The following is a 57,671-nucleotide window of genomic DNA, read 5'->3' on the forward strand; positions in this document are numbered from 1 at the left end:
GCAGAAAGGATTTTGCGTTTTTGCTCACTTCTTTTTGGGTTTCCTTGTCGGCCTTTGTAAATACCAAACAAAAGGGGATTTCCCAAGCTCCCAATTGGTTGACGAATTCCAGGTCAATCTTTTGCGGCTCGTGACGGCTATCGATTAAAACAAAGAGATTGATCAAGTTCTCTCTTTTTCGAATATAATTTTCTATCATTTGTTCCCATCGGCGACGGCTGTTTTGGCTCACTTTGGCGTATCCATACCCTGGTAAGTCAACAAGGTACCATTGGTCGGCTTTTACGTTTTTGCCAAGATCATTGTCTTTGATAGACTCAATGGTAAAGTGATTGATCAATTGGGTTTTGCCCGGTGAGGCTGAGGTTTTGGCCAATTTCTCATTGTTGCAAAGCATGTTGATGAGGGAAGATTTCCCCACATTGCTTCGACCAATGAAGGCATATTCGGGCCGATCGGCCTTGGGGCAGTCTTTAAACTCAGGACTGCTGATCAGATAGGTCGCTTTTTTGATGATCATGGGCGCAAGTTAAAACAAATCGGGGGCTTCGCTGTTTTTAATGGGGGTGTTTTCCGTATGTTAAATAGCCCTTTTATTCCTCATTTTGTAGTTTCTTTGCAAACCCATGTCTAAATATTCACACGATAGCATTGTCCCTTTTGAAGGGTCTGAGCAGAGCAAGAAAGAACAGGTGGCCGGCATGTTCGACCAGATCGCCTTTCGTTACGATACCTTGAACCGATTGCTGAGCGGGGGTATTGACATTTATTGGCGCCGTAGAGCAATCAAGGAATTGCAGGAACTAGCACCCAAAAAGGTACTGGATGTGGCTACAGGAACCGCTGATGTTGCCCTCATGACCTATAAGTATTTACAGCCTGATCAAATAATTGGCATAGATATTTCAGAAGGAATGTTGGAATTGGGACGGGAGAAAGTTGCCAAGTTATTGTTAAATAAGCACATAGAGTTGCAGAAAGGCGATTCTGAAGCAATAAATTTCCCCGACAATTCGTTCGACGCAGTAACAGTGGCGTTCGGGGTACGGAATTTTGAAAACCTTGAAAAAGGGTTAAAAGAGATGTACAGGGTTGTGAAACCCGGAGGAAAAGTGGTAATTTTGGAATTCTCGAAGCCCAATAAAAAGTGGTTTTCAGGAATTTACAATGTTTACATGAAGCTGATCGCCCCTAAAGCAGGCGCCTGGCTTTCGAAAAATAAAGAAGCATACTCATATTTAAATAACTCAGTAAAAGCATTTCCAGAAGGCGAAACATTTCTACACATTTTACAACATTGCGGTTTTACCCAAACCTCTCTAAAACGACTGAGTTTAGGCATATGTACCATTTATTGTGGAAACAAAAGAAACGACTAGTTCCGGTATTGTTACTCGGTGTGGCCTTGTTGTATTCTGTCCGTACTCGTGCTCAGGAAATTGAATTGAATTTACCCAATCACGACGACAAGAAGTACTTTCTCGGCATTGCGCTCATGTTTAACAGTTCTCGGTTCCATATCGAGCAATCGCCTCGCTTTTTGCAGTACGACAGTGTATTGTCCATCAACCCTCTTAATACAGGAGGATTTGGTTTGGCAGGTATACACACCTATCGCTTATCAAATCGATTTGAAGTAAGAGCCATTTTTCCGCAGCTCTTATTCTCCTATAAAAACCTGGCTTACCATTTAAAATATCCCAATAAGAGTTTAGATGAAGATACGTTCATGACCAAGCCGGTAGAATCGATCATGTTGGGATTGCCGGTGCATATCAAATTCCGCAGCGATCGAATCAATAATTTCCGTGTATACATGTTTGCCGGGGGAAAAATTGAATACGATTTAGCTTCCAATTCATCTTCAAGGAAGGCGGAAAATTTAGTGAAGTTGAAGAGTTATGATATGGGTGTTGAAGCCGGTATCGGTTTTAATTTTTATTTCCCTGTGTTTATTCTTTCGCCAGAGATCAAGTTTAGCAATGGCTTGATCAACACACATAGCAAAGATGCCAATCTTAAATTCTCCAACACCATCGATAAGTTGAAATCGAGAATGGTGGTGTTTAGTTTGATATTTGAAGGATAGGGGGTAATTAATAATTAACAATTAATAATTAATAATGGGGACAGGTTGAAGGGGCTAGATATTAGGCCTGCGGCCTGAATTAATTAATAATTGAGAATTAATAATTAATAAGGGGGGCAGGTTGAAGGGGCTGAGGGTTAGGCCTGCGGCCTGAATTAATTAATAATTAATAATTAATAATTGGTGCAGGTTGAAGGGGCTGAGGGTTAGGCCTGCGGCCTGAATTAATTAATAATTGAGAATTAATAATTAATAAGGGGGGCAGGTTGAAGGGGCTGAGGGTTAGGCCTGCGGCCTGAATTAATTAATAATTAATAATTAATAATTGGGGCAGGTTGGAGGGGCTAGAGTAAGCCTACGGCCTGAATTAATTATTAATTTTTAATTATTCATTACTAATTAACTTGTCCATATCTCTGTTATTATCAATTTTCCCAGATTGTTCGAGCATGCGCATGTCTTTGGCATCTTGAAGGAAGTCGGAGGCGAAGATGAATTTATTGAGTAGTTCATTTTTGCTGAAGATAATTTCTTTATTGGTTCCTTCCCATTCTTTGTAGCCTTGATACATGTAAATGATGTGATCGCCAATTTCCATCACACTGTTCATGTCGTGCGTATTTACGATGGTAGTAATATTGTATTCCATCGTAATTTCTTTGATTAGTTTATCGATCACCAAAGAAGTTTGCGGATCGAGACCTGAGTTAGGTTCATCACAAAACAAGAATTTTGGATTCAGAACAATGGCTCGAGCAATGCCTACGCGTTTTTTCATTCCACCACTCAATTCAGCAGGGAATTTCTTATTGGCATCTTTTAGATTTACGCGATCCAATACTTCGTTTACACGTTTCAGTTTTTGAGTGGTCGTATCTTTTGTAAACATGTTCAAAGGGAACATGATATTTTCTTCTACTGTTAAACTATCAAAGAGTGCCGATCCTTGGAAAAGCATTCCGATTTGTTTGCGGATCTCTTTTTTGTCGTCTGCTTGCATATTCAAAAACTCGTTGCCATTGTAGCAAATTTCACCGTCATCGGGTTGGAGCAGCCCTACCATGCATTTCATGAGCACGGTTTTACCGCTGCCGCTGGCACCGATAATCAAGTTGCACTTGCCGGTTTCCATAACAGCATTCACATCATTCAACACCACACGGTCTCCGAATCCTTTCTTGATATGTTTCAGTTCAATCATCTTATTTTATATTGCTTAACATAAGGGCAGCTAATATATAGTCGGCAAACAGTACTGCCACACAACTCACTACCACCGCTTTTGTACTGGCCCTTCCAATTTCAAGCGCACCACCTTGAACATAATAGCCATAATAGGCCGGAATACTGGAAATGATAAAGGCAAAAGTATAGCCCTTCACAAGTGCGAAAAACACGTTATATCCCATGAAATTCTCGAGCACGCCTTTTTCAAATTCATTGCTGCTCATTACATCGGAAAGTACTACCGCCATTCTACCACCATAAATTCCTAATCCCATTGATATCACTACCAACAATGGAATCATGATCATAGAAGCCATGATTTTTGGCAGCACCAAATAAGATTTGGTATTGATTCCCATAATTTCAAGGGCATCAATTTGCTCGGTTACCCGCATGTTTCCTAATTCGCTTGCTATTTTACTGCCTACTACTCCTGCAAGAACAATACATACCAACGTAGGCGCAAATTCAAGAATTACCGTATCACGAACGATGGTTGCGATGGTTGATTTTGGGACGAAATCGCTCACCAATTGGTAAGCAGTTTGAAGGGCCGAAACGGCGCCCATAAACACTGAAATGATGACTACAATGCCCAAAGAGCCTAAACCAATTTCAGAACATTGATGCATCAATTCTTTCCAATACATCTTGAAGTTTTCCGGTTTGGAAAACATTCCTTTGATCATCAATAAATAACGTCCAAATTCTGTAAATAAAGTCATCTACCCGTAGTTAGTGGCCAAATTGATTTAAAGTGTGAAATTACTAAATCCAAACGGATTCTTTCAACAATACTCACCGGCCACCAAAAAGCGAAGGTTAAAGTTTGGTGAAATAGGCAAGCTTTTATTGAAGCACAGAATGAATGCCTATAATAAAAAGATCTTCAATAAAAAACCGCTTCGCATTGCGAAGCGGTTCTCACTATTTTCTAAAGCCTAAAGCCCAAGGCCTAACACCTAAAGCCCAAAGCCTAAGGCCTAAAACCTAACACCTATTCACCTATTTCTCTCTTTTCCACCAAGGTGAATTTTTCACAATGTCGGCGGTGTTCGTTTTAGACTTGAACTGAGCATCAACGGCTGCTACCACACACATATTGAAGATACTTCTTACAGAACTACCTAGTTGTAATACGTGAACGGGCTTCTTCAATCCTAATAGGATCGGCCCGATAGCATCCGCATCACCCAATTCTTTGAGCAAGTTGTAAGCAACGTTACCGGCCGCCAAATTCGGGAAGATAAGGGTGTTCACATCTTTGTCTGCCAATTCAGTGAATGGATAGTTTTCTTTCAACAAGTCTTTATTGAAAGCCATGCTTACTTGCATTTCACCATCAACAATCAAGGATGGGTTGCGTTGTTTTACAATTTCAGTGGCTTTGGCTACAATTTTTGCTTCAGGAGAATCGCTGCTTCCGAAGTTCGAATAACTCAACATGGCGATTCTGGGTACCAAATTGAAGTTTCTTACTTCACGGGCTACCATTAAGGTAATATCGGCTAATTCTTCTGCTGTAGGGTTGAAGTTCACCGTGGTATCGGCCATGAAAATGGGTCCACGTTTGGTGAGCAACATATACATGCCGGCGATTTTCTTAACCCCGTCTTCTGTTCCAATAATTTGGATGGCAGGTCGAATGGTATCGGCATAATTTCTGGTGAGTCCGGAAATCATTGCATCTGCCTCTCCGGTTTCTACCATCATGGATCCGAAGTGGTTGCGATCGCGCATGATCTTTAAACTTTCATATGCATTTACGCCCTTACGGTGCCTTTTTTGGAAGAATAGATCGGCGTAAATTTTACGCTTTTCGTCTTGTTCCTCACTTTGTGGGTCGATAATAGGAAAGCCTTCAATATCGATATTGTTCTCATCGGCAATGGCTCTGATTCTTGATTCTTTACCTAAAAGAATAGGATATCCTACGCCCTCATCAAATACAATTTGTGCTGCTTTGAGAATTTTTTGATTATCGGCTTCCGCAAACACGATGCGTTTTGGATCACGACGTGCTTTGTTACCAAGGATACGCATGATCTGATTGTCTAAGCCCAAACGCTTGTTCAATTCAATGGCGTATTGATCCCAGTTGCTGATGACAGCTTGCGCAACGCCGCTTTCAATGGCCGCTTTGGCAACAGCAGGTGCTACCGTAGACAGCAATCGAGGATCCAATGGTTTCGGAATAATATAATTTGGACCAAAAACGATGTTTTTCTCGTTGTAAGCAATGTTTACAATATCGGGTACCGGCGTTTTCGCCAACTCGGCCAATGATTTCACTGCTGCCAACTTCATGGCCTCATTAATTTGGGTTGCACGAACATCCAAAGCACCGCGGAAGATGAAAGGGAATCCTAATACATTGTTTACTTGATTGGGATAATCGCTTCTTCCTGTTGCCATGATCACGTCCTCACGTGCTGCAGTTGCATCTTCAAAGCTGATCTCCGGGTCTGGATTGGCCATCGCAAATACAATGGGATTTTTCGCCATTGACTTCACCATGTCTTTCGATAAAATATTACCCTTGCTCAACCCAATGAATACATCGGCATTTACCAATGCTTCTGTAAGGGTTAAGGTTGGTCCGTTTGAAACGAATTCTTTCTTCAATTCATCCAAATCTGTTCTTGATGAATGTACCAATCCTTTACTATCGAATACAAGTATGTTTTCGTGTGTGGCTCCTAGTGATTCATATAATTTAATACAGGCAATAGCTGCGGCACCTGCTCCATTTACTACGAAGCGCGCTTTTGAAATATCCTTTTTCTGAATTTCGCAAGCATTCAACAATGCAGCAGCGCTGATAATAGCGGTACCGTGCTGATCATCGTGCATCACCGGAATTTTCATTTGCTCTTTCAGTTTCTTTTCGATGTAGAAACATTCAGGAGCTTTAATATCTTCCAAGTTCACCCCACCAAAAGTGGGTTCCAGTGCTTTAACAATTTGAACGAATTTCTCGGGATCTTTTTCGTTGATTTCGATATCGAACACATCGATGTCGGCGAAGATTTTGAACAACACACCTTTTCCTTCCATTACCGGTTTGCCGGCCTCCGGACCAATATCACCCAAACCAAGTACAGCGGTTCCGTTACTGATCACTGCTACCAGATTACCCTTTGCGGTGTATTTATATACATTCTCAATATTTGCAGCAATTTCTTTACATGGTTCTGCAACGCCGGGGGAATAAGCGAGTGAAAGATCTCTCTGAGTTTTGGCTTCTTTAGTAGGAATCACTTCAATTTTTCCGGGTCTGCCCTTTGCGTGATACTCAAGCGCCTGCTCTTTTCTCAGTTCTTGCTTCATAATTCGGTTTTAATTCAAAATGGGTTTTTCTACAGATACTAAAAGGTAGTGCAAGGTACGAAAAACCAAGCAAAGCTAATGACTGTTCACTTTTTCTTGCTGATCGGGATATTATGGAGTATATTGAGGACTAATTATCTTTTTATGCGAATCTTACTTGCGTTTACAATTCTTCTCTTTTCTTTTAATAGTTTTTCACAAAACAACTGTGGAAAGCGGTTCAAATTAGTGGTGGATAAAGTAATTTCTGTGAACGCAGATGGTTCCGATGGCGAGTCCGTTCCATTAACAGCAAAAATTACCATTTCAAAAGACAGTATTCATGTAATTCTCCATACTGATGAGGGAGATGATATCGATGTTAGTGGTGTTCACACAGAAACGGTTTGTAAAATGAACAGTGATTATACAGATGGAACCATTGATTGGAAAACAAAGGCCGTACTTATTACTCCCGACGGACAAACCCGTGATTCAGAAATGATCTTTAATTTGGTGGCGAAAAATGGTGTGCTGAAACTTTATGGTGTTCCTACTGAATCGCCCACCGAAAAACTTTGCTTTATCATCAAAGAAAAGCAAGAAGCTAATTGATCCATTTTTTCTTGTAAGCAAGATTGATAATTTGTGAACGGTTTCGCACGTGTAATTTCTCGTAAATATGAGACACGTGTTTCTTTACAGTTAAGGGTGAAATAAACAGTTTCTCTCCAATGGCTTTGTAGTTTTTTCCGGTTACCATTTCTTTTAGTATCTCCATTTCTCTTTCTGTTAAATTCGAAGTGTCGGATTCTTTAGTATCTGTTTTAACAGGACTCTCTTTCAATAATGCCATTGCTTTTCGTGCAATGGCAGGACTCATTGGAATGCCATTGAATTCAATTACATGAACAATTGCATCTTTTAGATTGAGTGCAGTATCCTCTTTTAATAAATAGCCACCTGCACCCGCCTTAATTGCTTCGAATATTTTCTCACTATCTTCGAAAATGGTAAGTACAATGAACTTTAATTGAGGATAGATGCCGCCGGCCTGACGAATGGTTTCAATGCCATTCATTTCAGGCATTTCCAAGTCCATCAAAGCAAGGTCTGGAAATTGATCTAGAGGCTGCTCTTTTAATTTTTGAAGAAAGTCGATTCCGTTTTTTGCTTCCAATACAATTGAGATGTCTGCATCCTGAACCAGCTTGTTTTTAGTGGTTGTTCGGTTGATTTGTTTATCGTCTACAATTGCTATTTTAATTAACATGCTTACAGTTGTTTAAATGTCCAGATAAGATGACCGTCGGCTTCTTCAGTTTGTATAGAAAAATTAATTTCATTCGCTCGATATTCAATGTTATTCAAGCCATCGCCTTTTGTTACTTGTTCGAGATTGTAGGTAATTCCGTTGTCATAATAGGTAAAAGAGAAGTGTTCTTTCAAATGAAATGAAGTGTAAATGGCGGTTGCATTGGAATGCTTCAACGTGTTTTGCGCCAGTTCTTGTAAAATTCTGTTTAAATGCAAACATTGAACGGGACTTAGATCCATACTGCCTTCCACATTCTCTGTGCACTCAAACTTAATGAAGGGAAGGTGTTGGATCATTTTATTGACATACATTTTGTAACTATCAATAAAATCTTCGAGTGGTCTTGATTCATTTTTAAGTATCCAGATAGTTTCTCGTACTGTTCCAAGAATTTCCTGAGCATCTTCTTTGAGTGGTTGCAAGCTGGTTTTTTCGGGCAATTTTTTCTCGATGGCGTCTATATTTGCAAGGAGTGAAGTGGTATAGGCTCCAATATTATCGTGCAGGTCTCTTCCAATTCTTTCTCTTTCTTTCTGAATTTCATTCAGGGTTTTTAGCTCCTGCATCTTCCTCTCTAGTCTTCGATTGGAGAAGAAACGAAATAGCAAAGCTATTCCTATAATAACAAGTAGTATAATGAAGCCAATAAATAGGTTGGTTTTCCACCAAGCCTGATGAATAACAATCGTTGCAATAAATTCCGGCGTCCAACTCGCGCCATCTGAACTTCCTTTGATTATAAAGCGATACGTCCCTGGTTGCAATGATGTTTGAATGAAGTGCGTTTGGTTTAGTTGGACCCAATCAATACCCATATTGTCAATCTTGTAAACAAAGCGGTTACCGCTAGTGTTTGCAAAGTCGGTTAGCGAAAGTTCGATTCCAATATTGGTTTGATGATAATCGAGTTCCAAGGAAAGTGTATTACCAGTGAGTTTAAAAGGATGGTCTTGTCCATTGATTGTAACCGAGGTGATCATGATAGCGGTCTTTCTTTTTTGGTTCAAGAGCTTCGATGGATCAAAACCTGTTATACCTTTTACTCCGCCGAAATACAGCTCATTATTAGCGCCGTAACAAAAGGATTGCGTATCGAATTCTTCACCTTGAACTCCATCTTCTTCTGAATAGAAATGAATGGTATTGTTGTTATCAATAGAACCCAATCCCCTATTAGTACTAAACCAGTGCCTTCCTGAACTGTCTTCTAAAATTCCATATACATAGTCGTTCAATAGTCCGGTTGCAGTAGAAAGCGTTTTTTGATACTTTCCTCCAGCAAAAAGATCGATGCCGCTGGTAGTGGCCAACCACATGGTTCCGTTTTTTGCGAAGTGCAGATCTTTGATGTGGCAAGATCGAGGAAGAGGAATACTATCGAAACGGGTTCCCTGAAGCACGTAAAGTTTATTGATAGTGGAAACATAGATCGAACTGTCTTTATGACGTACTATTGAAAGCGGGAATTCTGATTTGATTTCTTTCACAATGGTGGCAATGAATTTCCCTTTTTTTTCTTCCAAAGAAATCAGATGTTGCCCTTTTGTGATCAGCCATTTGTTTTCAGAGACGGCTTCTATGTTTCCGTCGAATGATACGGGGTTTAAAAGCGTTGAGAGCGGAAGAATAGGAGTGATGTCGTCAACCTTTCCACTCTTTGTATGTAGGAGGAAGAGTTTTCCCGTCAGTGATTTTATGAGAAGGCATTTTTTTCCTACATAATGGATGGATCGAGGAGAAATGGGTTGATTCAACTCTGTAAAAGGTATTTCAAAATGTCTCAGCCATTTTCCCTCTTTGTTGAATTGATTGATACCCATTTCAAAATTCCCGGCATAAATATTTCCGTCGGGATCTGAGCACATGGAATACACTATTGAAAATCGCTCGGGTGGAGCATTCAGTTGTTTGAATACGGATTTATTGGGATTGAATAAAAGCAATCCGTTTCCTACATCTTTACCAATCCAAATGTTCCCATTCGCATCTTCGCTCAATGCAAAAACCATTTGGCGTGAAACATTCTCACTAATATCTGATTTCAAATACAGGTCGAGCTTAAGCGTGCTTTCATTGAATTGATAAATACCATCGTTACCCGGGAAGAGAATGGCATTCGGATCTTTTACATTGGTTCTAATATAGGTGAACCATCGGTTGTGATTGCCTGGTATATTATTTTTGGAAAGAACTAGTAAGGGACTGTCTAAGTTCCCCTCTTTGCAAACAGCTGTTTGTTTCGTTCCAAGAACCAGTACTCCTTGTTTTACAGGGATCATTCCCTTGATCTCTCCCCAGTGATTTATTTGAAAGCTTTTGACGCTCAATGTTTTTCCATCGAAGCTGATAGATAGTGGGTCGGCATCGTTGTTGTTTATTGTCCAGAAATTGCCATTTTGCAGAACAGCCACCGATTGCAGTTGATTTTGATTTCGAATGGGTTTGTAAACAGAATCGAAACGAATCAAAGACTTTAATTTACCAGATTCTTTTTCATAACAACTGAAGCCAATACTGTGAACATAAAACCAGATGTTGGATTGATCTTCTTTGAGAAACTCTAACCGATAAGAGTAATTTTTAGGAGCAGGAAAAGTTAATAGCTCGTAAGTTTTTGAGCCGGGTTGGAAGCGGTACAAACTACCGGGGTTCGATACCCAAATGCGATGTTCTGCATCTTCATAGATATCATAGGCAGCTCGTGAAGGTTGCACTCCATCATTCCATTTTTCAAAACGGTATCCATTGAAACGCTGAATTCCAATACCCGATCCTAACCACATGTATCCGCCCGACCCTTGTGCGATGCTATAAACAGAGTTCAATTCAAGTCCATCTTTTGTTTGAAAGATTTTGAACTTAGGCGGAGCAATCTGCGCATAGGACGGACAGCCTGACACTAATAGCATCAATAACAGTAGGTGTTTGACTGTGTAGATAGGTAGGTGCTTCAATCGCCGGGTTTGTGATTCAATTTAGTTGTTTTTTTGACCAAATAGCAACGCTACGCGAACACCGTATCCTTTAAATTTGGATTTGCCCGGACCGGAGTAAGAGTTCAAAAAGAGATCAGAGGCATTAATGAAATTGTATTTGTTCAATGAATAGTCGGCATATGCATTGATTTTTAGATGGTGCCCATCGTATTTGGACAGGAACAAGTTAAAGCCGGCTTGTAATTTAACGATCAGTATGCGCTGTTTGTCGGAACCGAAGAAATCGGTTGTATTTCCAAAATCTACTCTACCTGATCCCAAGCCATTTTGAAATTTAGATTGAATGTTAGGGTCGGATGATTTTACGCTTAAATTCCAATTGTAAGCATTGCTGCACAGCATCATTCCCATAAAGAAAGGTGCTTTGGCAGGGTAGATGTTCATTCCCATTTTGTAATCAACTCCGCTCCAAGTGAGCCCAAGTATGGTGGTTCCATTGGAAACCTCGTTTTTAGCCAATGCCCAGGTCTTTGGCTTAATGGCCATTCCAAATTCAAATTCCACCGATTCTACCAAGTACACAAATCCCATTCCCATACCGAATTGTTTAGGCATCGATAAGTAATTGGCCACTCCGGAGCTATCAGAAACAGCTTTTAAGTAGGTTTCACCTTCTTTTAGTTTGGCGGTTTGATTGAATTCTTCGAAATAGAAGCCACTGGCACCGGTTCTTTTGTTCTTTTTTGTTTGACTATGACTTAGAAGGCTAATGAAGAATAAGGATAAGGTAACTAAGTATTTCATTTTTTAGGATCAAAACTATTGGAATGAGAAAGGGTTGAAAATACTCCACTGGTAGTATTCTATTCGCCAAAGGAGCCGGGTAGATTTGAATAAAAAATATGAAACTTCTTTTTATCTTTTTTTGCCTTTTAGGAATGCTGGTAAAGGGTTCAGCACAATCAAAACCTGAGTTGTCAAGTTTTACTGATACTTTCGGAATTTATTCTATCAAGTTTCCTAAAACATATTTCGTAAGTAAGCAACGTCCTCAAACAACGATGTTTGTTGCACCAAAAGACAATGATCAAGATAAATTTCAAGAACGTATTGTAATAGAAGTAGCTTCCGTTGATGCCAATGTTACTATTGAATCAATAGAGAAGGCAATTGTTGAGCAACTATTGGCCAATTTAAAGGGGTCTACGGCTACATTAAAGTATACCACTAAATTAGACGGCATACCAACAAAAAAGCAAATTTTCAGCTGGACATCCAGTGATGGAGTAATGCTAACAGCAGCTCATTACTGGCTTATTTCAAAAGGAACGCTCATTCGTATCACTACATTAGAAGAAACCGTAGTAGCGATGCAAAAGAAATTGAACTCCGGTAAATCGTTCTCTGAAATGAAAACGCCCGAAGAAGAAATCGTTGAATCTATTGTTGTATTGAAGAAATAATTAAGAGCAAGCTCCTAACCAAGCCATCATACCCATGCCAATTTCGATCGCATTTTCATCAATATCGAATTTGGGCGTGTGAACGCCTGCACTAATGCCGCGCTCAAGGTTACCGGTTCCTAAACGGAAGAAGCAACCTGGAATGTGTTGGGTATAGTAGCCAAAGTCTTCTGCACCCATGCGCATTTCAGTGGTTTGCACATGATCTTTGCCCATATAGGTTTCGGCTAAGGCTCTAGCTTTGGTAGTGAGTGTTTCTTCATTGAACACAGAGGGATAACCTACATCTATGTGCAAGTCTAAGCTTGCTCCCATGCTTTCTACCAATGCGGTAGCTTGCTTGCGAATGAGATCGTGTGCTTTGTAGCGCCATTCTTCATTCATGGCTCGAAAGGTACCCATCAATTTCACTTCACTGGGAATCACATTGGTGGTGAAACCTCCTTGGAAACTCGTGATAGAAAGTACTGATGGAGAGAATGGATTATTATGTCTACTTATAATTTGTTGCAGTGAAACCACCAAATGAGAGGCAATTAAGATAGTATCTGCGGTTAAATGTGGAGCGGCTGCATGCCCACCCTTGCTCTTAATAGTAATGTATATTTCATCGGCGCTCGCCATTACCTGTCCGCTTCTAAAACTCAATAAACCAGTTTCTAAATTGGGATGTACATGCAATCCGAAAATGGCTTGTGGTGTTGGATTTTCGAGTACTCCTTCTTTGATCAATAAACTCGCTCCTCCGGGGTTTTTTTCTTCTCCTGGCTGGAAGATCAATTTAATGGTTCCTTCTATTTGATCTTTTATGGAGAATAGAATTTTTGCAGCGCCTAATAAACAGGTGGTATGAACGTCGTGACCACAAGCATGCATCACCCCTTTTTTGGTAGAGCAATAGGATGCATTATTTTCTTCTTGAATGGGGAGCGCATCGATATCGGCTCTTAGCGCAATACATCGAGCAGAAGGGTTCTTGCCTTCAATTATTCCAATAACTCCGGTTGTTGCTTTTACTTCAAAAGGAATTCCAATTGCTTTGAGTTGCGATTGGATGAATGCAGAAGTTTCAAATTCCTGATAACTTAATTCAGGATGAGCATGAAGATGATGACGAATTGCAATCATCTCCTCTTTTAATTCAGCGGCTTTGGATTTTATCAGCTCTTGTAATGCGTTCATGGTATAAAGGTACGAAAAACGGGGAAATGCATTACTCGAGGCTGGCAGACTTGTCTGGATTCACTTCTATTAAATCACGAATTACATAGATACTGCCTTTGTAATAGCGTTGTACTTGTTTAAGTGCTTCATTGGCTTCAGTGGCATCTCGGTAATTGCCAACTTTTACTTTAAAAAAGGGCGCTTGATAGTCTGTGTATACTTTTAATTCGGGGGCCGATTTATAGATCTGTGCCTTGGCATCGTTGGCTTTATTTCGATCGTTGGTATTGATGATTAAAATGCGATAGCCTTGAACAAAGCGACGCGATTCACGGGTAGCATATTCATTGGCTTCAATTTGCTTTTTGACCAGCACATCTACACGGCTATCTTTGAAAAGTTTCACTCCGGTGCTGTCTTGTGCAACAGCCTTTGAAGTACTTACAAATGCCAGCAGCATTAAAATCAAATATTTCATATCGAATCGTTTAATACTTGGCGCCTGCTCCACCAATGTTTTCAATGGGGTGCCAAGTGGTTTTTGTTTCCTGTAAATCCAGAATAAAATAAGGCGATTGACCTTGCTCCGTTTTCCAGTTTATTTCATGATATGCTACTATTCGTTTTAGATTGTGCGTTCCCTTTAGTATAGCATCTTTATCTAGTTCATCACTTTCATTTCCAAGTACTAAAGCATTTACATCCATGTGTTCAGCCAGTGCCGGAGCTAGTTCCGTGGCTTTTCCGGTAATGATGTTGATGACACCACCGGGGACATCGCTGTCGTTGATCACTTCGGCAAAACTAATGGCTGCTAAAGGTTTGCTGTAACTAGGTATTACTACCACCGTATTGCCACCGGCAATGGCAGGTGCAATCAATGATACCAAGCTTAGTAGGGGAGAGGCTTCTTTGGAAACGATGCCTACAACGCCGGTTGATTCCGGTACGGAGAAATTGAAATGAGAACTTGCAACAGGGTTAACCGTTCCAAAAACCTGCTGGTATTTATCACACCATCCGGCATAATATACCAATCGATCAATGGAATCTTGCACTTCTTCCTTAGCGTCTTGCGCTGTTACATCCATTGATACCAGTTCTGAAACAAACTGTTCTGATCTGCCTTCTAACATTTCGGCTATTCTGTATAGAATTTGACCTCTGTTAAAAGCGGCTCTTGCACTCCATCCTTTCCAAGCGGCTCTCGCTGAAACAATGGCGTCGCGTACGTCTTTCTTCGACCCCCAACACATATTGGCCAAATGATCGCCCTTACTGTTAGTAGCTTTGTAGGAACGGCCTGATTCCGTTCTAGGAAACTGACCTCCAATATAGAGTTTGTATGTTTTTAAGATGCTAAGTCTGTTGGTACTCATGTTTTTACCTTGAACTTGTGATTAGATATGCAGATATCCTGCCAAACCTTGTAAACCGCCTTCTCTTCCGTAGCCGCTTTCTTTATAACCACCGAAAGGTGAGGTGGGATCGAATTTGTTATAGGTATTCGCCCAAACTACTCCGGCTCGAATTTTCGTGGTAAGATTGAAGATTTTCGATCCTTTGTCGGTCCAAACACCCGCACTCAAGCCATAAGGAGTATTATTCGCTTTTTCAATTACTTCATCCTCTGTTCTGAATGTTTGGACGGTCAATACAGGTCCAAAAATTTCTTCTTGAGCAATGCGGCTGCTTTGTGCCACATCGGTGAACAATGTAGGTTTGCAATAAAACCCTTTGCGAGGCAGATTGATATCGGTTTGATACATTTCGGCACCTTCTTTCTTACCGATCGTAATGTATTTGTGAATGGTATCTAATTGTTGCTTTGAGTTAATTGCCCCAATATCGGTGTTCTTGTCAAGAGGATTTCCAACAATCAAAGTAGCCATTCTGTCTTTTAATTTTCTCAAAACAGTTTTGTAAACACTCTCTTGTACGAAAAGTCGAGAACCGGCGCAACAAACATGACCTTGATTGAAAAAGATCCCGTTGATAATGCCTTCTACTGCTTGATCTAAAGGTGCATCTTCGAAAATGATATTGGCGGCTTTTCCTCCTAATTCCAGTGTGAGTTTTTTCGAACTGCCGGCACAAGCTTGTTGAATGAGCTTACCTACTTCAGTACTTCCGGTAAAGGCAATTTTATTGATATCGTTGTGTTGAACGAGGGCCGCTCCGGTAGCTCCGGCGCCGGTTAGGATGTTCACCACACCCGGAGGAAGATCACATTCTTGAATGATCTCTGCCAATTTCAATGCGGTAAGAGGGGTGGTTTCTGCAGGCTTCAACACCACAGTGTTTCCTGTTGCTAGGGCCGGGGCTATTTTCCAGGCAGCCATGAGCAGAGGAAAATTCCAAGGGATGATTTGCCCTGCAACGCCCAATGACGTTGGTTTTCTATTGGGAAAAGCATAGTCCAATTTATCGGCCCAGCCGGCATAATAGAAGAAATGGTTGGCTGCTAAAGGAATGTCAATATCTCTCGACTCACGGATGGGTTTGCCGCCATCCAAGGTTTCGATAACACAAAGCTCTCTTGCTTTTTCTTGAATCATTCTGCTGATTCTGAAGATGTATTTGGCTCTTTCAGCACCCGACATTTTGCCCCAGGCTCCATTGTAGGCTTTGCGAGCGGCTTTTACGGCTTTGTCTACATCGGCTGCATTAGCTTCAGCAATTGAAGATAAATTGGCTTCGGTTGCCGGATTAATGGTATTGAAATACTTGCCCGATTCAGGCTTTACAAACTTTCCGTCAATGAAGAGCTCGTATTGAGGAGCAATGGTTACATGCGAAGTGCCTTCCAATGCAGGGGCGTACTCCCAAGCAGTGTTGAATTTTAAGGAAGGGGCCGCTTTTTTTGCAACTTTTTTTGTTGCTGTTTTTTTGGTTGTAGCCATAATATAGAATGTAATGAGGCGGTTCGTTTAATTAATCAATTGAAAAATAGTCGGCGCTTTGGTAGCGTCCAGTGGCTTCTTTGGCGAGTTGCATCAGCACGTCATTGGCCAAGCTACTGGCACCAAATCGGAACCACTCGTTGGTCATCCAATCGGCCCCCAACACTTCATTCAACATCACTAAATAGTGCAAGGCGGCCTTTGATTTAGAAATCCCCCCTGCAGGCTTCATCCCTATTTGAATGCCGGTTTCGTAGTAGAAGTCACGAATGGCTTCCAACATTACCAGCGTAACAGGCATGGTAGCGGCGGGTTGAATTTTACCGGTAGAGGTTTTGATAAAGTCGGCACCGGCGTGCATGGCAATATCGCTGGCTCTTCTCACTTTATCTAAGCTTCCCAGTTCACCCGTTTCCAATATAACTTTCAATCGGGCATTGCCACAGGCTTCTTTAATAGCTGCTATTTCATCGAATACGAAATTGTATTCACCGGCGAGGAATTTGCCTCTTGAAATCACCATATCTACTTCATCGGCACCCTCTGAAACGGCGTATTTAGTATCTCTGAGTTTTACATCGCGGGTGCTTTGACCGCTTGGAAAGGCGGTTGCCACGGAAGCGACCTTTATTTTCGAACCTTCCAATGCTTTTTTGGCGATGCCCACCATGCTGGGGTACACACATACGGCTGCTACCGTGGGAAGTCCTTCCAGAGCATCGTGAGGGTGCATAGCCTTATAACAGAGTTGTTTTACTTTTCCGGGGGTGTCTTTCCCTTCGAGGGTGGTAAGATCGATCATGCTCAAAGCCAAATGAAGGCCTTGTAATTTCGACTCTTTTTTTATGGAACGCTTGGTAAAGCGGGCAGCTCTTTCTTCCGCTCCAACCTGGTCAATGGAAGGACTGTGGCGGAAATCGGGGCGCACAATAGATCGTTCAGACATATCAAGCAATTATAAAGTTCAAAGGTAACGGTTTCGAAATTTATCACCCTTTTTTTGGTGGTCAACCACTTATACAATTTTTCGGGATGGTGCCATTATTTTAAGTAAAATCGCTGTTCCATTTTTCCAACCAAATACACTGAAATGAGAAAAATCAAATTCTTCTCTGCAGCGGCCTTAGCAATGCTGATGGCCCTGGTTGGTCGGGCTCAAACCACTTTCCAAGTGAACGGAGTGGCCGATCAACGCGACGGGGTATATGCATTTATCAATGCTACCGTCGTTAAAGATGCGCAAACAACTATTCCCAATGCCACTTTGGTGATCAAGGATGGTAAAATTGTAGCCGTAGGGGCGGGTGTTGCCGTTCCAAAAGACGCGGTGATTGTTGATTGTAAGGACAAGTTCATTTATCCTTCCTTCATCGATATCTATACCGACTATGGTATGCCTGCTATTCAAAGAGCGGCAGGATTCAACTTCTTCGGCCCCACCCAACTCAACTCCAATCAAAAAGGAGCTTTCGGTTGGAACCAAGCCATTCGCTCAGATGTGGATGCTTCTAAAATTTTCGTGGTAGACGATGCCAAAGCAAAATCACTTCGTGATCTTGGTTTTGGAACCGTATTGTCACATCAAAAAGATGGGATCGCCCGCGGTACCGGAGTGGTAGCCACTTTGGCGAATAAGAAAGAGAATTTGGTAATTGTAAAAGACAAAGCTTCTTCTCATTATTCACTCAATAAGGGTACTTCTTCTCAATCGTATCCAAGCAGTATGATGGGATCGATCTCTTTGTTGCGTCAGTCGTATATTGATGCTGCTTGGTATAAAAACAATCCAAGTTCTGAAGGGGTGAACCTTACCATGAAAGCTTGGAACGAACAACAAAGCCTTCCTCAAATTTTTGAAGCCAATGATAAATGGAACGATTTACGTGCCGATCGCATTGGTGATGAGTTCGGTGTTCAATACATCATTAAAGCCGGAAACAACGAATATCAACGTATCAGTGAAGTAGCTGCAACCAAAGCTTCTTTCATTCTTCCGTTGAATTTCCCTGCACCAATGGATGTTGACGATCCTCAGGAAGTACGTTTCGTAGGACTCGACGATCTTAAACATTGGGAACTGGCTCCTACCAATCCGGCAGCTTTTGAAAAAGCAGGACTGAACTTCTGCTTAACTACATCTGACCTGGCGAACTTAGGAGATTTCGGCGCCAATCTTCGCAAAGCCATCGAATATGGATTGAGCGAAACAAAAGCTATGGAAGCTCTTACCAAAAATCCTGCTACCATCTTAGGTGTTTATGATAAAGTGGGAAGTTTGGATGCAGGTAAACTCGCCAACTTCATTATTACTTCAGGTTCTATTTTCAATGAGAAAACAGTGATTCTTCAAAACTGGGTGCAAGGTGAAAAATACGGCGTGAAAGAAGAAGCTTGGTATGATGTGAAAGGCACTTATAAGTTGACCACTCGTGCAGCAGGTGCTTCAAAAAGCTATTCAATGGAATTAAAAGATGGCGGCACTGCCAGCTTCATCGAGAAAGATACATTGAATGGCAAATACAGTTTCGATGGAAAGCAAGTGAAACTCAGCTTTACGGAAGGTCGCGGCCCCAATGCCAAAGAAACAACCTTGAGTGGTGTTTCGAATGGCAACGAATGGAACGGTACCGGCAGAGATGCTTCAGGTGTAAACTTTACATGGACTGCTTCTATGGAGAAGCCATTTGTTGCAAAAGCTGACAGTGCTCGCCCGAAACAACCGGTACAAGTTGGAAAAGTAACCTATCCGTTTTTGGCTTTTGGAAATGAAGAACTTCCTAAGCAAGAAACAGTATTGTTTAAAAATGCTACTGTTTGGACCAATGAAAAAGAAGGGGTTTTGAAAGAAACCGATGTATTGGTGAAGAATGGTAAGATTGTACAAATCGGAAAAAACCTCAGCGATCCAACAGCTAAAGTAATTGACGCTACCGGAAAGCATTTAACAGCCGGTGTAATTGATGAGCACTCACATATTGCTGCTGCTTCTATCAATGAAGGAGGTCAAAGTGTAACTTCTGAAGTGCGTATTGGTGATAATATTGCACCCGATGATATCAACATTTATCGTCAGTTGAGTGGTGGTGTTACTACATCACATATTCTTCACGGTTCTGCTAATACCATTGGAGGTCAAACGCAATTGATCAAATTGCGTTGGGGTGCTAATGATGAAGAATTGAAGTTCAAAGGAGCTGATCCTTTCATCAAGTTTGCTTTAGGTGAAAACGTAAAGCGTTCATCTGCTACTCAAGGAAATACACGTTTCCCTGATACGCGTATGGGTGTAGAAGAAGTATTGGCTGATGCTTTCCAACGCGCAACAGACTATCAAAATGCGTTGAAGAAATTGGCTGATGAAGCTTCAAAAGTGAAGAAAGGTCAAACAGCAGTAAGTCCATATAGTGTAGTAAGAAGAGATCTGGAATTGGAAGCATTGGTAGAAATCATGAACAAAAAGCGTTTCATTACTTGTCACTCCTATGTTCAAAGCGAGATAACAGCAATGATGCGTGTTGCCGAGCGTTTCGGTTTCCGTGTAAATACGTTTACGCATATTTTGGAAGGCTACAAAGTAGCTGATAAAATGAAAGAGCACGGTGTTGCTGCTTCAACCTTCAGCGACTGGTGGGCTTATAAAATGGAAGTACAAGATGCAATTCCTGCAAATGCGACAATTATGCAAAAAGTTGGATTGGTGGTTGCCATCAATTCTGACGATGCTGAAATGGCACGTCGCTTGAACCAAGAATCTGCTAAGAGCATTAAGTATGCAGGCATGAGCGAAGAAGATGCGTTGAAGATGTGTACGTTGAATCCTGCGAAGATGTTGCACATCGATGATAAAGTAGGAAGTGTGAAAGTTGGAAAAGATGCGGATTTAGTATTGTGGAGTGACAATCCTTTGAGCATTTATGCAAAAGCATTGAAGACCATGGTAGATGGTATCATCTATTTTGATCGCGATAAAGATGCAGAAATGAGAAAAGCGGTAGCTGCTGAAAAAGCTCGCTTGATTCAAAAGTTACAAGCTGCTAAACGCGGCGCAGGCGCCAACGGTGGTGGCGGTGGTAATTTCCAAAGACCACGTCCTCGTTACGAAGTGATGTTTGTTTGTGGTGATCACTATCACAAGCATGGTTTGTTAACGATCGACTCAGATAATTTGGAAGTACTTGAAAACTCACAATATTAATTACCGGAAAAATCATTGAATTATGAAAAGATTATTCTTACAACTCGTAATGATCGGTTTCCTGGTAGTTAGTGCAAAAGCACAGGAAACGGTTTATCCTGCTCCCGCTCAAAAAGAGACAGTCTACATTGTGAATGCAACCATTCACGTAGGCAACGGACAGGTTATTGAAAATGGAACAGTAAAAATTGCCAATGGCAAAATTGCCGCTGTAGGTGCCGGAAACAATGCCGGTTCTGATGGCAAAGTAGTGGATGCCAAAGGTCAACATGTATACCCCGGATTGATCCTTCCTTCTTCTCAATTGGGATTGGTAGAAGTTCCGCCGGTACGTGCTACCGTAGATTCGCGTGAATTGGGTGATATCAACCCAAGCATTCGTTCTATTGTAGCCTACAATACCGATTCTAAGGTGATCAACACTTTAAAGAGCAATGGTATTTTATTGGCGAATGTATATCCTGATGGTGGTATCATTCCCGGTTCATCTACTGTAGTACAATTGGATGCATGGAATTGGGAAGATGCTGCTTATGCTATGGACAATGGTATTCATTACAACATGCCTTCGTTGTTGACGCGCAGAGGCGGTGGTCGTGGATTCGGATTTGGCGCTGCACAACCGGCCGGTGATCCTATCAAGCGTGCATTGGATGATATTGAAGAGTCGAAAGTATTCTTCAGAGAAGCGAAAGCCTATGCCGCAGAAGCAACACACGCAGCAACCAACTTGAAGTTCGAAGCTGTAAAAGGCTTGTTTTCAAAAAAGCAAAAGCTCTATATCCACTGCAATATTGTAAAGGAAATTTTAGTAGCGGTGGATTTTGTAAAAGAGTTTGGTTTCGATGTTGTGATTGTTGGCGGAAGCGACAGTTGGTTGGTAACCGATGTGTTGAAGCAATACAATATTTCGGTGATCCTTGGTCAAATGCACGATTTACCTAATATGGTGGATGATGATGTTGATCAACCTTTCAAAACACCGTCAATACTCCAAAAAGCCGGCGTATTGTATGCTATTGGCGACGAAGATGGAAACACACGCAGTCGCAATTTGGCATTCAATGCCGGAACCGCTGCTGCTTATGGTTTAACGAAGGAAGAAGCTTTAACTGCTATTACGTTGAATGCAGCTAAAATCCTCGGTATTGCCGATAAAACCGGCTCTATTGAAGTAGGTAAAGATGCAAACATCGTAATAAGTGTAGGCGATATATTGGACATGAAATCGAGTGTAATTACTGCCGCTTTCATTCAGGGAAGAGCTGTAGACTTAACAGATAAGCACAAGCAGTTGAAGGCGCGTTATGAGCATAAATACGGGATTAATTAATAATTAATAATTAATAATTAATAATTGGGGCAGGCTGGAATGAGGAGAGTTTTGGCCTGCGGCCAAAGGGAATTAATAGTTAATAATTAATAATTGGGGCAGGTTGTGGTGGTAGGAGTTTGGCCTTCGGCCAAAGGGGATTAAAACCGAAACAGCTCCTTGTATTTATTGAATCATTACATACCAATTTTGGTGATAGACCTGAGGACCACCGTCGATTTATCGCGGTGGTCTTTTTTTGTGGAAGTATGTGTAGCAACGCGATTTATCGCGTTGAAAAAAAGGGAGGGGAATTAATATCAATTAACAATTAAGAATTAATAATTAATAACTGGGGCAGGCTGTGGTGGCAGGAGTTTTGGCCTGCGGCCAAAGAGGAGTTAATAGTTAAGAATTAAGAATTAATAATGAGAAGAGCCGCGCTAGCGCGGCTCTTCTTTATTTACAAACAATTGAAAAGCAGGGTATATTTTAAATTATAGAGTTGAACTGCACATGATCACTATTTATAGTTATCTTTCAGATAGAAGATGTTCTAGTGTGTTATGTTAATGGAGTACTTGAACGCTTAAATAGATATACATGCAGAGAGAACTGTCATCAGCTGAATTACATAAAATAGCGCTAATTTTTATAGAGTATCTTCTAATGGATGCTTCAAAAATTGGCGATGCTTCTTTATTGCCTGTGCTTGAACTAATTTATGCTATTAAAACAACTGAAATTGAAAAGTTCGCAAAGTCAGGGAAAACTAAAGGGTTGGAAAGAATCGTCGCTGGTTTTGAAGACAGCGCCATTGATATGCGCAGTGAAGTACGGAACCAGCTAACACAAAAATTGTATCAAGAATACAAATTTGTTTTGGGAGAGAAGATTTTCGAAAAGATAATCACCAGAAGTCTAAAAAAAGGAAAAATCAAAGATTTTGACGACTTCATGTATTTAGCAAAGTTAAGACGCACATATGAATGTATTCCTGAGCTTCTACCATTATACTCACAGGCAGATCTATTAATTGCAGATTATTACACTCGTAATAATTTAAGTGGCGAGGACAGTAATTTTGAGAGTATTGTAGAGCCACAAGTAGCTACCAACTCTAATTTGGTCAAGTCTTCTATTTTTTTTCCGTTCAATGAGGTGTCATCAGGAGATATTATCGGGCTGGAATTATTTCTCAGTCAGCCTGAACTCTACCCTAGTTATCATGACATGTTTCAACGTTTTGGCTATGAAGGAAACGGTTATTGTTGGGAGGGGCACATCATACAAATTCTTGAACAATTAAGCCCTAAACTGTTAACAGCTATTTCATTTGAATCAGAAGCCGGTTCGCTTCTTTTAGAATTCAACACCGTTGGAGATCGAGATTTCTTTCAGACTTTGCTTTGCCCGATCTTATCAGATATTGACAAATTTCAAGAATGGGTTGCTAAGGCAGATCATTCACGAATTGATGATTAAAACTTGTTTGTAAACAAAAAGGCCGCGCAACGCGCGGCCTCAATTATTAATTCTTAACTCTTAATTCTTAATTAAACCGCTCCATGGCAGTTTTTGAACTTCTTACCACTTCCGCAAGGACAAGCATCATTGCGACCAACCTTTGGTCCTACTTTAATGGGCTCTTGCTTTGTAGGTCCTGATGGATCGTAATAATCGTTCTCATTGGCTGCATAATCATCTCCTCTTGCATCGATCTCGTCTTTATTCGCAACCATCTTGCTCATATCTGTTTTCTGTTCTCTTCCTTCTTTAATGGCGTTTCTGCCCGATTGCTCTTGATGAACTCCGGCATGACATAAGAAGCTTACAATCTCTTTATTCAAGTTGTCGTCCATGTTCTTGAACAAATCGAAGGCAGAGATTTTGTAGATCACTAATGGATCTTTTTGCTCCAAATAAGCCGTTTGAACACTTTGTTTCAAATCGTCCATCGCTCTCAAATGCTCTTTCCAAGCATCGTCGATCAACGCAAGCGTAATTTGACGCTCCAAAGAGCTCGTCAATTCACGTCCTTTTGTTGTGATGGTCTTCTCCAAATTCGCCAATACTTGAATGAACTTACGACCATCGGTAAATGGTACTGCCACGTTCTCAATTGGACGAGATTCTTCTTTCTTAATATTTTCAAACACAGGTAAGATCTGCGCTTGTAAATCACTCAACTTGTTCTGATAGCGTCCAATTGCTTGGCTGTACAAAGCCTCTGCTAATTCAGCTGTATTGCCCTTAGCAAATTGCTCTTTGGTGATGTTTGAATCGATCGCAAAGTTTACGATGGCCGCTAATTTGAATCCTTCGTAATCGTCTTGTTCCTGGAAGCTGGTTACCAATCCTTCTGCAATTGAATAGAAGGCATTGTCCAAATCCAATGCAAGACGCTCTCCAAACAAAGCATGGTTTCTACGTTTGTAGATCACATTTCTTTGCTTGTTCATTACATCATCGTATTCCAACAAACGCTTACGAATGCCGAAGTTGTTTTCTTCAACTTTCTTCTGCGCTCTTTCAATGCTCTTTGTAACCATACTGTGCTGAATCACTTCTCCCTCTTTGTATCCAAAGCGGTCCATGATCTTCGCAATACGCTCACTACCGAACAAGCGCATCAGCTCGTCTTCCAAACTCACATAGAATTGAGAACTACCGGGGTCACCCTGACGACCGGCACGACCTCTCAACTGACGGTCTACACGACGGCTTTCGTGACGCTCGGTACCAATAATGGCCAAACCGCCTGCTTCTTTTACACCGGGTCCGAGTTTGATATCCGTACCACGACCCGCCATGTTGGTTGCAATGGTTACAGCACCGGGCAAACCTGCTTCTGCTACAATCGCCGCTTCACGAGCGTGTTGTTTTGCGTTCAATACATTGTGCGCTATCTTCTTACCTGAAAGCATCTTACTCAACAATTCACTTACTTCCACATTGGTGGTACCTACAAGAATAGGACGACCTGCTTTCTGTAATTTTTCAATTTCTTCGATAACTGCTTTGAACTTCTCACGCTTGGTTTTGTACACCAAGTCCTCTTGGTCTTTTCGAATTGCTGCAACGTTGGTAGGAATGGTTACAACATCCAATTTGTAGATGTCCCAAAACTCACCTGCTTCCGTAACCGCAGTACCCGTCATACCACCCAATTTGTGATACATGCGGAAATAGTTCTGCAAAGTAATGGTGGCATAGGTTTGAGTAGCAGCTTCGATCTTCACATTTTCCTTCGCTTCAATAGCTTGGTGTAAGCCATCGCTGTAACGACGACCATCAAGGATACGACCTGTTTGTTCGTCTACAATTTTAACTTGACCGTCCATAACAACATACTCAACATCTTTATCGAAAAGCGTATAGGCTTTCAACAATTGTTGAACGGTGTGAATGCGATCGGCTTTGATAGAATATTCTGCAAGAACGGCTTCTTTCTGTGCAAGTTTTTCGTCTGCATTCAAGCTTTCGTTCTTCTCTATTTCATTTAAGTGAATACCGATATCAGGAAGCACGAAGAATTCAGGATCTTCACCTGAACGCGTGATGCTTTGGATACCTTTATCGGTCAATTCAACCTGATTGTTTTTTTCGTCGATGTGGAAGAACAATTCTTCATCCACTTTTGGCATTTCGCGTTGCTGATCTGCGAGGTAATAGTTCTCTGCTTTTTGCAATTTCACGCGCACGCCCGATTCACTTAAGAATTTGATCAATGCACTGTTCTTTGGCAAACCTCTGTAGGCACGCATCAAGCTCAATCCACCACTCTTCGGATCGTCGTCTCCTTCTGAGAATTTCTTTTTCGCTTCGATCAAATATTTGTTGGTTACTTGTCTTTGCATTTCCACCAAACGAGCAACGCGATCTTTCAAAATATGATATTGTTGATCGTCGCCTTTTGGAACCGGACCGGAGATGATCAAGGGGGTACGCGCATCATCGATCAATACGCTATCCACTTCATCCACCATCGCGAAATGATGCTTACGTTGTACCATTTCTTCCGGATTGTGAACCATGTTATCTCTCAAGTAGTCGAAACCAAATTCGTTGTTTGTACCGTAGGTGATATCAGCTTGGTAGGCTTTTCTTCTTTCGGCACTATTGGGTTGGTGCTTATCAATACAGTCAACTGTAATGCCTAACCACTCGAATAATGGACCGTTCCATTCGCTATCACGTTTTGCGAGGTAGTCGTTCACCGTTACAATGTGAACACCTTCTCCTGTCAATGCATTCAAGTAAGCTGGCAGGGTAGACACAAGGGTTTTACCTTCACCCGTTGCCATCTCGGAAATCTTTCCCTGATGAAGCACGGTACCACCAATCAACTGCACATCATAATGCACCATGTTCCAGGTAACGATGTTGCCACCGGCTACCCAATTGTTTTGCATGATGCTTTTATCGCCTTCAATGCGGATATAATTCTTGCGAACTGAAAGTTCTTTGTCTAGTTCTGTTGCGGTTGCTGTTAGTTCAAGGTTTTCTTTGAACCTGCGAGCTGTTTCCTTTACTACCGCAAATGCTTCCGGTAGAATTTGGAGAAGCACTTCTTCCAGTTTCTTGTCGCGGTCTTTTTTCAAACCGTCGATTTGTTGGTAGATGGCGTCTTTTCCGGTGATATCTGTTACCGGTAAGTTTTCTGCATTTTCTGCAAGGTCCTTGATTTCTTTGTCAATGGCAGAAACATAATCCTTGATTTTAGCACGGAACTCATTGGTTTTGCCACGGAGTTGATCGTTGCTAATATGTTGATAGGACTGAAAATGCTGATTGATTTGCTTTACTATTGGTTCTATAGCTTTCACGTCTTTTTCCGACTTACTGCCACCAAATAGTTTTGATAAAAAACCGATCATGAGCTAAGCGATGTATGAATTATTGAATGTTATATACGAACAATAGTCAAAAAGGGTGCTAATGTTTTTTACAGGCCATTTTGACAGGCAGCAAAGGTACTAAATCAAGGTCGAACCTACTACCTTTTGGGGGGATGGTTTTGGGGAACCTTAACAAATTGGGAATCAGGAGGGAAGGAGGAGGGAAGAGGGAGGACAGGAACGAGGATAAGAGGAGACGAAGAGCGAGGAAGTAACAATTGGATAATTTGAGGGTTTGAGAATGTGATAATGGAATACAGGGGTTGAGTCAACGTTGCGCTGTCGCTGCGGCCGCTGCGCCGCTGCGGTGAAAAAAAAAGAAGCAGCAGAAGAAGAATGATAAGTCCACGTTGCGAATCCTTTGCGGTCTTGGCGCTCTTAGCGGTGAACCAACTAAGGGGCATTAAAAAACCCGACCTGGAATAGATCGGGTTTCAATAGTATAGATGATTGGTTATACCAACATTCTCATTGGTTCTTCGAGCAAACTTTGAACGGTTTGCAAGAAAGCAGCTCCGCTAGCGCCGTCTACTACACGGTGGTCGCAGCTCAAGGTTACTTTCATAACGTTACCAGGAACTACTTGTCCATTTTTCACAATAGGCACTTGATTGATAGCACCAATTGCCAAGATACATGAATCAGGAGGGTTGATGATGGCCGTGAACTCATCGATTCCAAACATACCTAAGTTAGAAATCGTGAATGTATTTCCTTCCCAATCGGATGGTTGTAGTTTTTTGTCTTTAGCCTTTTGCGCGAAGGTCTTTACTTCACCGGCAATTTGAGACAATGATTTGGTATCAGCGAAACGCACTACAGGCACCAACAAACCTTCTTCCACAGCTACCGCAACACCAATGTTGACGTGGTGGTTTACGCGAATTTTATCGCCTAACCAGCTACTGTTGATTTTTGGATGTTGTTTCAATGCAATGGCACATGCTTTCAATACCATATCGTTGAAAGAGATCTTGATAGGACTGATATCGTTCAGTTTCGCTCTGCTTTCTACTGCTTTGTCCATGTTAATAGACATCGTTAAATAGAAGTGAGGAGCAGTGAACATGCTTTCTGCCAAACGTTTCGCAATAGTTTTGCGCATTTGAGAAACCGGCACTTCATCAAAGCTTACAACTCCCGGAACAGATGAAACCGGAGCAGCAGTAATTGAAGTGGCAGCAGGAGCAGCTGCAGCCGCAGGCTTATAATTATCGAGATCAGATTTGATGATTCTTCCACCATCGCCTGATCCTTGTACTTTCGAAAGATCGATTCCTTTGTCGGCAGCAATTTTCTTCGCTAACGGAGAAGCTTTTACTCTTCCGTCGGTAGAAGTTGAAGCAACAGGAGCAGCAACGGCAGCCGCCGGAGCACTTGTTGTAGCAGGAGCAGCAGCCTGTGCAGGAGCTGAAGCAGCAGGAGCAGCAGCGCCACCACCTTTAGCAGCAGCAACAATACCGTTCACATCTACTTTAGCAGGGTCGCCAATGATACAAAGAAGACTGTTTACTGCGATTTTCTCGCCGGCTTGTGCTCCGATGTACAATAACTGACCGTCTTTATAACTCTCCAATTCCAATGTAGCTTTATCGGTCTCGATATCAGCTAATAGTTCACCTTTCTTAACAGGATCACCTATTTTTTTGTGCCAGCTAGCAATAACCCCTTCTGTCATGGTATCGCTCAAACGAGGCATCAATATAACTTCTTGAACAGTGGTCAAGTCCAATGCAGGAGCCGCAGCAGGTGCGGGAGCAGCAGTTGGAGCCGGAGCAGCAGCGGCAGGAGCAGGGGCCGGTGCACTTGCAGGGGCAGCACCTCCTAAGTGTTGACTGATGTCTTCACCGGCAGTACCAATGATCGCCAATAAGTCGTTCACTTGTAATTTGCCACCTTTTTCGGTTCCGATGTGCAACAACAAGCCATCTTTATAACTCTCGAGTTCCATGGTTGCTTTGTCGGTTTCAACTTCGGCCAACAAATCACCTTTCTTCACGGTGTCACCCACTTTTTTATGCCATGCAGCAATAACACCTTCTGTCATGGTATCACTCAAGCGAGGCATGAGAATCACTTCTGCCATATATATTCAAAAATTTTAATTAGTGATCTTAATTTGCGAGGCCGAAATTAAGGCAATTTGCTGAATTCCTTGGCCTTCGGTTTTTTCTTTTCTATTAATAGTCTAATTCTAGTCGAAGCCTGTCTTTCAACTCTTTAACCAATGGATACTGCTCAATCATCTGCATAAACTGTTCACGGTTGTTGAGTGGGCGTTCCACAGGGATATCGTATTCACCGTTGTCGTCAACTAAGATACTGTACAACAGGCTTTTATTGTTAAAAAACTGCTGCAAATATTCACTTAGCTTGCTTCTTTCACCTTCAATGAACTTTTGTTCCAGGTTATTATTACAACTTACTTCGAAACTTTGTTCCGAGGTAACGGTTAAACGAGCAATGTCAAAACTTTGAGAAGCCGGGTTTTTGGCTTCGCGCAACAATTGGGTGTAGCCGGTCCAAGCTTCCTTTAATTTATCTTCTGTTACTGGAATCGGTTTGTCTTTTTCTGCATCTTCCTGTTTGCCGATTACTTGCTGTCGAATTTTAGTGAGTTGCGACAGTTTGCCCCCACCTTTCGGTGTTTCTACGGGTTTGCTTGCTGCAGCAGTAGCAGGTTTCTTTTCCACTACACTAGGAGCTACAACTACCGGTTTTACCGCCGGTGTTTCTATCGTCAATTTAGCCTCCGCTACAGGTGCTGCTTTCACCTCAATGGGTTGTAGGCGTTTGAATTGTAAAGGACGAGCTTCAGCTAGTTTTTTTTTTGCCACACCTTCCGAACTGAGTTCGAGTGCTTGATTCAGATAAGTGAGCTTAATAAGCGTGAGTTCTACGTGCAGTCGCTTGTTTCTTGCCATTCTAAACGAGATCTCCGATTCGTTTAAAATATTCAATGCACTGATCAACCAACTGGTAGAAGTTTCAGCGGCCGCTTGCAGGTATTTATCCTTGAACGAACTTACTACTTCTAATAGAGAAGCAACTCGATTGTCTTTACATACCAACAAGTTTCGAATGAATTCAGCGAAGCCATTGAGCAACATATCGCCTTCAAATCCTTTCTTGTTGATATCGTCGTATAATAACAGAGATCCGGCCAAATCTTGCTCCTGCATGCATTTCAGCAGTTTGAAGAAATAATCGGCATCTAAAATATTCAGGTGTTCGAGGGTGTTAGCATAAGTAAGAACGCCTCCTGTAAAGCTTACAATTTTATCCATGATGCTCAGCGCATCGCGCATACATCCTTCGCTTTTTTGTGCAATTACATGCAAGGCAGCTTCTTCTGCTTTTACTTCTTCTTTGGTGCAAATTTCTTGTAGGTGATCTACGGTATCTTGAGGAGTAATGCGTTTAAAATCGAAGATTTGGCAACGACTCAAAATCGTAGGAAGAATCTTGTGTTTTTCTGTGGTTGCTAAAATGAAAATGGCATAGGGAGGCGGTTCTTCTAAAGTCTTCAAAAAGGCATTGAAGGCTGAAGAACTGAGCATGTGAACCTCGTCTATGATATACACTTTGTAGGTGCCGGCTTGCGGTGGGAAGCGAACCTGTTCTACCAAGGTTCGGATGTCTTCTACCGAGTTGTTACTGGCAGCATCGAGTTCATGAATGTTTAGGGAACTACCCTCATTGAAAGAAGTACAAGAATGACATTCGTTGCAGGCTTCTCCTTCCGGGGTGATGTTTTCGCAGTTGATGGTTTTTGCTAAAATACGTGCACAGGTGGTTTTACCCACACCTCTGGGACCGCAAAACAAAAAGGCATGCGCCAAATGTTGTTGACGAATCGCATTTTTGAGCGTTGTGGTAATATGTGACTGTCCAACAACGGTATCAAATGTTTGCGGACGATACTTCCTAGCCGAAACAATGAATTTTTCCATACCCATCCTCCATTAATTCGATTGCAAGATAAGAAAGCAATAACAGTTTTCAGCGAAAGCTTTTACACCATCGGATGTCGCTCAAAAGGAAGACTTCTATCGAATTGATAGCGATAAGTAGTAAGCTGCCTTGTTTTGAAGGTATCTCCGAAATTAGCGGCTACATTCAACATTTTTGGGTTGAAGTCGCCGATCCACTGCATCTCGTATTCGGTATAGCCAAGCGCATCAACATCTTTTTTGGCGCTAGCGATCAGCAAACTGTCAACTCCCCGTCCTTGAAATTCCGGCACAATTCCAAAAACCAATCCGGTGAATTTGGTAGGTTTTACAGTGCTTTTGATCCAAAGGAATTTCAACATGTGGAAGACACTGAATTTTCCTTTGAGGTATTTGAACCATTGGTTTAAATCGGGGAGGTTTATAAAGATGGCAATGGGTTCTTCTTTATAGTAGGCAAACCAGCAGATACGATTGTCCATTACAGGTTTCATCTTTTTGAACATCGCAATGGCTTGTTCCGGTTTCAGTTCTTTTAGTCCTCCGTGGCCAGCCCAAGCCTTGTTGTAAACGGTCACGAAATCGAGCGCATACTTTTTCAAGTCACCTTTTATTGAATGACATGAGAAGTTATGATCGGCCACCAGTTCATTGTAGCGTTGCCAAACTTTTGGACTAAGGTCTTTCAAGGGATCTACACCGAAGCAGATTTGATGGAAGAAGGGTTGAAATCCGTAAGACTCGAGTAGATCTTTATAATAAGGCGGATTGTAATTCATTCCGAAGAGGGGTGGTTGAAAGCCTTCCACCACCAAACCCCACCAGCGGTCTCTTTCGCCGAAATTGATGGGGCCGTCCATGGCTTCCATGCCTTTTTCTTTCAGCCAGTTTTTCGCTGTATCAAACAACAAGTTGGCTGCCAGTTGATCATTGATACACTCGAAAAATCCAACGCCGCCCACCGGGAAGCGGTCGCCTTTGTTTTTATATTTTTTATTGGTGAATGCGGCGATGCGACCGATGAGCTCGCCTGCATCATTTTTAAGAACCCAGCGAATGGTTTCGCCGAAGCGGTAGGCTTTGTTCTTTTCTTTATTAAAAACGTCGCGAATGTCTTTATCAAGAGGGCGAATATAATTGGGCAGTGAACCCTGGATAAGTGGGTTTACTGAGATGAATTCATTTTCAAGTGCGGGAGTGGTTACCTCGATAAGTTGCATGGTGCGAAATTAGAGAAAAGCGGGAGGCAATTAATAATTAACAATTAATAATTAATAATGGAACAGCCGGGAAGATGATTGGTGAATGTGGGGGTGGGATACGGAGAAGGGGAATAGAAGTAACGAGGAGGCGATGAGTAGAAAGAACAAGGGGAGGAACAGGGGGATATAGGAGGGAGGAGGGAGGAAACGAGGAGTCGATGAGTAGAAAGAACATGGGGAAGAACAGGGGGATATAGGAAGGAGGATATACAGGAGGAAGAAACTGTTTATGAATTGACGGGATGATTGTACCTGAGTTCCGCCGTCGATTTATCGCGGCGGAGTTTAATAAGAGGGAAATTTGTAGCAACGCGATTTATCGCGTTGAATGAATGGGAATAATAGGAGGGAGGAAACGAGGAGTCGATGAGTAGAAAGAACAAGGGGAGGAAGAGGGGGAAATACAGGAGAGAGGATAAGAGGAGACGAGGATGCGAGGAAACGAGGAGACGAGGAACGAGGGAATACAAGGAGAAGAGGGCGGAGGGAAGACGGAGGAAAAACAGTAGGAAGAAAGTGTTTATTAGAGATAAGATGCTCGCTCCATGACATGTAATAGATATCTGTGAATGGAACATTTCGACCTTGTAGGGGTCGCAAGTTGATAAAAGAGGAAATTCAAAGATACTGCCGGCGCTGCGTTACCGCCGCGATCGCTGCGCCGCTGCGGTGAACAAAATGTCAAAGACTGCTTTCCGAATTTTTACTACAGAAAATTAAAACAATCAGGCCCTGAGCAGAAACTCAGGGCCTTCCCATTAACTATTAACCTTATCAAAAAAACAAAAACGATTTTAAAAGAAGATCCCGTTGAGAACAACCGAGACACATGTTTGATGATTGACTTACAATGAGTTGAAAAGCTCCGCGGGGGTCACCACGAAGCTTTTTCGGTCAGCATGCGAAATATGATGGGGCTTGCGCCGGATAATCGTGATAATAGATATACGGAAGAGGGGGAGGGTTGGATTTGGGAATACAGGAGGCGAGGATGAGAGGAATAGAAAGAACAAGGGGAGGAACAGGGGGGGGATAAGAGGGAGGAGGGAAGATGGAGGAAGGAGGAAATACAGGAGAAGTGGGAAAATACTTTGCGAATGCTTTGCGGTCTCTGCGCCCGTAGCGGTGAACAGGGAACGAAAGAACAGGAGGGAATTAACAATTACTAAGTAATAATTAATAATTCAACAGCCGGAATTCGGGAGCGAGGATGAGAGCAGCCCCTCAAAAACATTAATCACTGATAATCAGCACAATATCTAAATAAAATAAATACTGAATAAAATTGCGTGTTAACAATTGGCAAATACTGAATCCTCCCTTACCTTTGCGGCCAAATTAAAACCCTCTTACAAACATACATTATGGCAAACGTAGGTAAGATCAAACAGATCATCGGTGCGGTAGTAGACGTGCAGTTTGACGGTAAACTCCCTGAAATTTATAACGCCTTAGAAGTAAAGCGCCCTAACGGTGACTTGTTGATCCTTGAAACTCAACAGCACTTAGGTGAAGACAGTGTTCGTACCATCGCGATGGACGGTACTGAAGGTTTGGTGCGTGGATTAGAAGCGGTAGATACCGGAAAAGCGATTACCATGCCTGTAGGTGAGGGTATCAAAGGTCGTCTTTTCAATGTAACAGGAGATCCAATCGATGGATTGCCTGCACTTTCAAAAGAAGGCGGTCGCGCTATTCACGCTAAGCCCCCAACATTCGATAACTTAAGTACAGCAACAGAAGTGTTGTTTACCGGTATCAAAGTAATTGACCTGATCGAACCTTACGCAAAAGGTGGTAAAATCGGTTTATTCGGTGGTGCGGGTGTAGGTAAAACCGTATTGATCCAAGAGTTGATCAACAACATCGCAAAAGCTTATTCCGGTTTATCAGTATTCGCCGGTGTGGGTGAGCGTACTCGTGAGGGTAACGACTTGATGCGTGAAATGATCGAAGCCGGTATCATGAAATACGGCGACAAATTCAAACACAGTATGGAAGAAGGCGGATGGGATCTGAGCAAAGTTGATATGAACGAGCTTGCAGATTCTAAAGCAACCTTCGTGTTCGGGCAAATGAACGAACCCCCAGGTGCACGTGCGCGTGTTGCCTTGAGTGGTTTGACCATCGCTGAGTACTATCGTGATGGAGACGGACAAGGTAAAGGTCGCGACATCCTTTTCTTCGTAGATAATATCTTCCGTTTCACTCAAGCAGGTTCTGAGGTATCAGCCTTGTTGGGTCGTATGCCTTCAGCGGTAGGTTACCAACCAACCCTCGCTACTGAAATGGGATTGATGCAAGAGCGTATCACTTCAACCAAAAACGGTTCTATTACCTCTGTACAGGCGGTATACGTACCTGCGGATGACTTGACTGACCCTGCTCCTGCAACTACCTTCGCTCACTTGGACGCAACTACCGTATTGAGCCGTAAAATTGCCGACTTAGGTATCTACCCTGCGGTGGATCCTTTGGATTCAACTTCACGTATCTTGACTCCGGCCATCGTTGGTGAAGCTCACTACAACACTGCAAACCGTGTTAAATTGATCTTACAACGTTATAAAGAATTGCAAGACATCATCGCCATCCTCGGTTTGGATGAATTGAGTGATGAAGACAAGCAAACTGTATCACGCGCTCGTAAAGTTCAACGTTTCTTGAGTCAGCCTTTCCACGTAGCTGAAGCCTTCACAGGTTTGAAAGGTGTGTTGGTACCAATTGAAGAAACCATCCGTGGTTTCAACATGATCATGGACGGTGAAGTGGATGAATATCCTGAAGCAGCGTTCAACTTGGTAGGTACTATTGACGATGCAATTGAAAAAGGTAAGAAATTGTTGGCTCAAGCTTCTTAATAAGCGGCCATCGTTCTTTCATTATCAATTGAATTAAACAAAACGAATGAAATTAGAAATATTAACACCCGAAAAAAAGCTCTTCAGCGATGAGGTATACGGCGTGCAAATGCCCGGCGTTACCGGTTTGTTTGAAGTGCTCGATCGCCACGCACCCTTAATCAGTGCGTTAACGGCGGGTAAGTTGAAAGTGTTGAAAGACAAAAACAACAACGAACTCAACTATACCATTCAAGGTGGTTTTGTGGAAGTATTGAATAATAATGTAACAGTACTGGTTGAAGGTGCTGTTCAGATATAATATTTATTCTGACTGAGAGACCGAGTAAGAAAAGTTCCTGTGAATTATTGACAGTTTATCGAATCAGAACATTATCCACTAAAGAGAAACTCACTCCCGATAGCTCGCTATCGGGAGTTCTTTTTTAAGGCATTTGGGTAGTACGTATCCAATTTTGTCGTAATATTGAATACACATGGCGCAGCACCGACCGATTGTTTATAGAACTTCAGTTTCTGTTTTTTTCTTCTGTTGTGGACTTACGTTTGCTACCTGGGCTGCGCGCATTCCTAACATAAAAGATCAATTTCAGTTAGACGAGGCAGCTCTGGGCGCGGTACTTTTCATGCTTCCGTTTGGATCTTTGGTTGCATTGCCCATCGCCGGTTGGGCCGTTTCGCATTTTGGAAGTAGAATCATCACCTATCTATCCGCAATTTTATATGCAGCCTTTCTTGTAGCACTTGGGTATGCTCCTACAGTGGGATGGCTATCCGGATTCCTTTTCATGTTTGGTTTCTGGGGCGATGTGTTGAATATTTCGGTGAATACACAAGCATTGGAAGCACAGCAACAGTTTTATGAAAAGCCATTGATGAGTTCTTTCCATGGTCTATGGAGTATTGGTGCTTTAGGGGGAGCCTTCTTTGGAGGTTTGTTTATGAAGGCCAACACTACCACTGTTTTTCATTTCAATACAATGGCTATTATTATTGCCTTGCTGGCTACTGTTTTCCTCTTTTACATGGTCCCAAAAGACAAGATCAAAAGTGAGGAGCATAAAATTTTTGCACTGCCCGATAAAAGTTTATTGCTGCTAGGTGCTATTTGTTTTTGTTGCGCACTCTGTGAAGGAGCAATGGCCGACTGGAGTTCGCTTTACTACAAGCAAGTGGTAAACAACCTGAAAGCAGTAAGTACTACCGGATATACAGCCTTCGCATTTTGTATGGCTGCAGGTAGATTGATTGGAGATAAAGTAACCATTCGCCTCGGGTATAAAGGTGTGATGTTTCTTGACAGCTTTTTAATTTCTGCCGGATTGGCCCTAGCAATTTTTGCAGCTACTCCCATTGCTGTAATAATTGGATTTGGATTAGTAGGCTTCGGTGTTGCTACCATTATTCCGAATGTATATTCATTAGCCGGTCGTTCAAAAACCATGGCCCCCAGCACTGCTTTAGCAGCCGTGAGTACTTTGGGATTCTCCGGTTTTTTAATAGGGCCACCCATGATCGGTTTCATTGCTCATGAAACAGGCCTTCGATGGGCACTCATCACCGTTTTAATTTTGGGATTAGTAATTGCCTTGTTCAGTAGAAAAGTAAAAGAACCCGCTTAATTCAATTGCGGATCAATGGGGTAGTTGGCCATGCGCTCGTAATCGCCGCCCAATAATTTTAAGGAGTCTTTCCAAACCTGCTCACTATCTTCCTGAAAAATAATTCTGCGATTAGACATTGCCGTTAGCCATGAATGTTCTTTCAATTCATCGGTGAGCTGACCGGCGGCCCAACCGCTGTACCCAAAGAAGAATCGGATTTGAGAAAGATCGATCTGTTTGGTTTGTACCAGTTCCAGTGCCACTTCGAAATTGCCACCCCAATAAATATCGCCGTAAACTTGTTGGCAATCGGGAATGACATCGGGGCAAGTATGGAGAAAATGAATAGTGTCTTGTTGCACCGGTCCGCCATTGTAAATGGGGATTTCGGGGTACACATCGGTTTCAATTAACTCGTGAAGGAAATAATCGAACTTCCGATTGAGTACAAATCCAAAACTACCGGCTTCCTGGTGATCGCATAAGAACACTACTGTTCTGCTGAAATTGGGATCTTTCAGAAACGGTTCTGCTATCAATAAAGCACCTGCGGTAGGCTGAATCATGCTACAAAATTAGGCAAATCGCCCCTTGCAAATCCGAAATCTTTGTTAAGTTGAATTTCCCTTATATGATAAAAGTATACAAACTGAATCCAAATAGTATATTTGTATGCTTCGAAACTCCTGCTTATTAGATAGATAGAACTACTGTGCTGAGATGTAACAAGAGGAGGAATTATGGGGCGAATAAAACAGTTTATTCCGTTGAAAAAGTTATTTCCGGTAATTATCACACTGATTACACTATCGCTTATTGGAACGATTTATATCCAGTACAACTGGTTGCGTATCATGCTTGCTGATAGACAGGAAGAGTTTTCCTGGAAAGTAGTAAGCGGCGTTATTGATGCCAGCCAACAATTGGTACAACAAAGAGGTGCCCTGCCTTCATTGAAGAATTTCCGCAGTCGCCCCGGTTTCGGCTTTCCTACCGATCAATTGCAAAATGAATTGATGAAACCCAGCGGTGTTGCTCAAAAGTTCACGGAATTTGAAGTACAAGAGAAATTGAAACAGGCTTTTGGAAATCAAGGATTACCCAAGCTGAATTTTGAGTTTGCCATTATCAATACATCGTTGATGCGTTACGAAATGAAGACCAAGAATTTCGAACGAATGTTGGCGGAAAACAAATCCGATTCTACCCGTAATCTTGAAACTTATTACGAACTGCAACCTGCAGAAGGAAGCGATTGGGAAAACTTAACCCCCAATGAAGAGATCGGTGTAATTGTACCCAATGTTAAGCGTATTGTATTGGAGCAAATGCGTTGGATGATCTTAGGTGCGATCTTCTTTACACTTATGATCATTGCGGCTTTTTCCGTTACCATCTATGCTTTGATTCGTCAGAAAAAGCTCAGTGAAATCAAAAATGATTTCATTAATAATATGACTCACGAATTCAAGACGCCTCTCGCTACCATATCCTTAGCCGTAGACGCCTTGAAAAATGAAAAGGTGATGAACGATAAGAGCAAAATGGATTATTTCCGCGACATCATCAAAGAAGAAAACAAGCGCATGAACAAGCATGTAGAAACCATTCTGCAAGCCGCTATCATGGATCGTCAGGAAATTACTCTCAATAAAATGCCGTTAAGTACGCATGAGATTTTGGAAGACATCATCGACCATCACCAATTACAACTACACGATAAGGGTGCCGATGCAGAATTGCATTTGAACGCAGAGTTAGATAAAGTTGATGCGGATCCTGTGCATTACAGAAACCTCTTGAGTAATTTGGTTGACAATGCGATCAAGTATTCGAAAGAAAACCTTCTCATAAAGATATATACTGTTAATACCGGCAAGTCTATTCAAATTAAGATTGAAGACAATGGTATTGGCATGAACAAAGAAACGGTGAAACGTATCTTTGAAAAATTCTACCGGGCACACACCGGAAACGTTCACAATGTGAAAGGTTTCGGTTTAGGATTGAGCTATGTGAAAGCTATGACCGACGCGCATGGCGGTAAAATCAAAGTAGAATCAGCCGTGGGAAAGGGTTCTACTTTTACTTTAGAGTTTCCGTTGTTGCAAGATCAAAACGCTTAAACAAGCATCCATCTCCATAACTAAGAAATCTAAATTCGTTCTCCAACGCAAATTCATAGACTTCCTTCCAACGAGGTCCAATGAAAGCGGCTACTAATAACAACAAGGTTGATTCCGGTTGATGAAAATTGGTCACCAAATAATCCAACATTTTAAAGGAATAGCCCGGTGCAATTATGATTTGGGTAGTAGTTAGCAAGCGATTGGTTTGATAACGGTCCATCCAATTCAGTATCGCTTTTAATGCATCCGATTTTGAACTCGTTCCCGCATTGTTCTCATAAGCCACCCACTGATCAAGTGCTATACCATTATGTGAAGTATCCGGATTCTTCAATAGTTTTTCACCAATCCAATAGATCGACTCTAGTGTACGCATACTAGTGGTGCCTACAGCAATTAGAGGAGCGTTGTTCTCCAATAATTGCTCTATCAAACTCCTGTTTACATCAATGAATTCAGCATGCATTTCATGGGCTTCCATGGTGGCTGCCTTTACCGGTTTGAAGGTGCCGGCTCCTACATGCAGTGTTGTATAGGCAATATCAATACCTGATTGTTTCAGATCATTGAGTAATTCTGGAGTGAAGTGCAAACCCGCTGTGGGAGCGGCAACGGAACCTTCTGTGTTAGCGTAAACGGTTTGGTAGCGATTGCTGTCTTCTTTCGAAGCCGTTCTTTTTATATACGGAGGCAAGGGGATTTTTCCGCAAGCATGCAGTATTTCAGCAAAGCTTAAATGTGCGGGACTCCATTCAAATTTCACACAAAAACTATCTCCTCTTTTTTCAACAAATGAAGCTTGTAATGTAGTGGCAACACCTTGGTATTCGACCGTACATTCCAATAATTGACCCGGTTTCCATTTCGAAGCGCCGCCTATGAGGCAATGCCAGTATACGGAACCGCAGGTACTCATTCCTGTTACAATATCGGGAATGGAGGGATCGGGTTCAAGGCAGAAGATCTCAATGGTGGCACCCGTAGCTTTTTTGAAAAGCAATCGGGCTTCCACCACTTTGGTATCATTGAACACCATGAGTGCCGGATGGGGAAGGTGCTGATTGATATGGTGGTAATTACTGATTTCAAATGACGCTCCGGTATAAACTAACAATTTGGAATCATCACGTTTTGCCAGAGGTTGAAAAGCAATTTTTTCAGTAGGCAAATGATAGGTAAAGTCCTTGATGGACAAGTGTTTTGGGTGCATAAAAGAGGCAGCAAACAGCCGCGTTTTAGTGAGGGGCAAAGATAGAGGGGGAATTATTAATTAAGAATTAAACAATTAATAATTAATAATTGAACAGCCGGGATAGGGAACGAGGAAATACAGAGAAAGAAGAGGGGGAAGAACAGGGGGAATACAGGAAGGGAGGAAAAGAGGAGACGAGGAGCGAGGAAAGACAAAAAAGAACAAGGGGAAGAACAGGGGGGAAATCCAGGAAAGAGGAAGCGAGGATGAGAAAGCTGGATTTGTGAAGCAAAAGCAGTCGAGTTTATCCCGTGAGGAACGATACGGGACAGGCGCAGCCGTTACGGGAAGGAAGGAAGATTGAGGAAATACGGAGAGGGTGCCAACGCTGCGGATTTGTCCTGAGCTTGTCGAAGGATCGCTGCGCCGTTGCGGTAAAAAGACTTTGGAAAAGCAACAAGAATCGCTCTAACCACCTGAAAAACCAACACTTATAGAAAAAAGCGCGATTTCGTGCAAGAAATAGGCCTTTTGTTCACTCGAAAATGGCTAAAAACTACTTTTTTGAAAATTTCATCTTCCCGAAAGTCGCGTTCCATCACTGTTTTAGCGGTAATCCACAGCTTATGCACCGCAATCCACAGGAAATACACCAATTGAAGGTGTATAACTGAGCTCAAATTCAATACAGACAAAGATTTGGAGCCTCTTTCCACTTGTGGAAAAATTAAGAGTTCCCGAATTTGGGTTGAAAGTGGGAAAAAGTGTTATTTTGTGTCAATTCTAGGATATAACAGTGCAATTAATTGTAAATGATTGGTTTTCTCGGCGAATACGAAGCAACGGTGGACGCTAAAGGGCGTTTCCTTCTTCCGGTAGGCTTTAAAAAGCAGCTATCGGAAGCCGACAACCAATTTGTGATTAGTCGCGGTTTCGAAAAATGCCTCACGTTGTATCCGATGAAAAGTTGGGAGCCCATATTCGCGGAAATAAGCAAACTGAATGATTTTGATCCCAAAGTTCGTGAATTCCGCAGATATTTTTTGAACGGGGCTACAACGGTGGAGTTAGACAGTGCCGGAAGATTGTTACTTCCGGGAAACTTAAGAGAACATGCCGGGTTGGAGAAAGACATTGTGTTAGTGGCGGCTATGAATAAAATAGAAATCTGGGATAAGAGTAAGTACCAACAGTTCTTTGAATCGTTTTCACCGGAATCGTTCAGTCAATTAGCTGAGCAGGTGATGACCGGAAGTAAAACACCCAACGCTTAATCCATGAGTGAAGGTGTTTACCATGTACCGGTTTTGTTGAAGGAAGTATTGGAGGGTTTGGATATTCAACCCGATGGAGTGTATGTAGATGTAACATTTGGCGGCGGAGGTCATTCTAAAGCCATTCTTCAACAGCTATCATCGAAAGGCCGATTGATTGTATTTGACCAGGATGCCGATGCGCAACAAAATGTACCTGTTGATGATCGTATTCTTTTTGTTCCGCACAATTTCAGACACTTGAAACGTTTTCTTCGATTGCATCAAGTGCCACCTGTGCAAGGCATACTGGCCGATTTAGGAGTGAGTAGTCATCAATTTGATGAAGCGAGTCGCGGGTTCTCTATCCGTTTTGATGCGCCGCTAGACATGCGAATGGATCAGCGCGCCGAAACAACCGCCTTTGATGTAGTCATGAGTTATTCAGCTGCACAGTTGCACAAGTTGTTCGAACAATACGGAGAGGTAACCAACGCCAAAACACTGGCCAACACCATTGTTCAGCAGCGCGACAAAGTTTCGCTCAAAACCATTGAGAACTTCAAACAAGCACTCCATTCCGTAGTGAAAGGGAATCCAAACAGGTACTTTGCCCAGGTATTTCAAGCCTTAAGAATTGAAGTAAATGATGAGCTCGGTGCATTGAAGGATTTGCTTACGCAAATTCCCGAAGTGCTCGCCCCCGGCGGAAGAGCCGCCATCATTACCTTCCATTCATTAGAGGACAGGATTGTAAAAAATTATTTCAAGAAAGGATTATTTGAGGAAGTAGAAGATACAAACCCCTTTGGACAAGATACCAACAAAGCTCCCCTTACTGTAGTTACAAAAAAACCAATTGTTCCCTCCGAAAAGGAACAAAAAGAAAACCCGCGCAGTAGAAGCGCCAAGCTTCGTATTGCCGTTAAGTGATAAAGAACGTGTGAAGTGTAATATCCTAATGATAACCATCAACTACAAAAAGCTGTGGTTGTATGATGAATAATCGTATGACCGCTATCGTTAGATAGAAATGGAAACGCCCGAACAACAAACAGAAGTGAAAAAGGAAAGACGCCGCTTGTTTAATTACAAGTGGATCGTGAAGAATGTACCGTTCTTTCTGTTTTTAAGTGTACTGGCAGTGGTATATATCTATAATGGACATTATGCCACCAAAACCATCCGCAGTGTGAACAAACTCACCAAGGAAGTAAAAGACTTGGAGAGTGAATACAAAACACTGAAAAGTGATGTGCTCTTTCAAAGCAAACAAAGTGAAATGGCGAAAGCCGTTCAATCATTGGGTTTGAAAGAATTGACCGCACCACCGATGGTATTGAAAGATTCAATAGCACCTTAAAAAGACCGGCCCGAGCGCATGGAAGTTAAAAAGGACATACTGTGGAGAGTGTACTTATCCTTTATCGGGATAGCGGTGTTCGGAGTTGTGATCATAGGACGGGCCGTTTACATCCAACAAGTGCAAGGTGATACTTGGAGGGAAATGGCCAAAGAACAACAACAAAAGATATTTGACATCAAGGCTGAACGAGGTAGTATTTATAGCGAAGACGGAAGCATGCTAAGTACTTCCATTCCTTACTACGATATCTACATCGATTTTGCAGCCGACGGATTGCGCCAGAAAGGAGGAAAGATCTTTAAAGACAATGTTGATTCACTCTGCTATTATATGGCAGCTTTCTTCAAAGACAAATCAGCAGCGGAATACAAAAAACCGATGTTGGTAGGTTACAAGAAGAAGAATCGATATTTCTTACTAAGAAAGAACATCTCGTTTCGAGAGTATCAGGAAATCAAAAAATTTCCGCTCTTAAAATTAGATCCTAACAAAGGCGGCATGATTGTTCAAGCCAATAGCAAGCGATTGATGCCTTTCGGCTTGCTGGCGAATAGAACCATCGGATTGTCGAGAGCCTTTGTGGATTCGAATGGAGAAACCCGCACCATGAACGTTGGATTGGAATACACTTACGATTCAGTGCTGAAAGGTGAAGGTGGAAAACGATTGATGCAGAAATTATCTCCCGGTGTGTATGTTCCTGTAGAAGGGTCTGAAATAGAACCTGAACACGGAAAAGACATTATCACTACCATCAACGTAAACATTCAAGACATCGCAGAGCAAGCCTTGTACAGTGTGTTGAAAGAAAATGAATGTGAATATGGAACCTGTATAGTGATGGAAGTGGCAACGGGGAAGATAAAAGCGATGGCTAACCTTGGACGAACCTCTAAGGGCGACTATACAGAAGATCTTAATTACGCGATACGCACATCGGAACCTGGATCTACTTTCAAATTGGCAACCATGTTGGCTTTGTTGGAAGACAAACAGATCAATCTGAACTCTACGGTGGATTTGGAAGGAGGTCAATGGAAAGTAGGAGGCAGAACGGTTTTCGATTCAGAGGAGCACGGTTTGAGAGTAGTGACCATGAAGAAAGCGTTTATGGCGAGTTCGAATGTGGCCATGGCAAAAATGGCGGTGGCGCATTATACCAAAGATCCGATTCAGTTCATTGACCATTTGAAACGTTTGAGATTGCACGAGTACAGCGGTGTTGATTTAAAAGGAGAAACACCTCCTATTATCAAAACACCAAAGTCGAGAACATGGAGTGCTACTTCCTTGCCTTGGATGGCTTTTGGATATGAAGTAGCGGTGAGTCCCTTGCAAACACTGATGTTGTACAATGCAGTAGCGAACAGGGGAACAATGATGAAGCCTTATTTGGTAAGCGCGATTCAGAAAAATGGAGAAACCGTCCAACAATTTGAACCGGAAGTGTTGGTCGACAAAATAGCCAGTGAGCAAACCATTCAGCTCTTGAAAGAAAGTTTGAATGGTGTGTGTAACGAAGAAGGTGGAACCGGTTATAAGCTCTTTTTAGGTGCGCCATATAAAGTAGCGGGTAAAACCGGAACTGCCTTGATGGCCAATGGAAACAAAGGATATTCAGAACATATTTATCAAAGCTCCTTTGCCGGATATTTCCCTGCCGATGCTCCCAAATACAGTTGCATTGTGGTAGTGCGAAATAAACCCTTCGCAAAGAAATACTATGGTGCTGCAGTTGCAGGCCCTGTATTTAAAACATTGGCTGATAAATTATATGCGCTGGATGCAGGATACAAAGACAATCCGTTTCAGATGCCGGCCAAAAAAGACAGTAGTACTTATTTGTTTGCCGGTGCTACAGATGAACTGAGTTTGGTGGCAAAAACATTGGGGTTGAATTGGCTCGATAGTTCGCAAGCACAATCATGGGGCCGATTCTACGCACTTGAAGGGAAATCGGTTTTGAGAGGTCAGGAACTAGATAAACAGAAAATGCCGGATGTAAGAGGGATGGGTTTGAAAGATGCATTGTTCTTGTTGGAAACAGTAGGACTGAAAGTAACGGTAAAGGGAAGAGGAAAAGTGGTACAACAAAGTGTGGCTCCGGGAACAACCATTCTGAAGCAACAAGTGGTTCAACTGGAATTAAATTAACGAACATGGCTTTATTACAAGATATCTTATACAAGTCAGGAATAAGAGCGGTACAAGGGAGCACAGATATTGAAGTAAACAGCATTGTAATTGATTCAAGAAAAGTAACTCAAGGGTCTCTTTTCATAGCAATAAAAGGAGTGGCCACCGATGGTCATGCGTTCATTGAAAAAGCAATAACTGCCGGGGCAGCAGCAGTAATAGTGGAGAACATGCCCGATCATGTGAAGGAGGGTGTAACCTATGTTCAAGTGGAAGACAGTTCATATGCAGCAGGCATTATTGCACACGAGTTCTACGGACGACCTACAGATCGCCTCGAACTTGTTGGAGTAACGGGTACCAATGGTAAAACAACCATCGCTACCATGTTATTCAAGCTCTTTAGTCAATTGGGGTATACCTGCGGACTGGTTAGTACGGTTCAGAATCAAATTGCTGATACCGTTTTACCGAGTACCCATACCACTCCCGATGCTGTTTCACTCAATGAATTGCTGAAACAGATGGTAGAAAGCGGCTGCAGCCATGTGTTCATGGAAGTAAGCTCGCATGCAGTTCACCAACATCGGATTGCCGGACTTAGATATGCAGGGGGCGTGTTTAGTAATATCACACACGATCACCTTGATTATCATAAAACCTTTGATGAATACATCAGGGTAAAAAAAATGTTCTTTGACGGATTGCCTGCAGATGCATTTGCAATTACCAATGCGGACGACAAGCGAGGAGCTGTAATGCTGCAAAATACCGCAGCCAAAAAGCTCAGCTACAGTTTGAAAACCATGGCCGATTTCAAGGGCAAAATTCTTGAAAATGGACTCACCGGTTTGATGATGAGTGTGAACGATCAAGAAGTACACTTCAGATTGATTGGCGAATTCAATGCCTACAATCTACTCGCAGTTTATGGAGCCGCAGTTGAACTGGGCGCTGATAAACAAGAAGTGTTACGCGTGTTGAGTATGATCACCGGCGCAGAAGGAAGATTCGATTATTTCGTTTCAGCCCGACAAGCCATCATCGGAATTGTAGATTACGCACATACGCCCGACGCATTGTTGAATGTACTGGCAACGATTAAAAATTTACGTAAAGGTTCTGAACAAATCATTACTGTGGTGGGATGCGGTGGCGATAGAGACAAAACCAAAAGACCCATTATGGCTGAAGTAGCCTGCGAACACAGTGATAGAGTGGTGCTTACCTCTGATAACCCCAGAACCGAAGACCCGGCTGAAATTTTGAAAGACATGGAAGCCGGATTGAATACCGCAGCGAAAAGAAAGGCGCTCAGTATTCTCGATCGTAAAGAAGCCATCAAAGTAGCGGTGAACCTGGCACAACCCGGCGACATCATACTGGTTGCAGGCAAAGGACATGAAAAGTATCAAGACATCAACGGAGTGAAACATCCCTTCGATGATAAACAAGTGCTGAGAGAAATTATGGCACTGCTTGATCGATAAAAAGAATAACGCGGACGGTTATATACACCGGGACGGTTGGTGTGGAGCGATTGGAAAACAATTTGTACCACAGAACAAAGGTTCGCTCCCTCCATAGCCCGGAAAACAAAGACAAAACAACATGCTATATCACATCACAGACTGGCTCATTAAAGCAGGGATCAAGTTCCCCGGAAGCGCACTCTTCCAATTCATTACTTCAAGAGTAATGTTGGCAGTGATCTTCAGTCTGGTGATTTCAGCAGTGTTCGGAAAAAAGTTCATTGAATACTTACGTAAAAAGCAGGTAGGCGAAACCGTAAGAGATTTGGGTTTGGCAGGCGAGCAACAAAAAAAGGGAACACCTACAATGGGCGGGTTTATTATTATCCTAGCCATTTTGATCCCAACCTTATTGTTAGCCGATTTGAATAAAGCCTATATCCGACTTATGATCTTTGCAACCATTTGGTTGGGATTAATCGGATTCATCGATGACTATTTGAAACTCCGTGCTAAAAAAATGGCACAAAAAGAAGGAGTGGCTTATAAAAAGGGAGACAAAGATGGACTGGCCGGATGGTTTAAAATTTTAGGTCAGGTAGTGTTGGGAATTGTGGTGGCTTCAGTATTGCTCTTTAACAAGAATACCAAAGCGTGGCGCGAATACACTGGTGCTGTAAAACCGGGCGATTCTACCATCATTGTGAAAAATTTCGATGGCAAAACAAAATACTTTGTAGAAGCCAAAGAGCCGATCACAACCATTCCCTTTGTTCGCACGCACGAATTCAACTATGCGAAATTATTACCTGAAGCAGTAAGAGCATTCAATTGGCTGCTGTACATCGTAGTAGTTGTATTCATTATTACGGCGGTATCGAACGGTGCGAATATAACTGATGGTATTGATGGATTGGCGACAGGCGTGAGTGCAGTAATTGGAGCTTGTTTGGGGGTGTTTGCTTATGCCAGTGGAAACTTCCGATTTGCTGAGTATTTGAACATCATGTACATCCCGAATTTGGGTGAGCTGAGTGTATACATTGGCGCCTTAATTGGAGCTTGTATTGGATTTCTCTGGTACAATTCCTTCCCCGCTCAAGTGTTTATGGGCGATACAGGAAGTTTGATGCTGGGAGGAGTAATTGCTTCACTGGCCATTATTGTAAGAAAAGAATTGTTGATACCGATATTCTGTGGTGTGTTTTTAGTTGAGAATTTAAGTGTGATGATTCAGGTGAGTTATTTCAAATACACCAAGAAAAAATATGGTGAGGGGCGAAGGGTGTTTCTGATGAGTCCATTGCATCACCATTATCAAAAATTAGGCTACCACGAATCAAAAATAGTAACGCGGTTTTGGATTGTGACAGTGCTTTGTGTAGTGTTTGCTATTGTTACCCTGAAGATACGATAAGAAAAACTGATTACTGAAAAACCACGGCTCGCAATCTGTCCCAACGAAGATCACCATCATAGTTACAAGAGATTGTGGTGCAGTAGAAAATTTCAAACTATTGAAGAACCCCCGTAATCCGACTACCCGGTCAGTAAAAAGTAGTACGTATGAAGAAGCGTTTGGTAATTCTGGGTGCAGGTGAAAGTGGAGTAGGTGCAGCCTTGTTGGGCAAACAACAAGGGTACGATGTGTTTGTTTCCGATGGCGGAAGAATGAAAGAAGTGTATAAGAATGAACTGGAAGCAAATGAAATTGCCTACGAAGCAGGAACCCACACTGAAGCTTTGATTCTGAACGCTGATGAAGTGATGAAAAGTCCCGGTATTCCTGAAAAGAACGAATTGGTCAAAAAAATTCGAAAACAAGGAATCCCGATCATCAGCGAAATCGAATTCGCGTACCGCTACAAAGGAAACAGCAAGATCATTGGAATTACAGGTAGTAATGGAAAAACAACCACTACTTCGCTCATTCATCACATCTGTAAACACGGTGGATTGGATGTTGCGCTAGTGGGAAACATTGGGTACTCTTTTGCGAAGCAAATTGCGGAGGATCCCAAACCCTGGTATGTTGCTGAAATCAGCAGTTTCCAGTTAGATGATATCCAATACTTCCGTCCCGATGTAGCTGTTCTTACCAATATCAGTGAAGACCACCTGGATCGCTACGATTACAAATTCGAAAATTACATCAGCAGTAAGTTTCGGATTACTATGAATCAAACCGCAGAAGATACATTCATCTACTGTGAAGACGATCCGGTTACCATGCAATTCATCCGGAACTATACCATAAAATCTAACCCACTTCCCATTACAATGAATAAAGACTTAAACAAAGGCGCCTCAATCAGAAACGGATTCATGACCGTTGCCGCAGGAGATGAACGTGTGCAAATGAGTATCTATGATTTCGCTCTGAAAGGAAAACACAATCAGTACAACACTATGGCAGCAGGATTGGCAGCGGCAACTGTGGGTATCCGCAAAGAAAAAATTCGCGAAGCAATTTCCAGCTTCGAAAACTATCCTCACCGAATGGAAGCAGTGGCTACTATTCGTGGAGTAGAGTTCATCAATGATAGTAAAGCTACCAATGTAAACAGTACATGGTATGCTTTGGAAAGCATGACCAAACCAACCGTGTTGATTTTGGGCGGGGTAGATAAAGGGAACGATTATACCTTATTGGATGAATTGGTGGCTGAAAAAGTAAAAGCCATTGTTTGTTTAGGATCGGATAACAAAAAAATTCACGAAGCTTTTCAAGGAAAGGTTTCTGTGATCATGGATACTACCAGCGCTGAAGAAGCCGTATTTGCTTCCTTCCGCTTGGCAGAAAAAGGGGATGTGGTATTGTTGAGTCCGGCTTGCGCCAGTTTCGACTTGTTTAAGAACTATGAAGACCGTGGCGATCAGTTTAAACTGGCTGTTCGCAACTTATAAAAATGAACGAATTCAATCCGATACAAACGCCTTCGCTGAAAGGAATTACAGAGAAGACAAAAGGCGACAAAGTGATTTGGGCGCTGGTATTGGTATTGGCACTGGTTTCTTTGTTGGTGGTTTACAGTTCCACCGGTTTATTGGCATATAAGTACAATAGAGGCAACACTGAAGTGTATTTGTTTAAACAGATCGTCTTCATCTCTATTGGCTTAGGGGTTATTTATTTTTCACACCGAGTGAATTATAAAATTTACTCCAGTTTGGCAAGAGTGCTGTTTTTAATTTCGGTTCCCTTGCTGATCTATACGTTGTTCTTTGGAGTTAGTTTGAATGAAGGAAGTAGATGGATTCGCCTTCCATTGATCAACCTCACCTTTCAAACTTCGGATTTGGCGAAACTGGCACTGTTTATGTATCTCGGGCGATTGCTGAGTAAGAAGCAAGATGTGATCAAGGATTTTAGAAAAGGATTTCTTCCGGTGATCATTCCCGTTATCATTACCTGTGTGTTGATCGCTCCGGCGAATTTGTCAACAGCATTGTTAACCGGTGCTACCAGTATGTTGCTTTTGTTTATTGGTCGAGTGAGCATGAAACATTTAGCAGCAACCATTGGATTGGCATTGATACCGGTAAGTTTTCTGGTGATCACCGCAATAGTGTACTACGATAAAGAGGAGGGAAGATGCAAAGACCTTCCGGCTGTGTTGGAGATCGCTCGGATGCCTACTTGGATCAAACGTGTTCAGAATTTTATCTACGATAGTAAGCAAGTAGACAAAGACGAGAACTATCAGGTAAATCAGGCTAAGATCGCCATAACAAAAGGTGGAATTATGGGATTAGGGCCGGGTAATAGTGAGCAACGCAACTTTTTACCCCATCCCTACTCTGACTTCATATACGCGATCATTATTGAGGAGTATGGAATTGTTGGAGGAGCGTTCATTGTGTTGGTGTATTTGTTATTCTTGTTTCGAAGCATTCGGATTTTTAGAAAATGCCCGTATGCATTTGGTGCGTTTCTGGCTTTGGGGTTGAGTTTTACGCTTGTGATACAGGCATTGATCAATATGGCAGTAGCAGTGAATTTGTTTCCGGTAACCGGAGTTACACTTCCACTGGTGAGTATGGGCGGTAGTTCTTTCTTGTTCACCTGTTTTGCGATCGGAATTATTCTGAGTGTGGCAAGAAATGTAGAGCAACAAGAATCACCCGAGCAATTGAATCAAACACAAAACCCTGCAGTAGCATGAGTATGAAACCGAGAGTGATAATGGCAGGAGGGGGTACGGGTGGACATATATTCCCGGCCATTGCAATTGCCAATGCTATTAAAAAGTTGAATCCGGAGGCAGAGATCTTATTCATCGGTGCTAAAGGAAAAATGGAAATGGAAAAAGTTCCGCAAGCGGGGTATAGAATTGAGGGCTTAGACATTGCGGGTTTCAATAGAAGTTCTTTGATAAAAAATCTGGGATTGCCTTTTAAGTTGATCCGCAGTTTTTTCCAAGTAAGAAGCATATTCAGCTCTTTTCAACCCACAGCGGTTGTAGGAGTAGGAGGTTACTCTAGTTTTCCGGTGCTTCGCTTTGCGCAATCGAAAGGTATTCCAACTTTCATTCACGAAGCGAATTCTTTTGCAGGAAAATCGAACATGCTCCTGGGAAAGAAAGCGAGCCTTGTTTTTACCGGAACCGATGGCATGGAAAAATTTTTTCCGGCTGAGAAAATTCGTGTAACGGGAAATCCTGTTCGTGCTAATTTATTACATACTGCCATGGATCGTGCTACCGCGGTTCGTCATTTTGGATTGGATCCGGCCTTCGCTACAGTGCTGGTTACCGGTGGTAGTTTGGGAGCAAGAGGCATAAATGAGGCAATTGCCAACAATCTAGACCAGCTTATTGGTAAAGACGCACAATTGATTTGGCAAACCGGAAAGCCATTTTTGAATCAGGCGAAAGAAGCGGCGAAAGGGATGAGTCGCATTTGGGTGAATGATTTTATTACTGAAATGGACATTGCTTATGCTGCTGCCGATATTGTTGTTTCTCGTGCTGGCGCCATGGCACTCGCTGAATTAGCAGTAGTGAAAAAGCCGGCAGTATTGGTGCCGTATCCATTAGCAGCAGAAGACCATCAAACGGTGAATGCCAAACGACTGGTTGATAAGCAAGCGGCCATCATGGTGGCTGACGCTGACGCTAAAGAAAAACTGGTACTACAGATTCGCAAATTGGTAGATGATACGGCTTTGAGAAGTTTTTATAGAACACATATTGCGAAGCTGGCCATTACCGATGCCGATACTGTGGTAGCAAAAGCAATTTTGGAAAAAAGTACGGGGGAGTAGACATGAGTACAGATGCGAACAAGAAAGAAGTGATTTATTTCATCGGTATAGGTGGAATTGGAATGAGTGCCTTGGCACGATACTTCAAGTTTCACGGAAATCAGGTGAGTGGATACGATAAAACTGCCACAGTACTTACAAAGCAATTAGAGGCAGAAGGAATTGAGGTGCATTATGAAGAGAACTTGGAGTTGATCCCAAAACAACCGGATGTAATTGTTTATACACCGGCCATTCCTGCAGCTCATAAAGAACTGCAGTATTATAAGGAGCAAGGGTTTCAATTGTTGAAACGCTCTGAAGTATTGGGATACATCACTAATAAGGCCTTCAATATTTGTGTGGCAGGAACGCATGGAAAAACCACTACCACTACCATGGTAGCGCATATACTGAGAGACAGCGAATATGGTTGCAACGCGTTTTTAGGTGGAATAGCTGCCAATTACAATAGCAACTATTGGAGCAATGAACGAAACGTGTGTGTGGTAGAAGCAGATGAGTACGATCGTAGTTTTTTGAAATTGAGTCCTGATATCGCCATCATCACCGCAATGGATCCCGATCATTTGGATATCTATGGAACACCGGAAGCAATGGAGGAAAGTTTTATTGAGTTTTCTTCCAAGCTAAAAAAAGATGGATTGTTGATTAGCAAATACGGACTAAAGCGCGGTGCTGAATTGAAAGGGCCTCATCATTGGACCTATCATCGTGAAGACAGTCGCGCCGATGTGTATTCAAAGAATCGAACCTTGGAGCAAGGTGGATATCGATTTGATGTAGTGATCAACGGAACTGAAATAACAGACATTTATCTCCCTATGGGAGGTTTGCATAATGTAGAAAATGTGACGGCAGCCATAGCGGTAGCACATTTTCTAGGGATTACAGATGAAAAGATTCGAGTTGCCGTAAGTTCTTTTAAAGGAGTAAAGAGAAGATTCGAGTACATCATTCGTACAGAAGAATTGGTAGTGGTGGATGATTACGCACATCATCCGGAAGAGTTGCATGCTTTAATCAGCAGTGCCAAAAATCTCTTCCCCGATTATACCTGTACTGTGTTGTTTCAACCACATCTTTTCACCCGAACCAGAGATTTTATCGACGGTTTCGCAAGCGTGTTAAGTGAGGCAGATGAAACAGTGTTACTACCCATTTATCCGGCACGTGAACTGCCCATTGAAGGTGTGACCAGCGATTGGTTGTTGTCGAAACTGACCAATAAGCAACACTTCTTATTAGAGAAAAATGCGGCAGTAGAGTGGGTGAAAAAGAACAAGAAAGAAAAACAATTGATCATCATAGCGGGGGCCGGTGATATTGACACACTGGTGCTGCCCATTAAAGAAGCATTGGAAGCCTGATGGCACTATCGAAGAAAATAAGGAAGATTTTGGTGATTGGTTTTTGGCTGATCATAAGTGCAGGAGTAATAGTGTTGTTAGTAGCAGCTGTAAAAGGGAAACAACAGAAAACCTGCAGTGGATTCGAAATTCAGATCAATGGCGATGATCAACAGCTCTTTGTAGATAAAGCGATGATATCAAAAGTGGTATTATCGAATGGAACAGTAACCGGTAAGCCTCTGGATCAATTCGACCTAAAGGCCATTGAAGAACTTTTTAAGAAGAATGTTTGGATTGCGAAGGCAGATCTCTTCTTCGATAACAGTCAAAAATTACAAGTGCGCATTGTGGAACGTCAACCCATTGCACGCGTGTTTACCGGATTGGGTAATAGTTTCTTTATCGACAGCTCTTTGACAAAACTCCCTATTGGAGAAAAGTTTCCGGTGAAGCTACCTGTGTTCACAGGTTTTCCCGGAGAAAAAAATAAATGGACAGCTTCAGATAGCTTGATTTTGAACGGTATGAAACAAATTACCGGTTATCTCGAAAAGCATCCATTCTGGGCTGCGCAAGTAGCGCAGATCGACATCAACAGCGCTCATGAATTTGAACTGATTCCTACACTCGGAAATCATGTCATTGAATTGGGAGATGGCTTTGATGTTGATTCGAAATTCAACCGCCTCTGGCAGTTTTATACTCAAGTACTCACCAGAACCGGATTGAACTATTACGAAAAAGTGAAAGTTCAGTTTGCCGGACAAGTAGTAGGAGTGAAAACCGCCAGTGCAGCCAGTAAAGCCGATTCAATTCAAGCGATACGAAATGTAGAGCAATTGATTCGTGATGTGCAACTGGAACACGAACGCATGATCAGTGCCGATAGCACCCAAGCAGTTCCTGTTCAACAAAATTAGTCAACTGAAAAACCCATGATAATTCGTTTCAGCTGAGCCCAAAAAAGAATGAAAATCCTGTAAAGTTCAACCAATGAAAGACCCTTCACCCTATGAAGTGAAGCATCCGGAACACTAAAGAAAACAACGGTACAAGTATTTACTAACAACAACAACAACTAAAAACGGATAATCTATGAACAACGAGCAACAACCTATTATTGTAGGTTTAGACATCGGTACAACCAAAATTGCTGCCATTGCCGGTCGTAAGAACGAGTACGGCAAACTAGAGATCATTGGCTTTGGTAGAGCCAATAGCAATGGTGTGAAACACGGGCAAGTGTTGAACATTGACGAAACCATCAAGGCCATTCAAATGGCGTTGGAAAACTGCTACGCTTCTAACCCTGATTTAGAGATCGGCGAAGTGTATGTAGGTATTGCAGGTCACCATATCAAGAGTCTTCAAACTAGAGGAGACATGGTGCGCCAAGACACAAATGACGAAATCACGCAACGTGAAATTGATCAGTTGATCAATGATCAGTACAAAACATATATTCCTGCCGGAGATCAAATCATCGATGTAATTCCTCAAGAATTCACTGTTGATAATTTCCAAAACATTCCCAACCCTATTGGATACGGTGGTGTAAAAATTGGTGCAAATTTCCACATCATTACTGGTGACAAAAACGCCATTCGTAACATCAATCGTGCAGTTGAGAAAAGTGGTTTGAGAACAAAAGACCTTGTATTGCAACCTTTGGCTTCTGCGGCTGCAGTCATGGGTCAGGAAGATTTAGAAGCAGGTGTTGCCATTGTAGACATCGGTGGTGGCACTACTGACCTTGCTGTATTCTACGAAGGTATTTTGAAGCACACGGCTGTAATTCCTTTTGGTGGTGAGAACATTACCAATGATATCAAAACAGGATTGGGTGTATTGAAAACACAGGCTGAGCAAATGAAAGTTCAGTTCGGAAGTGCGTTGGCAAACGAAGCAAAAGCGAATGCCTACATCACAATTCCCGGTTTGAGAGGAATGCCTGCAAAAGAAATCAGCGTAAAGAACTTGGCCAATATCATTCAAGCTCGTATGAGTGAGATCATGGATTTTGTTACCTACCATTTGAAACAAGTGGGATTGGATAACAGAATGTTGAATGGTGGTGTGGTGTTGACCGGTGGTGGTTCTCAATTGAAGCACTTGATTCAATTAACAGAATACGTAACCGGTTTGAATGCACGCATCGGATATCCTACCGAGCATTTGGCTGCGGGTCATATCGACGAGTTGGCTAAACCAATGTATGCAACTTGTTTGGGATTGATCTTGAAAGGTTACGACGATTACGAACACAACCGCAAACAATTCGAAACATCGTATAAGAAAGTGGCTGTTCCTAGTAGCTTGTTGCAAGATGAAGCGGAGGTTGAAACCGAAGTGGAAACAACAGAGGCTGTAAATGAAAAGGCCATGAAAGAACGCAAAGGCATGAGAGATTTCTGGGGCAAATTCAAACACAGTTTAATTGAACTGTTCAACGAAGAAGAAGACAAAGCACTGTAATAGCCCTATACTAACCATTAAATTTTAACCGATTCAAAGGAATCAGAAATTGAAGACTATGATCCATTTTGATTTGCCCAAAGAAAAATCCTCTATCATAAAAGTGATTGGAGTAGGTGGCGGCGGAAGCAATGCTGTTAACTACATGTACAGTCAGAACATTGAAGGTGTCAACTTTATTATTTGCAATACCGATGCTCAGGCTATTGCAACTAGTAACGTTCCTAATAAAGTACAGCTCGGTCCACACCTTACACAAGGGTTGGGAGCAGGTGCCAATCCTGAAATTGGTCGCCAGGCTACCGAAGAAAGTTTAGAAGAGATTCGTCGCATTTTGGAAGTGAACACCAAGATGGCCTTTATCACTGCCGGAATGGGTGGTGGTACCGGAACCGGTGGTGCTCCTATCATTTCTAAGATTTGTAAAGATTTGGGAATTCTTACGGTAGGAATTGTTACTACTCCGTTCTCTTATGAAGGAAAGAAACGTCAGTTGCAAGCAGAAGAAGGTATTCGCACCTTGAAGCAATATGTAGATACCTTGTTGGTGATCAGTAACGATAAGTTGCGTCATCAGTTTGGTAACCTCAAAATGAAAGAAGCTTTTGGTAAAGCTGATAACGTGTTGGCTACTGCTGCAAAATGTATCACAGATGTGATCAACAGCACCGGTCAAATCAACGTTGACTTTGCAGATGTATGCACTGTTATGAGAAACGGTGGTGTGGCTATTTTGGGTAGTGCCAGTGCAAAAGGTGAGAACCGTGCACAATTGGCAATTGAAGAAGCTATGAACTCTCCTTTGTTGAACGACAACGATATCCGCGGTGCAAAATGGATTTTGATCAATATCAACAGTGCTGAAGGTGATCATGAATTCACAATGGATGAAGTAGAAACCATTCAGAATTATTTGTTGAGCCGTGCAGGTGAAGGAACTGATGTGATCTTGGGTATGGGATACGATAATAATCTTGGTGAGAACATTGGTATCACTTTGATTGCAACCGGTTTCGAATACAAAGATCCATTTGGAAAAGCAGAAGTGAAGAAAGAAGTTCCAAAAGTGGATGAGAAGATTGTGATGACGTTGGAAACAAAGGTAGAAGCGCCTGTGGTGATTCCTGTTCAAAAACAAGAGCCTGTTGCGGTAGTAGAGGCAAAGCAAGAAGAAGTGGTGGCAGCACCTGTTGAGGAAGTAGCAGAGGTTGTAGTGAACGAAGTAGTAGAAGAGGAGTTGCCGGAGTATTTGCAACCACAATTGATTGAAGAAACACCGATTGAAGAAAATAAGGTATTCTTTACTGTTAGTCAAATTACAGAAGAGCCAACTCAGGAAGAAACTCCAATTGTTGAGCAGAAAGAATCATGGGTATTGAATTTGCCTGAGGTATCGGGTGAATTCAAACAACCAATGGTACAATCTGAAGCAACAAATGAGCCTGAAGCGGTTAAAAATACTCCTCCGGCGTCTGCAGCGCGTGGAGGATTCTTGGCCAAGCCTACTAATATCTATGCCGAACCGAAAACAATTGAATCCAAGAATGAAACCCCTGTGAATGAACCGAACTTGAACAAACCGGTTGCGCCGCTCCAAGAAGAAGAACCTTCCGATGAGCTGCAACTAGTATTCAAGGAAAATATTCCAGCGGCGGATGAGCCTCGGGCCCATCAAATCTCGCAAGTTGTTAAGGACGCTTCTACAGAGGAACCTGCGATGCAGGACGAGGTAGAGGAACAAAAACGTCGTGCTGCGCAACGAATTCAGAAATTACGTAATCTGAGTTTTAACGTAAACAGCACCGACCCTAACAATGAGTTTGAAACAGTGCCGGCATACATCCGCCGCAATTTGGAATTGTACAACACCGTTTCCAACGTCGAAAACTTCTACAGTAAGTATGAAGTGAGAAAAGACGATGACGATAATACCAGACTTTCTACCCTCAATACCTTCCTTGACGGTAAAAAACCTGATTAATTCTGTACCGTACCAATCGAAGCAAACTTGAATTAACGCAACGATTGTTGTTTTTAGTTGTTAGCCCTTCCGGTTCACCGGAAGGGCTTTTTTTGATCATGATTTGATCAGGATTTTTGCTAGGATTAGAATGATTGGTGGGATTAGGTGTAGGATTACGTCTATTGCGTTGAAGTGAATTAAGTGCCAACTTAAGAACTAAATCACTAAAAAACTAAAAATCGTCAATGCTAGGATTAGAATGATTGGTGGGATTAGTTGTAGGATTACGTCTATTGCGTTGAAGTGAATTCAGTGCCAACTTAAGAACTAAATCACTAAAAAACTAAAAATCGTCAATGCTAGGAATAGAATGATTGGTGGGATTAATGCCTAACACCCAAAGCCTAACACCTAAAGCTTAATACCTAAAGCCTAAAACCTAAAGCCTAACGCCTAACTATTTCTCCTCCACCAACTTCACACTCTTTTCCAAATTCACTCCCTCCACCAAATACACATATTTCTTTCCCGAACTGTCTTGAACGGTCATCTTGAAAGTATACGGTGATC

Annotated in this window: 46 protein-coding genes (2 of these 46 cut by a window edge); 27 read left to right on the forward strand and 19 right to left on the reverse strand. The window is 42.1% G+C overall.

Annotation, left to right across the window (positions count from 1 at the left end; translation table 11 throughout):
- Window positions 1–520, reverse strand: the 5' portion of a protein-coding gene (gene yihA / locus ACQ2HE_RS10135) for a ribosome biogenesis GTP-binding protein YihA/YsxC (RefSeq protein ID WP_430899882.1). Its footprint begins 134 nt before the window's first position; 520 of the gene's 654 nt are visible here — the first part of the coding sequence; its start codon is at window positions 518–520; its stop codon lies beyond the left edge, outside the window.
- A gap of 106 nt (window positions 521–626) precedes the next feature.
- On the opposite strand from yihA, the gene ubiE reads away from it, so the two are divergent.
- Window positions 627–1,379 carry a bifunctional demethylmenaquinone methyltransferase/2-methoxy-6-polyprenyl-1,4-benzoquinol methylase UbiE gene (gene ubiE / locus ACQ2HE_RS10140; protein WP_430899880.1) on the forward strand — a complete coding sequence of 251 codons (753 nt, stop codon included), beginning with the start codon at window positions 627–629 and terminating at the stop codon, window positions 1,377–1,379.
- On the forward strand, window positions 1,343–2,089 hold the full coding sequence (gene porT, locus ACQ2HE_RS10145) for a type IX secretion/gliding motility protein PorT/SprT (RefSeq protein ID WP_430899878.1): 747 nt from the start codon (window positions 1,343–1,345) through the stop codon (window positions 2,087–2,089). The genes ubiE and porT overlap by 37 nt, the downstream gene beginning before the upstream one ends.
- Window positions 2,090–2,474: 385 nt before the next feature.
- Here porT and ACQ2HE_RS10150 read toward each other — a convergent pair whose 3' ends face one another.
- Together ACQ2HE_RS10150 and ACQ2HE_RS10155 are read right to left on the reverse strand one after the other, a co-directional pair.
- On the reverse strand, window positions 2,475–3,290 hold the full coding sequence (locus tag ACQ2HE_RS10150; protein WP_430899876.1) for an ABC transporter ATP-binding protein: 816 nt from the start codon (window positions 3,288–3,290) through the stop codon (window positions 2,475–2,477).
- 1 nt (window position 3,291) lies between these two features.
- Window positions 3,292–4,041, reverse strand: coding sequence for an MlaE family ABC transporter permease (locus ACQ2HE_RS10155; RefSeq protein ID WP_430899874.1), 750 nt, complete (start codon window positions 4,039–4,041; stop codon window positions 3,292–3,294).
- A 34-nt stretch (window positions 4,042–4,075) separates the two neighbouring features.
- Here ACQ2HE_RS10155 and ACQ2HE_RS10160 point away from each other — a divergent pair, with 34 nt between their 5' ends.
- Window positions 4,076–4,261 carry a hypothetical protein gene (locus ACQ2HE_RS10160; protein ID WP_430899872.1) on the forward strand — a complete coding sequence of 62 codons (186 nt, stop codon included), beginning with the start codon at window positions 4,076–4,078 and terminating at the stop codon, window positions 4,259–4,261.
- Window positions 4,262–4,321: 60 nt separating this feature from the next.
- Here the strand turns inward: ACQ2HE_RS10160 and ACQ2HE_RS10165 are convergent, their stop codons facing one another.
- Window positions 4,322–6,646, reverse strand: a complete 2,325-nt coding sequence (locus tag ACQ2HE_RS10165) for an NADP-dependent malic enzyme (RefSeq protein ID WP_430899870.1) — start codon at window positions 6,644–6,646, stop codon at window positions 4,322–4,324.
- Window positions 6,647–6,790: 144 nt separating this feature from the next.
- On the opposite strand from ACQ2HE_RS10165, the gene ACQ2HE_RS10170 reads away from it, so the two are divergent.
- Window positions 6,791–7,240: a hypothetical protein gene (locus tag ACQ2HE_RS10170; protein WP_430899868.1), complete on the forward strand. Its 450-nt coding sequence runs from the start codon at window positions 6,791–6,793 to the stop codon at window positions 7,238–7,240.
- On the opposite strand, the gene ACQ2HE_RS10175 is transcribed toward ACQ2HE_RS10170, so the two are convergent.
- The 3 genes from ACQ2HE_RS10175 to ACQ2HE_RS10185 all read right to left on the reverse strand — a co-directional run bounded on the left by ACQ2HE_RS10175 (window position 7,233) and on the right by ACQ2HE_RS10185 (window position 11,683).
- Entirely contained in the window at window positions 7,233–7,898 is a 666-nt protein-coding gene (locus ACQ2HE_RS10175) for a response regulator transcription factor (protein ID WP_430899864.1), read from the reverse strand. The genes ACQ2HE_RS10170 and ACQ2HE_RS10175 overlap by 8 nt on opposite strands.
- A gap of 2 nt (window positions 7,899–7,900) precedes the next feature.
- Window positions 7,901–10,852, reverse strand: a complete 2,952-nt coding sequence (locus ACQ2HE_RS10180) for a ligand-binding sensor domain-containing protein (RefSeq protein WP_430899862.1) — start codon at window positions 10,850–10,852, stop codon at window positions 7,901–7,903.
- Window positions 10,853–10,918: 66 nt separating this feature from the next.
- The gene (locus ACQ2HE_RS10185; protein ID WP_430899860.1) at window positions 10,919–11,683 is read right to left on the reverse strand and encodes a hypothetical protein; all 765 of its coding nucleotides are present in this window, start codon (window positions 11,681–11,683) and stop codon (window positions 10,919–10,921) included.
- Between the two features lie 98 nt (window positions 11,684–11,781).
- On the opposite strand from ACQ2HE_RS10185, the gene ACQ2HE_RS10190 reads away from it, so the two are divergent.
- Complete coding sequence (locus ACQ2HE_RS10190) at window positions 11,782–12,342, forward strand: hypothetical protein (protein WP_430899858.1); 561 nt, start codon at window positions 11,782–11,784, stop codon at window positions 12,340–12,342.
- On the opposite strand, the gene ACQ2HE_RS10195 is transcribed toward ACQ2HE_RS10190, so the two are convergent.
- Genes ACQ2HE_RS10195 through deoC form a run of 5 tightly spaced genes read right to left on the reverse strand, consistent with a single transcriptional unit; the run spans window position 12,343 to window position 17,355 of the window.
- Window positions 12,343–13,524: a M20 metallopeptidase family protein gene (locus tag ACQ2HE_RS10195; protein WP_430899856.1), complete on the reverse strand. Its 1,182-nt coding sequence runs from the start codon at window positions 13,522–13,524 to the stop codon at window positions 12,343–12,345. It lies immediately after the preceding gene.
- A 31-nt stretch (window positions 13,525–13,555) separates the two neighbouring features.
- Window positions 13,556–13,984 carry an SPOR domain-containing protein gene (locus ACQ2HE_RS10200; RefSeq protein WP_430899854.1) on the reverse strand — a complete coding sequence of 143 codons (429 nt, stop codon included), beginning with the start codon at window positions 13,982–13,984 and terminating at the stop codon, window positions 13,556–13,558.
- A 10-nt stretch (window positions 13,985–13,994) separates the two neighbouring features.
- Complete coding sequence (locus ACQ2HE_RS10205) at window positions 13,995–14,885, reverse strand: aldehyde dehydrogenase family protein (RefSeq protein WP_430899852.1); 891 nt, start codon at window positions 14,883–14,885, stop codon at window positions 13,995–13,997.
- Between the two features lie 21 nt (window positions 14,886–14,906).
- Complete coding sequence (locus ACQ2HE_RS10210; protein WP_430899850.1) at window positions 14,907–16,409, reverse strand: aldehyde dehydrogenase family protein; 1,503 nt, start codon at window positions 16,407–16,409, stop codon at window positions 14,907–14,909.
- A gap of 31 nt (window positions 16,410–16,440) precedes the next feature.
- Window positions 16,441–17,355 carry a deoxyribose-phosphate aldolase gene (deoC, locus tag ACQ2HE_RS10215; protein ID WP_430899848.1) on the reverse strand — a complete coding sequence of 305 codons (915 nt, stop codon included), beginning with the start codon at window positions 17,353–17,355 and terminating at the stop codon, window positions 16,441–16,443.
- 144 nt (window positions 17,356–17,499) lie between these two features.
- On the opposite strand from deoC, the gene ACQ2HE_RS10220 reads away from it, so the two are divergent.
- The 3 genes from ACQ2HE_RS10220 to ACQ2HE_RS10230 all read left to right on the forward strand — a co-directional run bounded on the left by ACQ2HE_RS10220 (window position 17,500) and on the right by ACQ2HE_RS10230 (window position 23,401).
- On the forward strand, window positions 17,500–20,604 hold the full coding sequence (locus tag ACQ2HE_RS10220; RefSeq protein WP_430899846.1) for an amidohydrolase family protein: 3,105 nt from the start codon (window positions 17,500–17,502) through the stop codon (window positions 20,602–20,604).
- Between the two features lie 22 nt (window positions 20,605–20,626).
- Entirely contained in the window at window positions 20,627–21,937 is a 1,311-nt protein-coding gene (locus ACQ2HE_RS10225; RefSeq protein WP_430899844.1) for an amidohydrolase family protein, read from the forward strand.
- Window positions 21,938–22,519: 582 nt separating this feature from the next.
- A complete protein-coding gene (locus ACQ2HE_RS10230) occupies window positions 22,520–23,401 on the forward strand; it encodes a hypothetical protein (RefSeq protein ID WP_430899842.1) in 882 nt (293 codons plus the stop codon).
- Window positions 23,402–23,472: 71 nt separating this feature from the next.
- On the opposite strand, the gene secA is transcribed toward ACQ2HE_RS10230, so the two are convergent.
- The 4 genes from secA to ACQ2HE_RS10250 all read right to left on the reverse strand — a co-directional run bounded on the left by secA (window position 23,473) and on the right by ACQ2HE_RS10250 (window position 31,990).
- Window positions 23,473–26,796, reverse strand: a complete 3,324-nt coding sequence (secA, locus tag ACQ2HE_RS10235) for a preprotein translocase subunit SecA (RefSeq protein WP_430899840.1) — start codon at window positions 26,794–26,796, stop codon at window positions 23,473–23,475.
- Window positions 26,797–27,271: 475 nt separating this feature from the next.
- On the reverse strand, window positions 27,272–28,903 hold the full coding sequence (locus tag ACQ2HE_RS10240) for a pyruvate dehydrogenase complex dihydrolipoamide acetyltransferase (RefSeq protein ID WP_430899838.1): 1,632 nt from the start codon (window positions 28,901–28,903) through the stop codon (window positions 27,272–27,274).
- Window positions 28,904–28,997: 94 nt separating this feature from the next.
- Window positions 28,998–30,770: a DNA polymerase III subunit gamma/tau gene (gene dnaX / locus ACQ2HE_RS10245; protein ID WP_430899836.1), complete on the reverse strand. Its 1,773-nt coding sequence runs from the start codon at window positions 30,768–30,770 to the stop codon at window positions 28,998–29,000.
- 62 nt (window positions 30,771–30,832) lie between these two features.
- The gene (locus ACQ2HE_RS10250) at window positions 30,833–31,990 is read right to left on the reverse strand and encodes a hypothetical protein (RefSeq protein ID WP_430899834.1); all 1,158 of its coding nucleotides are present in this window, start codon (window positions 31,988–31,990) and stop codon (window positions 30,833–30,835) included.
- A 408-nt stretch (window positions 31,991–32,398) separates the two neighbouring features.
- Between ACQ2HE_RS10250 and ACQ2HE_RS10255 the strand changes: the two genes are divergently transcribed.
- From ACQ2HE_RS10255 to ACQ2HE_RS10275, 5 genes are all read left to right on the forward strand, one after another.
- Entirely contained in the window at window positions 32,399–32,581 is a 183-nt protein-coding gene (locus tag ACQ2HE_RS10255) for a hypothetical protein (RefSeq protein WP_430899832.1), read from the forward strand.
- Window positions 32,582–32,950: 369 nt separating this feature from the next.
- Complete coding sequence (locus ACQ2HE_RS10260; RefSeq protein ID WP_430899830.1) at window positions 32,951–33,205, forward strand: hypothetical protein; 255 nt, start codon at window positions 32,951–32,953, stop codon at window positions 33,203–33,205.
- A gap of 191 nt (window positions 33,206–33,396) precedes the next feature.
- Window positions 33,397–34,893 (forward strand): F0F1 ATP synthase subunit beta, encoded by a 1,497-nt coding sequence (gene atpD, locus ACQ2HE_RS10265; protein WP_430899828.1) that lies wholly within the window; start codon window positions 33,397–33,399, stop codon window positions 34,891–34,893.
- Window positions 34,894–34,939: 46 nt separating this feature from the next.
- Window positions 34,940–35,194 (forward strand): ATP synthase F1 subunit epsilon, encoded by a 255-nt coding sequence (gene atpC / locus ACQ2HE_RS10270; RefSeq protein WP_430899826.1) that lies wholly within the window; start codon window positions 34,940–34,942, stop codon window positions 35,192–35,194.
- Between the two features lie 175 nt (window positions 35,195–35,369).
- A complete protein-coding gene (locus tag ACQ2HE_RS10275) occupies window positions 35,370–36,515 on the forward strand; it encodes an MFS transporter (RefSeq protein WP_430899824.1) in 1,146 nt (381 codons plus the stop codon).
- Here the strand turns inward: ACQ2HE_RS10275 and ACQ2HE_RS10280 are convergent.
- The gene (locus ACQ2HE_RS10280) at window positions 36,512–37,063 is read right to left on the reverse strand and encodes a YqgE/AlgH family protein (RefSeq protein ID WP_430899822.1); all 552 of its coding nucleotides are present in this window, start codon (window positions 37,061–37,063) and stop codon (window positions 36,512–36,514) included. The two genes, ACQ2HE_RS10275 and ACQ2HE_RS10280, sit on opposite strands and share 4 nt — an antisense overlap.
- A 201-nt stretch (window positions 37,064–37,264) precedes the next feature.
- Between ACQ2HE_RS10280 and ACQ2HE_RS10285 the strand changes: the two genes are divergently transcribed.
- Complete coding sequence (locus tag ACQ2HE_RS10285; RefSeq protein WP_430899820.1) at window positions 37,265–38,623, forward strand: sensor histidine kinase; 1,359 nt, start codon at window positions 37,265–37,267, stop codon at window positions 38,621–38,623.
- On the opposite strand, the gene ACQ2HE_RS10290 is transcribed toward ACQ2HE_RS10285, so the two are convergent.
- Entirely contained in the window at window positions 38,583–39,836 is a 1,254-nt protein-coding gene (locus ACQ2HE_RS10290) for an S-adenosylmethionine:tRNA ribosyltransferase-isomerase (RefSeq protein ID WP_430899818.1), read from the reverse strand. The two genes, ACQ2HE_RS10285 and ACQ2HE_RS10290, sit on opposite strands and share 41 nt — an antisense overlap.
- A gap of 794 nt (window positions 39,837–40,630) precedes the next feature.
- Between ACQ2HE_RS10290 and mraZ the strand changes: the two genes are divergently transcribed.
- The 13 genes from mraZ to ftsZ all read left to right on the forward strand — a co-directional run bounded on the left by mraZ (window position 40,631) and on the right by ftsZ (window position 57,119).
- Window positions 40,631–41,092: a division/cell wall cluster transcriptional repressor MraZ gene (gene mraZ, locus ACQ2HE_RS10295; RefSeq protein ID WP_430899816.1), complete on the forward strand. Its 462-nt coding sequence runs from the start codon at window positions 40,631–40,633 to the stop codon at window positions 41,090–41,092.
- A gap of 3 nt (window positions 41,093–41,095) precedes the next feature.
- Complete coding sequence (gene rsmH, locus ACQ2HE_RS10300; RefSeq protein ID WP_430899814.1) at window positions 41,096–42,004, forward strand: 16S rRNA (cytosine(1402)-N(4))-methyltransferase RsmH; 909 nt, start codon at window positions 41,096–41,098, stop codon at window positions 42,002–42,004.
- 100 nt (window positions 42,005–42,104) lie between these two features.
- Window positions 42,105–42,434 (forward strand): FtsL-like putative cell division protein, encoded by a 330-nt coding sequence (locus ACQ2HE_RS10305; RefSeq protein ID WP_430899812.1) that lies wholly within the window; start codon window positions 42,105–42,107, stop codon window positions 42,432–42,434.
- Window positions 42,435–42,452: 18 nt separating this feature from the next.
- Window positions 42,453–44,591: a penicillin-binding protein gene (locus tag ACQ2HE_RS10310; RefSeq protein ID WP_430899810.1), complete on the forward strand. Its 2,139-nt coding sequence runs from the start codon at window positions 42,453–42,455 to the stop codon at window positions 44,589–44,591.
- A gap of 5 nt (window positions 44,592–44,596) precedes the next feature.
- A complete protein-coding gene (locus ACQ2HE_RS10315; RefSeq protein ID WP_430899808.1) occupies window positions 44,597–46,063 on the forward strand; it encodes a UDP-N-acetylmuramoyl-L-alanyl-D-glutamate--2,6-diaminopimelate ligase in 1,467 nt (488 codons plus the stop codon).
- Window positions 46,064–46,184: 121 nt separating this feature from the next.
- On the forward strand, window positions 46,185–47,462 hold the full coding sequence (gene mraY / locus ACQ2HE_RS10320) for a phospho-N-acetylmuramoyl-pentapeptide-transferase (protein WP_430899806.1): 1,278 nt from the start codon (window positions 46,185–46,187) through the stop codon (window positions 47,460–47,462).
- Between the two features lie 149 nt (window positions 47,463–47,611).
- Window positions 47,612–48,952 carry a UDP-N-acetylmuramoyl-L-alanine--D-glutamate ligase gene (gene murD, locus ACQ2HE_RS10325; protein WP_430899804.1) on the forward strand — a complete coding sequence of 447 codons (1,341 nt, stop codon included), beginning with the start codon at window positions 47,612–47,614 and terminating at the stop codon, window positions 48,950–48,952.
- A gap of 2 nt (window positions 48,953–48,954) precedes the next feature.
- Complete coding sequence (locus tag ACQ2HE_RS10330) at window positions 48,955–50,211, forward strand: FtsW/RodA/SpoVE family cell cycle protein (protein ID WP_430899802.1); 1,257 nt, start codon at window positions 48,955–48,957, stop codon at window positions 50,209–50,211.
- Entirely contained in the window at window positions 50,208–51,311 is a 1,104-nt protein-coding gene (murG, locus tag ACQ2HE_RS10335; RefSeq protein WP_430899800.1) for an undecaprenyldiphospho-muramoylpentapeptide beta-N-acetylglucosaminyltransferase, read from the forward strand. Before ACQ2HE_RS10330 ends, murG begins: the two co-directional genes overlap by 4 nt.
- A gap of 2 nt (window positions 51,312–51,313) precedes the next feature.
- Window positions 51,314–52,681 (forward strand): UDP-N-acetylmuramate--L-alanine ligase, encoded by a 1,368-nt coding sequence (gene murC, locus ACQ2HE_RS10340; protein WP_430899798.1) that lies wholly within the window; start codon window positions 51,314–51,316, stop codon window positions 52,679–52,681.
- A complete protein-coding gene (locus tag ACQ2HE_RS10345) occupies window positions 52,681–53,583 on the forward strand; it encodes a cell division protein FtsQ/DivIB (protein WP_430899796.1) in 903 nt (300 codons plus the stop codon). Before murC ends, ACQ2HE_RS10345 begins: the two co-directional genes overlap by 1 nt.
- A 175-nt stretch (window positions 53,584–53,758) precedes the next feature.
- Complete coding sequence (gene ftsA / locus ACQ2HE_RS10350; RefSeq protein ID WP_430899795.1) at window positions 53,759–55,138, forward strand: cell division protein FtsA; 1,380 nt, start codon at window positions 53,759–53,761, stop codon at window positions 55,136–55,138.
- A 58-nt stretch (window positions 55,139–55,196) separates the two neighbouring features.
- Window positions 55,197–57,119: a cell division protein FtsZ gene (gene ftsZ, locus ACQ2HE_RS10355; RefSeq protein WP_430899793.1), complete on the forward strand. Its 1,923-nt coding sequence runs from the start codon at window positions 55,197–55,199 to the stop codon at window positions 57,117–57,119.
- Window positions 57,120–57,558: 439 nt separating this feature from the next.
- On the opposite strand, the gene ACQ2HE_RS10360 is transcribed toward ftsZ, so the two are convergent.
- Window positions 57,559–57,671, reverse strand: the 3' end of a protein-coding gene (locus ACQ2HE_RS10360) for a hypothetical protein (protein ID WP_430899791.1). The gene runs 937 nt beyond the window's last position; the window shows 113 of its 1,050 coding nt (coding positions 938–1,050); its start codon lies off the right edge, out of view; its stop codon occupies window positions 57,559–57,561.

The organism is Endoryza foliicola (assembly GCF_050589245.1).
GTDB lineage: Bacteria > Bacteroidota > Bacteroidia > Chitinophagales > Chitinophagaceae > Endoryza > Endoryza foliicola.

Excerpts from the sequence above, each read along its gene's own strand:
- ACQ2HE_RS10345 (WP_430899796.1), top strand. The coding sequence starts at position 52,681 with ATGGCACTATCGAAGAAAATAAGGAAGATTTTGGTGATTGGTTTTTGG.
- ACQ2HE_RS10195 (WP_430899856.1), bottom strand. The coding sequence starts at position 13,524 with ATGAACGCATTACAAGAGCTGATAAAATCCAAAGCCGCTGAATTAAAA.
- ACQ2HE_RS10230 (WP_430899842.1), top strand. The coding sequence starts at position 22,520 with ATGCAGAGAGAACTGTCATCAGCTGAATTACATAAAATAGCGCTAATT.
- murC (WP_430899798.1), top strand. The coding sequence starts at position 51,314 with ATGAGTACAGATGCGAACAAGAAAGAAGTGATTTATTTCATCGGTATA.
- atpD (WP_430899828.1), top strand. The coding sequence starts at position 33,397 with ATGGCAAACGTAGGTAAGATCAAACAGATCATCGGTGCGGTAGTAGAC.
- mraZ (WP_430899816.1), top strand. The coding sequence starts at position 40,631 with ATGATTGGTTTTCTCGGCGAATACGAAGCAACGGTGGACGCTAAAGGG.
- dnaX (WP_430899836.1), bottom strand. The coding sequence starts at position 30,770 with ATGGAAAAATTCATTGTTTCGGCTAGGAAGTATCGTCCGCAAACATTT.
- ftsZ (WP_430899793.1), top strand. The coding sequence starts at position 55,197 with ATGATCCATTTTGATTTGCCCAAAGAAAAATCCTCTATCATAAAAGTG.
- mraY (WP_430899806.1), top strand. The coding sequence starts at position 46,185 with ATGCTATATCACATCACAGACTGGCTCATTAAAGCAGGGATCAAGTTC.
- ACQ2HE_RS10315 (WP_430899808.1), top strand. The coding sequence starts at position 44,597 with ATGGCTTTATTACAAGATATCTTATACAAGTCAGGAATAAGAGCGGTA.
- porT (WP_430899878.1), top strand. The coding sequence starts at position 1,343 with ATGTACCATTTATTGTGGAAACAAAAGAAACGACTAGTTCCGGTATTG.
- ACQ2HE_RS10175 (WP_430899864.1), bottom strand. The coding sequence starts at position 7,898 with ATGTTAATTAAAATAGCAATTGTAGACGATAAACAAATCAACCGAACA.
- ACQ2HE_RS10250 (WP_430899834.1), bottom strand. The coding sequence starts at position 31,990 with ATGCAACTTATCGAGGTAACCACTCCCGCACTTGAAAATGAATTCATC.
- murD (WP_430899804.1), top strand. The coding sequence starts at position 47,612 with ATGAAGAAGCGTTTGGTAATTCTGGGTGCAGGTGAAAGTGGAGTAGGT.
- ACQ2HE_RS10290 (WP_430899818.1), bottom strand. The coding sequence starts at position 39,836 with ATGCACCCAAAACACTTGTCCATCAAGGACTTTACCTATCATTTGCCT.
- ACQ2HE_RS10165 (WP_430899870.1), bottom strand. The coding sequence starts at position 6,646 with ATGAAGCAAGAACTGAGAAAAGAGCAGGCGCTTGAGTATCACGCAAAG.
- ACQ2HE_RS10210 (WP_430899850.1), bottom strand. The coding sequence starts at position 16,409 with ATGGCTACAACCAAAAAAACAGCAACAAAAAAAGTTGCAAAAAAAGCG.
- ACQ2HE_RS10190 (WP_430899858.1), top strand. The coding sequence starts at position 11,782 with ATGAAACTTCTTTTTATCTTTTTTTGCCTTTTAGGAATGCTGGTAAAG.
- ACQ2HE_RS10305 (WP_430899812.1), top strand. The coding sequence starts at position 42,105 with ATGGAAACGCCCGAACAACAAACAGAAGTGAAAAAGGAAAGACGCCGC.
- ACQ2HE_RS10240 (WP_430899838.1), bottom strand. The coding sequence starts at position 28,903 with ATGGCAGAAGTGATTCTCATGCCTCGCTTGAGTGATACCATGACAGAA.
- ACQ2HE_RS10280 (WP_430899822.1), bottom strand. The coding sequence starts at position 37,063 with ATGATTCAGCCTACCGCAGGTGCTTTATTGATAGCAGAACCGTTTCTG.
- ACQ2HE_RS10150 (WP_430899876.1), bottom strand. The coding sequence starts at position 3,290 with ATGATTGAACTGAAACATATCAAGAAAGGATTCGGAGACCGTGTGGTG.
- ACQ2HE_RS10200 (WP_430899854.1), bottom strand. The coding sequence starts at position 13,984 with ATGAAATATTTGATTTTAATGCTGCTGGCATTTGTAAGTACTTCAAAG.
- ACQ2HE_RS10180 (WP_430899862.1), bottom strand. The coding sequence starts at position 10,852 with ATGCTATTAGTGTCAGGCTGTCCGTCCTATGCGCAGATTGCTCCGCCT.
- ACQ2HE_RS10225 (WP_430899844.1), top strand. The coding sequence starts at position 20,627 with ATGAAAAGATTATTCTTACAACTCGTAATGATCGGTTTCCTGGTAGTT.
- secA (WP_430899840.1), bottom strand. The coding sequence starts at position 26,796 with ATGATCGGTTTTTTATCAAAACTATTTGGTGGCAGTAAGTCGGAAAAA.
- ACQ2HE_RS10155 (WP_430899874.1), bottom strand. The coding sequence starts at position 4,041 with ATGACTTTATTTACAGAATTTGGACGTTATTTATTGATGATCAAAGGA.
- ACQ2HE_RS10255 (WP_430899832.1), top strand. The coding sequence starts at position 32,399 with ATGAGTAGAAAGAACAAGGGGAGGAAGAGGGGGAAATACAGGAGAGAG.
- murG (WP_430899800.1), top strand. The coding sequence starts at position 50,208 with ATGAGTATGAAACCGAGAGTGATAATGGCAGGAGGGGGTACGGGTGGA.
- ftsA (WP_430899795.1), top strand. The coding sequence starts at position 53,759 with ATGAACAACGAGCAACAACCTATTATTGTAGGTTTAGACATCGGTACA.
- ubiE (WP_430899880.1), top strand. The coding sequence starts at position 627 with ATGTCTAAATATTCACACGATAGCATTGTCCCTTTTGAAGGGTCTGAG.
- atpC (WP_430899826.1), top strand. The coding sequence starts at position 34,940 with ATGAAATTAGAAATATTAACACCCGAAAAAAAGCTCTTCAGCGATGAG.
- ACQ2HE_RS10330 (WP_430899802.1), top strand. The coding sequence starts at position 48,955 with ATGAACGAATTCAATCCGATACAAACGCCTTCGCTGAAAGGAATTACA.
- ACQ2HE_RS10310 (WP_430899810.1), top strand. The coding sequence starts at position 42,453 with ATGGAAGTTAAAAAGGACATACTGTGGAGAGTGTACTTATCCTTTATC.
- rsmH (WP_430899814.1), top strand. The coding sequence starts at position 41,096 with ATGAGTGAAGGTGTTTACCATGTACCGGTTTTGTTGAAGGAAGTATTG.
- ACQ2HE_RS10170 (WP_430899868.1), top strand. The coding sequence starts at position 6,791 with ATGCGAATCTTACTTGCGTTTACAATTCTTCTCTTTTCTTTTAATAGT.
- ACQ2HE_RS10205 (WP_430899852.1), bottom strand. The coding sequence starts at position 14,885 with ATGAGTACCAACAGACTTAGCATCTTAAAAACATACAAACTCTATATT.
- ACQ2HE_RS10185 (WP_430899860.1), bottom strand. The coding sequence starts at position 11,683 with ATGAAATACTTAGTTACCTTATCCTTATTCTTCATTAGCCTTCTAAGT.
- ACQ2HE_RS10220 (WP_430899846.1), top strand. The coding sequence starts at position 17,500 with ATGAGAAAAATCAAATTCTTCTCTGCAGCGGCCTTAGCAATGCTGATG.
- deoC (WP_430899848.1), bottom strand. The coding sequence starts at position 17,355 with ATGTCTGAACGATCTATTGTGCGCCCCGATTTCCGCCACAGTCCTTCC.
- ACQ2HE_RS10275 (WP_430899824.1), top strand. The coding sequence starts at position 35,370 with ATGGCGCAGCACCGACCGATTGTTTATAGAACTTCAGTTTCTGTTTTT.